Origin of the sequence: Streptomyces sp. NPDC047981 (assembly GCF_040653315.1) — a bacterium.
Lineage (GTDB): Bacteria > Actinomycetota > Actinomycetes > Streptomycetales > Streptomycetaceae > Streptomyces.
Map to the genome: position 1 here is coordinate 113639 of NZ_JBEZNQ010000010.1, position 41068 is coordinate 154706.

Below are 41068 nucleotides of genomic sequence, written 5' to 3' on the forward strand. Positions count from 1 at the left end.
CGGCGGGTCGGTCATCGACAGGAAGGAGCCGCCGTCGAGCCGGAGCAGCGTGTGCGTGGCGACGAGGGAGTACGGCAGGGCCGCGTGGCGGTCGGTGTCCGGCCCGGCGGTCCAGACGCTGGTGTTCTCCACGGTGACCGAGAGCCGCTCGACGCGGTACGGGCCGTCGAGTTCGTCCGCCGAGATCCGCAGCGTGCCGCTGATCTCCTCGCGGCGGCGGACGAGTCGGCCGACGACGGTCCCGTCGGTGTCGGTGACCTCCTCCACCTCCTCGGCTGCGGGGCGGGTGAAGGGCAGGGTCGTGCCGTCCCCGCGCAGGTCGCCGACGGGGACGACGAGGGTGACGCGTTCCTCGACGCCCTCGTCCCAGGCCACCAGGACGCGGTCGGCCAGGCGGAGTTCGCCGGTCGGCGCGTAGGTCCCGTCCGCGCGGAGTTCCTCGACGGTGCGCCGCTGGGCGCGCAGGAAGCGGACCTCCACGGCCAGTTCGGCGCCGGTCCTCGGCTCCATGAGGCATTCGGTGAGCTGGAAGTCGTGCTCCTCGGCGGCGGCGCTCCAGGACGGCGGGACCAGGACCCCGAACTGCCAGCGGAGCCGGTTCTTCGCGGCGGACGCGCGGTACGGGTAGAGGACGTACCCCTCGAAGAGGACGGCGTCGGCGACGTGCCGGGCGACGGCGAACCGCGCCTCGGTGCCGGGGTCGAAGGCGACGGTGGTCATCGTGTCCTCTCCCCCGCCGCTTCGAGCAGGGACTCGACGGTGGCCTCCCAGGACGGGAGCGCCCGGCGGGAGCGGTAGGCGAGCAGGGCGTCCATCGCGTCGCCGGGGAGGCGGATCCAGCCGCAGCCGGGGAAGTGCTGGTCGATCATCTCCCGCCACACCTTCACGGGCATGCGGTGGGAGACCTCCTTGTCCCAGGGGACGGGCTCGACGTGGAAGCCGCCGGCGCCGGTGAAGGCGGTGCCGGAGAAGAGCAGGAGCAGCGGGACGTCGCCGTCGCCGAGCGCCCGGAAGTAGCGGGAGGCGGCGATGTCGGTGTCGTAGGTGCAGGGCACGACGAGGTCGGTCTCGATCTCGCCGGTGAAGCCGGGCACCATGACGGAGGCGTGGGCGAACTGGACCGGGTTGAGGCTGCTGCCCCACCGGGAGCGTTCGCCGAAGAGGTCGGCCAGGGCCGCGGCCTCCTGGTCGTCGTAGCCACGCCGGGCGGGTTCGATACGGATCTGGCAGCGCAGGGCCATGGCGTGGACCCGGGTGGTGCCGGTGGCGGTGATCCGCAGCCGGAACACGAGCGTGGGTCCGGCCGCGTAGGGGTCGGCGCGGACGTCGGTGCAGCTGAAGGAGAACTCGGTCACGGCCGGCTCCCCTGCGGCTCACGGGCCAGACCCCGTACGTGGGTGAAGAGGGCGTCGAGTTCGGCCCGCGCCTCTGCGCCGCCGTCGAAGCCCTGCCAGTGCAGTCGCATGCGGCCCACCAGTTCGTAGGCGAGGTCGATCGGCACGAGATGGCACTCGGTGCGGCCCTCGTGGCGGCGCAGCAGCAGAGCCTCCACGTCGGGTTCGAGGTGGGCGGCGAGCCGGGTGGCGTCGAGGACGGACTGCCAGGCCTCGTCGTCGAGTTCGCTCTCGGTGGCGCCGGCGGGGCTCGGGTAGAGCGCCACCGGCCGGTCGAGGGCGGAGTTACGGAAGAAGAAGGCCACCGAGACCGGGATCCGCAGCGACTCCCACGCCCGGTCGTCGATCCGGTGGCCGGGGTCGGTCAGGAAGCGGCCGGGGACCGCCCGGAACCGGCCCGGGGAGCCGGCGGAGCGGTCCATGAGCTGCGCGCACGGGCCGCAGGCGCAGACCAGGGCCCGCTTGTCGGTGTCGACGAGATGCGGGTGGCGTTCCTCGGCCGCCAAGGGAGCGCCGCACAGTTCGCAGCGCTCCTCGCGGGGCGGTCGGGGCGTGGTGAACCGGCGCAGGCCCCTGGCGCGCGGGGGTCGCGCGCCTTCGGTCGTCGGCCGGTTCACCGGGCGGCCGATGCGCGGCCGTCGGCGCCCGCGAGCGACGGACGGGTGCCGATCTGCAGCAGCGCCGGCTCGCGCGGGGCGCTCTCCAGCTCCACGCCGGTGACTTCGGGGGCGAAGCAGGCGAGGGCGTCCTCGGCCGCCTGCCGGACGGACTCCTGGGTGCCGGAGCAGCCGCAGCCGCTGGAGCCGGTCACCCGCAGCCGCAGCAGGCCGGTGGCCGGGTCGAACCCGGCGTTCTCCACCGGCTGCGGCAGGGCGGACAGGGCGCGGTCGATGCGGGTCGGCGCGTCCTCGGGGTGGAGTCCGTGCAGGTTGAGCAGGCTCGCGACGAGTTCGTCCGCGAGCAGCGGGGCCAGCGGGTCGGCGGGCGGACGGGCGGCGGGGCGGCCGAGGAGGTCGACGACGCGGGCGATGCCGCTGCCGTAGAACTCCATGAGGACGCGGACGACTTCCTCGGCCGCCGCGCACGCCTCGCTGTCGCCGTTCTCCGCCAGCCGGTCCAGGACCTCCTCGACCCGCCGGCCCGCCTGTTCGGCGGTGGTCGCGCTCATCCGGCCAGACCGCTCAGGCCGGTGGGCACGTGCATCTGCTTCACGGTCCGGCCGTTGCCCGTGTACATGTGGACGCCGCACGGCAGGCAGGGGTCGAAGCTGCGCACGGCGCGCATGATGTCGATGCCCTTGAAGTTCTCCGGGCTGTTCTCCTCGAAGATCGGCGTGTTCTGCACGGCGTCCTCGTACGGTCCGGGGGTCCCGAACGTGTCCCGGGTGGAGGCGTTCCACGGCGTGGGCGGATAGGGGTGGTAGTTGGCGATCTTGCCGTCCCTGATCACCATGTGGTGCGAGAGGACACCCCGTACGGCCTCGGTGAAGCCGACACCGATGGACTCGTCCGGCACCTCGAACTTCTCCCAGGTCTGGGTGCGTCCGGCGCGGACCTCCTCCAGGCCCTTCTCGGCGCAGTGCAGGGCGACGGCCGCCGCGTACGCCTGGAAGTAGGTCCGGGCGCGGTTGCGCTCCAGGGCGTTGCTCCACTTCGGGATCTTCCACTCGAAGGTGGTCTCCGGCTTCGTCATCGTGCGGGGCAGGTTGATGACGACGCTGTGCCCGGTGGCCTTGATGTAGCCGATGTCGACGAGGCCGGAGAGCGCCGTGGACCACAGGCGTGCGATGGGGCCGCCGCCGGTGTCCAGGGCCAGGTGGTCCTTGCCGTCGAACCAGCGCGGGGACATCACCCAGCTGTACTTGTCGTCGAAGTTCCGCTTCTGCGGGGCCGGGATGGTGTGCTGGTTCCACGGGTGGCGCGGGTCGACCGGGTTGCCCAGCGGGTCGTGGGTGACGAACTGCTCCTGTCCCTGCCAGTCCTCGTAGTACGAGCTGCCGAGCAGGATGCGGATGCCGAGGTTGATCTCGGTGAGGTCGTTGGTCACCAGCTTGCCGTCCACGACGACGCCCGGGGTGACGAACATCTTCCGTCCCCAGTCGGTCATGTTGGCGTAGGTGAAGTCGCAGTGCTCGGGGTCGTTGAGCGCGCCCCAGCAGCCGAGCAGCACGCGGCGCCGGCCGACCTCCTCGTAGCCGGGCAGCGCCTCGTAGAAGAAGTCGAACAGGTCGTCGTGGAGCGGGACGACGCGCTTCATGAACTCGACGTAGCGCATGAGGCGGCTCATGTAGTCGGTGAACAGCTGTACGGAGGCGACCGTGCCGACACCGCCGGGGTAGAGCGTGGAGGGGTGGACGTGGCGCCCCTCCATCAGACAGAACATCTCCCGGGTGTAGCGGCTGACCTGCAGCGCCTCACGGTAGAACTCGCCCTCGAGCGGGTTGAGGGAGCGCATGATGTCGGCGATGGTGCGGTAGCCGTGCTCGGCGGCGTGCGGTGCCTCGGTGCGCTCGGCGAGTTCCAGGACCCCGGGGTTGGTCTCGCGGACCATCTTCTCGCAGTAGTCGACCCCGACCAGGTTCTCCTGGAAGATGTTGTGGTCGAACATGTACTCCGCGGACTCGCCGAGGTTGATGACCCACTCGCCGAGGTGCGGGGGCTTCACGCCGTACGCCATGTTCTGCGCGTACACGGAGCAGGTGGCGTGGTTGTCGCCGCAGATGCCGCAGATGCGGCTGGTGATGAAGTGCGCGTCGCGGGGGTCCTTGCCCCGCATGAAGACGCTGTAGCCGCGGAAGACGGAGGACGTGCTGTAGCACTCCGCGACGCGCTTCTGCTTGAAATCGATCTTCGTGTGGATGCCGAGACTGCCCACGATCCGGGTGATGGGATCCCACGCCATCTCCACCAGTCCGGAGCCGTCACCCGTCGTCTTCGTCGGAGGTGCCATGGTGTGTGTGGTGCCCTTCGTGAGCTCTTCGACTTCGCGAACAGTGGGGTTGGTTGCGGGTTCAGCGGGGTGTGGGGTGCCGTGCCGTGACGGTCACCAGGGCGGCCGGTAGCCTGTGGTGATGCGTTCGCCGGTGTGCCGCCACTTCGGCTCCTTGTCCACGGTCCTGGCCGTGATGGTCCGCAGGCGGCGGATGACGGAGCCGTAGACGCCGCTTGCGGTGCTGGAGACCTTGCCGCCGGGAGGCTCGTCCATGAACGGCATGAACTTGTCCGGGAATCCGGGCATGGTGCAGGCGATGCAGATGCCGCCGACGTTCGGACAGCCGCCGACACCGTTGATCCAGCCGCGCTTGGGGACGTTGCACTTGACGACCGGCCCCCAGCAGCCCAGCTTGACCAGGCACTGGGGCGAGTCGTACGTCGAGGCGAACTGGCCCTGCTCGTAGTAGCCGGCACGGTCGCAGCCCTCGTGCACGGTCGCCCCGAACAGCCAGGTCGGGCGGAGCTTGTCGTCCAGCGGGATCATCGGCGCGGAGCCGGCCGCCTGGTAGAGCAGGTAGGTCAGCGTCTCGGCGAAGTTGTCCGGCTGGATGGGGCAGCCGGGCACGCACACGATGGGGATGCCGGCCTGGGACTTCCAGTCCCAGCCCAGATAGTCCGGGAGGCCCATCGCACCGGTCGGGTTCCCCGCCATGGCGTGGATGCCGCCGTACGTGGCGCAGGTGCCGATCGCGACGACCGCGAGCGCCTTGGGCGCCAGCCGGTCGACCCACTCGCTCGTGGTGATGGGCTGGCCGGTCTCCGGGTCGTCGCCGAAGCCGCTCCAGTAGCCCTCCTGCTTGATGGCCTCGTTCGGGATGGACCCCTCGACGACCAGGACGAACGGGTCGATCTCGCCCCGCTCCCCCTTGAAGAACCACTCGATGAACGTGTCGGCGCCGCCCACCGGGCCGCACTCGAAGTCGATCAGTGGCCAGTGGACCGCGATCCTGGGCAGCCCCGGCAGCCCGGCGAGGGCGATCTCCTCGATGCTGGGCTGCATGGCGGCGGTCAGGGCCACCGAGTCGCCGTCGCAGCTCAGACCCGCGTTGATCCAGAGGATGTGGATCGGCTTCTCTTCGCTGCCGGGTGCGGCGCCGGATTCCTCGACCGGGGCCGGCGTTACTGCGCTCATGAGTCGCCTCCTGAGGAGGGATGGGGCGAAGGCCTCTTTTCGGGCCTGGGTCTTGCTTAACAGTCGGCCGATCCGGCCGCGTCCGCACCTGCTCCGTCCGGGGACGGCGCTCGGGGAGCCTCCTTCCGGGCGAAGGACCGGCGCAGGGCGTGGTAGCTCGCGGTGGGATCGTCGAAGATCCGCCGCATGCGGGAAAGCTCGCGCTCGCGGTGGGCGGCAAGGGGAGCGACGGACTCGCGGCGCTCGTGCTCCGCCTTCTTCGCCGCGACGCGTGCCTGGAGTCCGGGACCCGATGCCAGGCGGAGGGCCGATCGGGTGACTTCGGCGGCGAACTCCCCGGGGCCGCAGTCGACGATCCGGTCGACGAGACCCATGTCGAGCGAGGCCGCGGCGGAGAGCGGCCGGGCCTCTTCGGTGAGCCGCGCGGCCAGGGCCTCGCCCACCTTCCCGGGCAGGGTGCGGGTCCAGTACTCCGACCCGTACAGGCCCATGCGCCGGTAGTGCGGATTGAGCACGGATCCCGAGCGGCACCAGACCTCGTCGGCGGCCAGGGCGAGCATCACCCCGCCGGCGGCGGCGTTGCCGCCGATCGCGCTGACGACGAGCCGGTCGGTGGTCGTGAGAACCGCCTCCACCAGGTCGTTCATGGCGTTGATGTTGGCCCAGGACTCGGCGGCCGGGTCGGCGGCGGCCTCGATGACGTTCAGATGGATGCCGTTGGAGAAGAAGTCGCGCTGTCCGCCGAGCACCAGGACGGCGGTGGGCCGCCCGCGGGCGGTCTCGTACGCGTCGAGGAGGCGGCGGCACTGGTCGGTGCTCATCGCCCCGCCGGGGAACGAGAACGACAGGACGCCTACGGGTCCCTGCTCGGCGTACCGGATGTCGGACCAGGTGCGCCGACCCGGCCGGGTCCGCTGTCCGGGCCCGAGGGGTGCGGGAAGTTCGGGAAGCTCCGGCAGGCGGCCCGCGAGGGCCAGGGTGGCGGGGAGCTTGCAGGCCCGTGGCCGACCCGGGCCGGTGCGGGCGCGCAGTTCGGGGAGCCAGACGGCGCCGTCCGCCGTGGCCCGGCAGACCGCGCCCGCCCGGGTGGCGAGCAGGTCGCCGGGGCGTCCGCGCAGGGCGTCCTCGGGGTGGCCGCCGTGCAGGAACCACTCGGCGCCGAGCAGCCGGTCGGGTACGCCGGGCTGTGAGTCGGCGGCCCGCAGGGTGCGCAGCACGGTCTCGGTGGTGTCCTCGCCCCAGGAGATGCGGCGCTCCTCCTGGCGGAGCGCGGGACGGGCGCGGATCTCGCCGGTCTGGGGACGCGGGGTGGCCCCGGCGGCGACCCGCTCGACGGCGAGGAGCACGGCGGCGACCGCGGCGTCGGACAGCTCGTTGCGGTAGAGGTCGCTCTTGCCGACCTCGGGGACGCGGAAGTCGGCGGAGGCCCAGACGTCGCCCGCGTCCATCTCCTCGTCGGCCTGGAGGACGGTGACGCCCCACGCGTCGACCCCGTCGTGGAGGGCGTGGTCGAGCGAGGACGGCCCCCGGTCCCCCACGGGCCCCGGGTGCACGATGAGGCAGCGATGCGCCGTCCACACCTCCCGGGGCACGACGGCCCTCAGCATGGGGGCGACGACCAGGTCGGGCGTGTGGCGCGCCACGGCCTCGCGTACGGCGGCTCCGTCGGGGGTGACCTCCACGGCGACGGCGTGCCCGCGGTCGCGCAGCTCGACCAGGACGCGCTGGGTGAGGCTGTTGAAGCTGCTGGCGACGAGCAGGATGCGCATGGCGGCCCTCCCGGGGTGCGGCGGACGGTGAGGCCCCGGGAGACAGGGCCCGCCGACCGCCTGTGATCCTCGGTCACCACCGGCCGGGCAGCGGCACGACGGAGCCCGCGCCTCACTCGTACGAGGCGCCCGTCCGACCGATTGGCGGGGGGATCACGGCGCCGCGCCGCCAGGGGCCGTCCGCCCCGATCCGCCGGACGGGCCCTGGGCGGGCGACGTCCGGTGCGGGTCGTTCCCCCCGGTCAGCCGAGGTCCAGGAGCTGCTCGTGGAAGCCTCCGAAGCCCCTCTCGCGGTCGACGAAGTGCAGTTCGAGGATCCAGTGGCAGCGGCGGCCGGACCGGTCGGTGCGCCGCAGCGGGGTGGTGTTCTCCGGCGCGATGTACGACTCCGCCTTCGCTCCGTCGTTCGTCTCGTGCGGGAACTCCCCGACCAGGTGGCCCGCGTGCCAGATGCCGATGGACCAGCCCGCTTCGGCGGCCAGCTCCTCGACCACCCGGTGGAGCTGCGCGCCGGTCATGGCAGCGTCGGCCTCGAAGGCGGCGCGTCCCGCGTCGAAGATCCGCGGCAGGTCCTTCAGGAGGCGGTGCTTGTCCGGGTCGTCGCCGAAGACGTACGTGCGCCCGAAGTCGGCCTCGTACTCCTCGAAGATCGGGCCGAAGTCGGCGAAGGCCACGTCGTCCTCGCCGATGATCCGGTCCGGCGGATTGTCCCGGTACGGCAGCAGGGTGTTCGGACCGGAGCGGATGATCCGCTTGTGCCAGTGCTTCGTGGTGCCGAACATGTCGTTGGCCAGGTCACGGATCGCGTCGCTCACCTCCCGCTCGCCCCGGCCGGGCGCGACGAGTCCGCGCGCCTCCACCTCGTCGAACAGCGCGATCGCCTTCTCCTGCGCGGCGACCAGCCCGTTCACGCGGTCCGTCTCCTCCACCACCCCGACCATCCCCCTCCGCTGTCGTCTGCCCGTCCATTTGATCAGTCGAGGCGGCGCGCGTCCGGTGAACGACGTGTTCCGGGACGGGGTGGCGTCGGCGTGGCGTTGGCCACACGGAAATCGATCGCACCGAGGTCTACGCGCGTCGGAACACGTCCCGGCATATCGGAAAACACCATTCGGAATCCGCGCCGTTGGAGATATGAACACAACCGTTCGACAAGGGGCGCGCATACTTCGCCGAACGGGAGAGAATTTCGGACGCACTGTCCAAAAAGATCAAGAGGAAAGATCCGTGCGACGAAGACTTTTCGGCATGACGGCCTCCGTGGCCGCTTTCGGACTTTTGGGCTCCCTGGCCACCGCCTGTGGCACGTCCGGGAGCGGCGGGACGACGTTGCGCCTCGTGGTTCCCGAGTACGGTGCCACTCCGGCGACCAGCTCCAAGGCGTACTGGGACGAGCTGACCGCCGACTTCACCGCCGCCCATCCCGACAAGAAGATCGAGGTGACGCTCTACCCGTGGGCCGACGTCGACCGTGAGGTCGCGCGCATGGTCCAGGAGGGCAACGCGCCCGACGTGGCGCTGATGGGCGCCTACTCCGACTTCGCCGCGCAGGGCCGGCTGTACGCCGCGCACGAGGTGATGTCGATCAAGGCGGAGGCGAACTTCCTGCCCCCGCTCGCGGAGGCGGGCTCGGTCGACGGCACCCTCTACGGCCTGCCGTTCGTCGCCAGCAGCCGACTGCTGTTCTACAACCAGGAGTTGTTCGAGGAGGCCGACGCGAAGCCGCCGAAGACCTGGTCGGAGCTCAAGGAAGCGGCCACGGCGCTGAAGAAGGAGGGCGTGCTCTACCCGTACGCACTGCCGCTCGGCCCCGAGGAGGCCCATGCCGAGGCGCTGATCTGGGAGTTGAGCAACGGCGGCGGCTACACCGACAGCAGCGGCAGGTACAGCATCGCCTCCGAGAGGAACACGCAGACGTTCCGCTGGATCAAGGACAACCTGGTCGTGCCGGACCTGACCGGCCCGGTCCCGCCCGGCGAGCTCAACCGGCAGGACGCCTTCGCCGCCTTCCTGCGCGGCGATGTCGGCATGGTCAACGGCTACCCCTCGCTCCTGCACGACGCTAAGGCGAAGGGCCTGAAGGTCGGAACGCTGCGCATGCCGGTCTCCGACGCGATGCGCGACGGGGAGGCCCCGCCGGCGGCGGGCATCGCCGACTGGATGATGGCGTTCAAGCACGACGGAAATCGCGAACTCGTGGGCTCGTTCCTGGATTTCGTCTACGAGGACAAGAACCTCAGCGAGTTCGCCGGGCGCTACCACCTGCTGCCTTCGACGGTCTCCGCCAGCCAGGCGTCCCAGGACGCGGCCGCGGACCCCAGCGACGGACAGTTCCTGGCCGCGCTGCGCAGCGCCCAGCTCTATCCGGTCAACGAGCCGTCGTGGCTCCAGGTCAGCAATACCATCAAGCGGAACATCGGCAAGGCCGTGACTCCTTCCGCCGACCCGAAGAACGTGCTGGAGCAGATCGCCCAGCAGGCCGCCCGGGACGAAGCCTCGAAGTAGCGGCCCCGGGAATCCGCGGGTCTTTTTCTCCCGCTCTCCCCGCCGCCCGAATTCCCTCCCTCTTCCGGTCCTTTCGCCTTCACCTCGACCGGCCCCCTCGGCGTCGACCCGACGCCCCTCTCGTCGCTCGCGAGGCACTCACAAGGTGCGCGGGGCGACGACCTCCCTCCTCGGGCCGCAGATCTCGCACACTGCCCTGTCACCTTGTCAGTACCGCCGACGACGATCGTCACCGTTCCGCGATCCTCCGCGGCCTGAACCTGCCGCCCTTGCGTCCCGTCGCGACCGGCCCCGAAGCCGATCGTCGATCGCTCGAACGCCCTGCTCGCGGGCCCGAGATGGTGCGGATATCCTGGAAGGGAGCCCGCGTGAGCCGTGAGTGAGCCGTGGTGCCACCGGCTTCGGCTCGCAGCGGCCTCGACCGTCCTGCAACAGCACGAAGCACGCAGGAGCGCTGCCATGGACCTGTTGCCCATCGAGATCAAGGTCAATATCGACGGTGGCGTCGGGGCGGCCATGGCCGCTCTCGGCGCGTCCGCCGGCCGCATGTCGGTCCGTCACATCTGGTTCGCCGAGGACCGGGTCGGCGCCGCCGAGGGCCGGGTGCCGCTGCTCGACGCGGGGGTGATCGTACGGATCAGGGCGGGGGCAGGTCCCGACGACCTGACCGTCAAGCTGCGTCCGTGCACGCGGGGACAGCTGATCGGCCGCTTCGCCGCGCCCTTCGAGGCCCGGCCCTTCACGTACAAGATCGAGCAGGACTGGACAGGCAGCCGGCGCGTCCTGGCGGCGTCTCTGGTGCATGACCATCCGCCGGGCGTACTGGCGGACGTGGTGACGTCGCCGGGCGCGGATCCCGCCACGGCCATCGACGCGGTGCAGGGCCAGTTCCTCGACGTCTGCGTGCCCGAGGTCCGGCTCGGCGGTCTTGTCGCGCTCGGGCCGATCGTGGCGACGAAGATCGAGGACGTCGCCCTCGACGACCTGGAGGTGGACCTGGAGGCATGGTCGGTCACCGATCTTGAGTTCCTGGAAGCCTCGATCCGTGTGAAGCCCAAGGACGACGACGACGCCGAGCGGCTCACGGAGCGGGCCGAGCGCAAGCAGCGGAAGCTGGAGGACGCGGTGCGGGCGGCGGGAGTGGAGCTCTCCGAGCATCCTGACACCAAGACGCGCCGGGTCCTCACCGCCCTGACCGCGGCCGTCCGCGCCTGAGACCCTCCACCCCTCGCCCGTCCCCGGACCACGACGCCGTGGCCCGGGGACGGGTCGGCCGCCCGGTCGGTCGACCTGCCCGCGTGGGGATCAGGGGGCGTCGACCAGGACGCGTCCGTCGGTGGGAACGCGTGAGGCGGCGCCGCCTGCGTAGGCGGACTCCACCCGGGCGCGCTCGGTCGCGTTCGGGACCGCGTTCACGCACGCCGTACCCGCGCTCGAACCCGACATCAGCTGCGAGCACGGACCCGGCTTGGTGTCGGGGAGGCCCAGGCTGTGGCCGAGTTCGTGCGCGGCGATCCGCGTCTTGTCGTAGCCCTGGGTCACCGCCTGGCTGCCGAGTTCGACGCGGACCTGCCGGCCGGGGCGGACCGGGCCGAGGGTGGCCTGGGGCCAGCCGGTGGTGGCCACGATGACGATCTCGGCCCGCGTGCCCGGGGCGGCCTCGACGAGCCGGACGTTGCCGACGCTCGCGTTCCACGAGGCGACTCCGGCCGCGATCGCGGCCTCCCAGCCGCCTGCCCGGCTGTCGTCGTAGCGAAGGGTCACCACGGCCGCCGTGCTCGGGGCCGACGGCTCGGGGGCGGACAAGGAGGTGGGCGCGGCGTACGCCGCGGTCGTCGTGGCGAGGACGACCGCCGCGGTCATCGTGCTCGCCTTCAGCCAAGCGCAGAGCGGCATTGCTTCTCCTTCACTCGTGGGGGCTCGGCGCCTGGCGGCGCCGAGAGTGCGGGAAGAGCTGCACCGGACGGTCGACGCCCCGGGGCCAACGGACGTCATGCCCCCGGACCGTCATGGTCATGCACCTGACATTCACTCACCGCTTGCCCCGCGTCGGCGACCGTCGCATAGTCCGAGGTATGGACCCGCGCGAGGCGGCGCTCCGACAGGCGTACGACCATGCGGTCCGGTGGCTGGCGAGCCTGCCCGACCGTCCGGTCCCCGCCCGTGCCCCGGTCGAGGAGATCGTGCGCGCGCTCGGCCCCGAACTGCCCGAAGGGCCGAGCCCGCCCGCCGATGTCGTCGAGCTCCTCGCCACGGCCTGCGAACCGGGACTCACCGCGTTCCCGAGCGGCCGCTTCTACGGATTCGTGGTCGGCGGCACGGAACCGGCCGCGCTGTCCGCCGACTGGCTGGTCAGCGCCTGGGACCAGAACTGCGTCATGCGCACGGTGTCGCCCGCGTACGCGGCGGTGGAGGACATCGCCGGCGCCTGGTTGCTCGATCTGCTGGGCCTGCCGGGCACGAGCGCCGTCGGCTTCACCACGGGCGCCACGATGGCGAACTTCACCTGCCTCGCCGCCGGGCGGGACGCGGTGCTGCGGGACGCGGGCCGGAACGTCGCCCGCGACGGCCTCGCGGGCGGCCCCGCCGTACGGGTCCTCGCCGGCCGGTCCCGGCACATGGCCGTCGACCTGGCCCTGCGCTATCTCGGGCTCGGCAGGCCCGAGTTGGTGGCGGCCGACGGTCAAGGACGCGTCGAGCCCGACGCGTTGCGCCGCGCGCTGACCGGCGCAGGGCGCGGGGCTTCGCCCACGATCGTGACCCTTCAGGCCGGCGACATCCACTCCGGCGCCTTCGACCCCTTCACGGAGTGCGTCGGGATCGCCCGCGAGGCGGGCGCCTGGGTGCATGTCGACGGCGCGTTCGGACTGTGGGCGGCCGCCTCACCGCGCCACGCCCGGCTGACGGCGGGCTGCCAGGACGCGGACTCCTGGGCGACGGACGCGCACAAGACGCTGAACGTTCCGTACGACTGCGGGCTCGCGATCGTCCGCGATCCGTCGGCCCTGCGGGCGGCGATGGGCGAGCAGGGCGACTACCTCATCCAGCACGAGCACGGCGACCCCATCGACAAGGTGCCTGAACTGTCGCGGCGCGGGCGGGCGTTCACCGTGTGGGCCGCGCTCCGCTCCCTCGGCCGGTCGGGCGTCGGCGAACTCGTCGACCGGCTGTGCCGGCACGCCTCCGCCTTCGCCGCGGGCATCGCCGGGATCGACGGCGCGACGGTTCTCAACGACGTGGTGTTCACGCAGGTCTGCGCCGAGTTCGGGAGCGACGCGCGCACGGAACGGGTGCTGGCCCGGCTGCTCGACGACGGTACGGCGTGGATCAGCGGCTCCACCTGGCACGGCAGGCGCGTCATGCGCATCTCGGTGAGCAACTGGTCGACCACCGACGACGACGTGCGGCGCACCCTCGACGCGATCCGCCGCGCCGCCGACACCGCCTGAGGCCCGCCGCTCGCCGCCCGCCCCGCGCCGTACGGCGGCTCAGGCCTCGGGCACGTCCCGGCGCAGGAGGTCCTCGAAGGTCTCCCGGCGGACGACCTCGCGCGCCCGGCCGTCGCGGCAGAAGACGACCGGTGGACGGCGGGCGCCGTTGTAGTTGTTGGAGAGCGAATAGCAGTAGGCCCCCGTCACCGGGACGGCGACGACGTCACCGGCCCGGGGCGCCGGCAGGTCGATGCCGCGAATGAGCGTGTCGCCCGATTCGCAGTGCCGGCCCACCAGGTCGCACGGTTCGCCGCCGCCCACCCGTGAGGCGATGGCGGCCTCGAATCGCTGACCGTAGAGCATGGGTTCGAGGTTGTCCGCCATCCCTCCGTCGACGGCGACCAGCGTCCGCTCGCCCGGCTTGACCGTGACCACGCGGTACAGGGTGGCCGCGGCCTCGGCGACGAGGGAGCGTCCGGGTTCGATGAGGAGACGGGCGCCGGCCGGGAGGTGCTTGCGGGCGCTGTCGGTCAGGGCACGGACGTACTCCTCGACGGTCGGCGGGCGGTCGCCGTAGGTGTAGCGGACGCCCAGGCCCCCGCCGAGGTCGTACACCGCGTGCTCACCGAGTTCGCCGAGCCGGGCCAGCGCTTCGACGGCACGCTGGAAGGGCTCGGTGCCGAGCAACTGCGAGCCCACGTGGACGTGCAGTCCGTCCAGCCGGAGCCGGTCACTGGCGCGCAGCCGCTCGGCGGCCCGCACCGCGTCGGGGACGGAGAGGCCGAACTTCGAACCGCGGTGTCCCGTCGCCATCGCCTCGTGCGTGTCCGCGTCGACCTCGGGGATGACCCGCAGGAGGACGCGCTGCCCGCTGTCGCCGACGAGACGTTCGAGGCGGTCGATGTCGTGGAAGTTGTCCACGACGATCGTGCCCGCGCCTGCTTCCACCGCCATCGCCAGTTCCTCGTCGGTCTTGGCGTTGCCGTGGACGACGAGGAGCGCCGGGTCGACGCCGGCGGCGAGCGCGACGACCAGTTCGCCCGCTCCCGCCACATCCACTCCGAGGCCCTCCTCGACGAGGGTCCGGACGACGGCCGTGCACGGGAACGACTTCGAGGCGAAGACCGCTTGGCTGTTCGGCCAATGCTCGGCGAGAGCCCGTACGTACTGGCGCGCACGGGCGCGCAGGGCGTTCTCGTCGACCACGACGGCAGGGGTGGCGAACCTGTCCGCCAGCTCGCTCGCGCGGCACCCGCCGATCACGAGCTGCCCGTCTTCGTCCAGGTGGGAGCCCTGCGGAAAGAGCGAGACGAGGTCGGCTGCGGGTGCGGGCGAGGATCGGGGCGCGTTCATGAGCGAGGCTTCCCATCGGCGTCGGCGGTACGGTGCACGGCTATCCTGGCAGCCGCGGACGCGGCCGGAGATGGCCGATCAGCCCATGAATCGAGGTCTGCGTTGTCCGAGCCGACAATGGTGGCCGCCTCCGAGGCGGCCGGGGATTCGGCCACCTTGCGAGGGTTGGTGGACGGCTTCGGCCACTCCCCCGCGCGGGCCCTGGTGGCGCCCGCCGGGCTCGACGTCCCGGTGCGGGGCACCGTGATCCACGACCCGGAGGAGGATCCGGCTCCCTCGCCCGGCGGCCTGCTCCTGCTGGTCGGGGTCAACGTCCTGGACGTCCGAGCCTCAGGCGTGCTGCGCCGCGCGGCGGACCTGGGCTTCGCCGCGGTCGTGGTGAAGCAGCGCGGCCGGGACGTGTCGGCGCTCGTCGAGGAGGCCCGTTCCTGCGGCGTCGCCGTGCTCGCCGTGGCCGACGACACGTCGTGGCGGGACGCGGACGCCGCCCTGAGCGCCTTGCTCGCGGCGTACGGCAGCGGCGTCCCGACCGGATCGACCCCGGCCGGCGGTGAGGAGCTCTTCGCCCTGGCCGACGACCTCGCGGCCGTCGTCGGCGGTTCGGTGGCCATCGAGGACCTGGACCAGAACATCGTCGCGTACTCCAAGGTCGCCGGGGCACGCATCGACGCCGTACGCGAACGGGGCATCCTCCAGCGTCGCGTACCGGACGTGCCGGAGCAGCGGCGGCAGTACCGGCAGGTCCTCGCGGCCTCGGGAGCGGTCCGGTTTCCCGCCATGGGCGAGGAGCTGCCCCGGGCCGCCGTCGCGATCCGGGCGGGCGCGCTGCCGCTGGGCACCCTGTGGGCGATCGAGCCCGAGGAGGGGCTGACGGCGACCGCCGAGAAGGCTCTGGTGCAGGCGGCCAAGGTCGCCGCACCGCACCTGCTGCGCGCGCTCAACCTCCCGGAGGCGGAGCGGCGCATGCGGCGGGACACACTGCGGGCCGTCCTGAACAACTCCGGCCCGTCCGCGGAGGAGGCGGCGGAGCTGCTGGGGCTGCGGCCCGGTGGGGAGTTCTGTCTGGCCGCCTTCGCCCCGCCCGCCCTGCCGGGCGGGGTCTCGGCGGACGGTCCGCAGGGCGCCGCCGCGTCCGCGCTGCTGACCCACATGGAGCTGGTCCTCGTGCGGCACTGCGCCGCTCATCGCGCGGAGGCGACCGTCGCCGCCACGTCCGGCGCCGTCTACGTCCTGCTGCCGGCCATGGGGCAGGGGGCCGGCAGGCGCTTCGCCGATGCCGCGCTGGCCACCGTCCGGCGGGCGGTCGGGGACGGTGTGTGCGCGGCGGTGACACGGCCGTACGCCGACCTCGGCAATCCGGCCGTGCTGCGCCGCGAGGCGGACGGCGTCCTGCGGGCCACCGCCCGGAGCGGGCCGAACGGTCCGGCCGCCACGGCCGAGGACGTACGGCACCGGATCCTGCTCGACCGGCTGGGGGACGAACTGGAGCGCGACCCCTGGCTTCGGCTCTCGGCCGTGGACGACCTCGTGGCCCACGACGAGACCCAGGGCACGGAGTACGCGAGGACGGCCACGGCCTGGCTCGACGCGGTCGGGGACGTCGCATCCGCCGCGGCGCGGCTGCAGGTGCATCCCAACACCTTGCGCCACCGGCTGCGGCGGATACGAGAGCTGTTCGGCGTCGATCTCGACGACCCCGACGTGCGGCTGGTCGCCTGGATCGAACTCAGACGTGCGGCGGAGCGGGCTCGCTCGGTCCGGCCGACGGCCGGGCCTCGCCCCCGGGCGTAGCCACGGCCGCGTCCGCGTCCCGGGGCGTGTCCGGTACGGGCGCGTCCGCTCCGGCACGCAGCCGTGAGTGCCGGCGCCCGAAGCCGAGGTAGAGGCCGGCCGCCAGCAGCAGCCAGCATCCGAACAGCGTCCAGGTGAGCCCGGGCAGCAGCCACGCCAGGTACAGGCACGACGCCGCGGACAGGACGGGGACGACGGGGTAGAACGGCACCCGGAAGGGACGCCGGGCGTCCGGGGCGATGCGGCGCAGGACGACGAGGGCACCTGCGACGGCGATGAACGCGATCAGCGTCCCCAGGCTCGTCAGGTCCGCCAGGTGCTGGAGCGGCACGAACGCGGCGAGCGCGCCGACGCCAGCGCCGACGATCCAGGTGTTGCCCGCCGGGGTGTGCCGCTTACGGTCGACGCGGCGGAACACCTCCGGCACGAGCCCGTCGCGTGCCATCGAGAACAGGATGCGGGTCTGGCCGAAGAGCGTCACGAGGACGACGCTGAAGATGGAGACGACGGCTCCGGCGGAGAGCAGCAGCGCCGGCCAGCCCGCTCCTGTCACTCCGCGCAGGATCTCGGCGAGCACGGCCTGGCCGGCGTCCGCCTGCTTCCCGAACTCGCCCGTCGGCTGGGCGCCGACACCGGCGACGGCGACGGCCATGTAGAGGGTGGTGACGGTGAGCAGGGTGAGGAGAAGCGCCAGCGGGATGGTGCGATGGGGGTTGCGTACCTCCTCGCCCGCGGTGGAGACGGCGTCGAACCCGATGAAGGAGAAGAAGACGCCCGAGGCGGCGACGGCCACGCCGCCCATGCCGTGCGGGGCGAAGTCGGAGAAGTGGTCGCTGTCGAACGCGGTCAGCGCGACCGCGACGAAGAAGACCAGCACACCGATCTTGACGCAGACCATGACCGCGTTGACGGCGGCGGACTCCCGCGTCCCCCGGGCGAGGAGCAGGGAGCACAGCAGGACCACCACGAGCGCCGGGACGTTGACGTAACCACCCGCCCCGGGCGGCTGGCTGACGGCGTCCGGGAGCGTGAAGCCGAAGAGACTGCTCGTGACCTCGTTGAGGTACTGGCCCCAGCTGACCGCCACGGTGGAGACGGCGACGCCGTACTCGAGGATCAGGCAGGAGGCGACGAGGTACGCGGCGCCCTCGCCGAGGGAGGCGTAGGCGTACGAGTACGTGCTCCCGGCGACGGGGACGGCACCGGCCAGTTCGACGTAGCAGAGCGCGCCCAGCCCCGCCACCACCGCGGCGAGGGCGAACGACAGGACCACGCCGGGACCGGCCTTGGGCACGGTGGTGCCGAGGACGAAGAAGATGCCCGTGCCCACGACCGAGCTGATCCCGAGCAGCGTGAGCTGCCACAGCCCCATGGTGCGCCGCAGCGGCGGCCCGGAGCGGCCGGACTCCGTCGCGGAGCCCGCCTCCGCGATCATCAGGTCGAGCGGCTTGCGCCGCGTCAACTCCCCTGCCAACGAGCCCATGGCGTCTCCTTCGGATCCCTGTGCACCCGCTGGGTCCGCGGGTTGCGTGTGAGCCTGAGGCCATGGCCCACGGGGAACAACGGGGAAGCGGCGCGTTCACGGGTCGCCGGATTGGCCGATTCGACAAAGACAGAAGGGCCGACGCCAGGCGACTCTCCGCCGGGCATCGGCCATGTTCCTGTCGGAAGGTTCTAGGGAGCCTAGGGCAGCGCGGCGCCGCGGGCCGAGATCCACAGGGCGTACCACTCGTCGTGGCTCAGGGCCGGTTCGGCCGTCGCGGCGTCGCGGCAGGCGCGGATGCGCCGCGGGTTCGTCGTGCCGATGACGGGGGCGATACGGGCCGGGTGGCGGCGGAGCCACCAGAGGACGATCGTCTCCGGCGTGGTGCCCTTGGCGGCGGCGAGCCGCCCGACGAGCGCGGCCGTGGCCGTCTCCTCCGGGGTCTGCTGGGCCCCTGCGTAGCGCCCCTGTGCCAGAGCGCCCCAGGCCTGGAGGGTGATGCCGTGGGTCAGGCAGTGCTCGACGGTGCCGGCGGGGAAGCCGTTGGCGGCGGACTCGGGGGTGTTGACGAGGACTCCGTCCTCCAGCCAGGCGCGCCGGTGGAGGCTCATCTCCAGCTGGTTGGCCATGAGGGGCGCCTCCAGGTGGGCCTGGATCCGGGCGATCTGCGCGGCGTTCATGTTCGAGACGCCGAACCGGCGGACGAGCCCCTGCCGGTGAAGAGAGGTCAGGGCCTCGCCGATGTCGGCGGGGTCTGCCAGCGGGTCGGGCCGGTGCAGGAGGAGGACGTCGAGGACGTCGGTGCGCAGCCGCTCCAGACTCTCCTCGACCCTGCGGACGAGGGAGGCGCCGCGCAGGTCGTACATGCCGGGCCGGTCCTCCTCGGCCAGCCGGATACCGCACTTGGTCTGCAGGGTGATCCGCTCGCGCAACCCGGCCGAGCGGGCCAGGACCTCGCCGAAGACGGCCTCGGACTTCCCGTGCCGGTAGATGTCGGCGTGGTCGAAGGCGGTGATGCCGCTGTCGAGGGCCGCCTCGACGGCGGCCTCCGCGGCGTCGATGTCGGCGGTCGTGTGGGGGCTCGTGTCCCAGCTTCCGCCCAGGCCCATGCAGCCGAGGAGCAGTCGGTGGTCGGTGGTCTCGTTCGTGTCGGTCACCGGGGCACCTTCGCACACGTGGACGGCCGGCCGTGCGGCGTCATGCCGCGTCCGCCGCGTGCGGCTCCGCCGGGCCGCGTCGGCGGGCGCGTACGAAGCGCACCAGCCGCGTGATGCCGTAGGCAAGGAGCCAGGGCAGCACCGTGATCCCCCCGACGTACACGAGCAGGTAGCCGAAGAGGTCGTCCAGGGCCGGCGGCGGGTCGAGGCGCCCGTCCACACGCCTCGGCCGCTCCCACTTCTCCAGCGGGAAGGTCATGAGGATCGCCGAGGTCAGCAGCGGTGTCAGCGGGACGAGGACCGACCACAGCCGGGGACGCCGACCGGGTGCCGAGGCGCTCCACACCCCCAGCAGGAGCATGGCGAACGGCCCGAACGGCACCCACAGCAGGGTCGGGAGCATGAGCAGCGCCCACCCGTCGTCCGAGTACCCGAACATCATCGGCGTCGCCCCCCTGCTTCGCCCGCCCCTCACCCAGCAGGGTCAACCTACCGTCGGCGAACCCCCACGGCATCCACGTTTCCAGGGCGTAGATGCCAATCTACGCAGAGCTGACAGAACGTCACGAAAGGAACACTCATGCCGTCCCGACTCAACCCCTACCTCACGTTCGACGGAGACGCCCGGCAGGCCATGGAGTTCTACAAGGAGGTCTTCGGCGGCACCCTGGCCCTGAACACCTACGGCGAGTTCGGCGAGAAGGAGGCCGGGGACTCTGTCGACAAGATCATGCACAGCCAGCTGGAGACCGACAGCGGCTTCACCCTCATGGCCGGCGACGTGGCCCCGGGTATGGAGTTCCGGCCCGGGAACACCATCTCGGTGAGCGTGAGCGGGGAGGACGACGCGGAGCTGCGCGGCTACTGGGCCAAGCTCTCCGGCGACGGCACGGTCTCGGTCCCGCTGGAGATGCAGATGTGGGGCGATGTCTTCGGCATGTGTACGGACCGCTTCGGCATCACCTGGCTCGTCAACATCAGCGGGCAGACGTCCTGACCGCGCTCCGGCGGCCCCGGCGGAGGGGTGGTGAGTCACGTCTCACCGGGGCGGCCGGGCTTGCCTATGCAACGAGTTGCATAGAAGGATTCGACCGTGGCGATCGAGCACGCGATTCTTGTCTCCCTGTTGGAGAAGCCGGGTTCCGGTTACGAACTGGCCCGGCGCTTCGAGCGGTCCATCGGGTACTTCTGGACCGCCAGCCATCAGCAGATCTACCGCGTCCTCAAGCGGATGGAGAGCGACGGCTGGATCGACGTCAGGGACGTGCCGCAGCAGGGCCGCCCGGACAAGAAGGAGTACTCGGTCGCCGCTCCCGGACGAGCCGCCCTGTCCACCTGGCTGCACGAGCCCGTCGAGCCCGAGAGCGTCCGGCACGACCTCGCCGTCAAGATCCGGGGTGCGGCCTTCGACGACCCCACCGCGTTGATCGGCGAGGTGGAGCGGCACCGGCAGGCTCACGCCGAGCGCCTCGCCCACTACCTCGCGGGCGAGGAGAGGGACTTCACCGGCCCCGGCGCCCCGGGTGCGGCGGACGACCGGCCCGACCCGGGCGCGGAGCTCCAGCACGTCGTGCTGCGCGGTGGCATCGCGTACGAGCGGATGACCCTCGCCTGGCTCGACGACGTTCTCGCCACGCTCCACCGGCTCGATTCCGAACGCTGAACCACCACCCCTCATCCCTCACCGGACCGAAAGACGGAGCACATGGCCGACTCGCTGCTGTTCAACCCGCACACCTACGACCCGGCGCACTTCGATCCCGAGACCCGCCGGCTGCTGCGCGCGACCGTCGACTGGTTCGAGGAGCGCGGCAAGCGCAAGCTGATAGCGGACTACCGGTCGCGGGCCTGGCTGGCCGACTTCCTGGCCTTCTCCGCCAAGGAGGGCCTGTTCGCGACGTTCCTGACGCCGTCCTCCGCCGCCGAGGGCGAGGGCGAGGGCGACAAGCGCTGGGACACCGCGCGCATCGCCGCCCTCAACGAGATCCTCGGCTTCTACGGACTCGACTACTGGTACGCCTGGCAGGTCACGATCCTCGGCCTCGGCCCCGTGTGGCAGAGCGAGAACCCGGCCGCCCGCGCCCGTGCGGCCGAACTCCTCTCCCAGGGTGAGGTGTTCGCCTTCGGCCTGTCCGAGAAGACCCACGGCGCCGACATCTACTCCACCGACATGCTGCTCACCCCCGACGGTGAGGGCGGCTTCCGCGCCACCGGATCCAAGTACTACATCGGCAACGGCAACGCGGCCGGGCTCGTCTCCGTCTTCGGCCGCCGCACCGACGTCGAAGGCCCCGACGGCTACGTCTTCTTCGCCGCCGACAGCCGGCACGAGGCGTACCACCTCGTGAAGAACGTCGTCGACTCGTCGAAGTACGTCAGCGAGTTCCGTCTGGAGGACTATCCCGTGGCGGCGCAGGACGTCCTGCACACCGGCCGGGCCGCCTTCGACGCCGCACTCAACACGGTCAACGTCGGCAAGTTCAACCTGTGCACCGCCTCGATCGGCATCTGCGAGCACGCGATGTACGAGGCGGTGACCCACGCGCAGAACCGGATCCTCTACGGCCGCCCCGTCACCGCCTTCCCGCACGTGCGGCGCGAGCTCACCGACGCCTACGTCCGGCTCGTCGGCATGAAGCTGTTCAGCGACCGCGCCGTCGACTACTTCCGCACCGCCGGACCCGACGACCGCCGCTACCTCCTCTTCAACCCGATGACGAAGATGAAGGTGACCACGGAGGGCGAGAAGGTCATCGACCTGATGTGGGACGTCATCGCCGCGAAGGGGTTCGAGAAGGACAACTACTTCGCCCAGGCGGCCGTCGAGATCCGGGGCCTGCCGAAGCTGGAGGGCACGGTCCACGTCAACCTGGCGCTGATCCTCAAGTTCATGAAGAACCACCTGCTCGACCCGGTCGCGTACGAGCCCGTCCCGACCCGCCTGGACGCGGCGGACGACGCGTTCCTCTTCCGTCAGGGACCGGCCCGCGGCCTGGGCTCCGTACGCTTCCACGACTGGCGTACGGCGTACGACGCCTACGCCCATCTGCCCAACGTCGAGCGCTTCCGCGAGCAGGCCGACGCCCTGTGCGCGTTCGTCACCACCGCGGCCCCCGACGAGGAGCAGAGCCGCGACCTCGACCTGCTCCTCGCGGTGGGCCAGCTCTTCGCGCTCGTCGTCCACGGCCAGCTGGTCCTGGAGCAGGCGCGGCTCACGGAACTCGACGAGGACGTCCTGGACGAGCTGTTCGCCGTGCTCGTACGGGACTTCTCCGCGCACGCCGTCGAACTGCACGGCAAGGACTCCGCCACCGACGCGCAGCAGAACTGGTCGCTGGGCGCCGTCCGGCGGCCGGTCGTCGACGAGGCCCGCTCGGGCCGGGTCTGGCAGCGCGTCGAGGCGCTGTCGGGCGCGTACGAGATGGCTCCGTAGCCCGCTGTCTCCGCCCGTCCGTCGCCGTGAACCGGGGACGGACGGGCGGTGTCAGGGCGGCAGCCGGTCCGGAGGAGCCCCGGGCGGATCCTCGGCGGCCCCGGGGGGCCCGTCGAACGTCTCGGGCCGGGGCTCCATCCGGGCCACCATCTCCGCGAGCCGCGTGCACACCTGCTTGATCTCCTCGTGGGTCTCGTCACGTTCCGTGATGACGGCCGCGAGCAGCAGAGCGGTCAGCGCCGTCGTGCCGTTGAACGCCTGCAGGGTGACCATGTCGGCGAAGACGTCCTCGCCGGTGAACGGACCGTGCTCGCCGGCGGCGGCCAGAACCGCGAGGATCGTCACGCCGAGCGCGCACGGCGCCGCGCCCGCCAGGCGGAAGCGGAAGGCCGCCCAGATGAGGAACGGCGAGACGAGGAAGAGCAGGCTGGAGTCGTCCGTACGGGTCGCCAGGAGCGTGACGACGAACGTACCGAGCCCCAGTGCCACCGCCTCGATCCAGCGGCCGGGGCCGGCCCGCGACGGCCACCGCGCCCTGCGCAGCACGAAGAGGAACGGCGTGACGACGAGGATCCCCATCGCGTCGCCGGTCCACCAGATCGACCAGGTGGGCCAGAAGTCGCCGGCGTCCAGCGCTCCGGAGAGGACCAGGACGCCGCTGCCGATGGTCGAACTGATCAGCATCCCGGCGAGCGCACCGAGGAAGACCAGCGCCAGTACGTCCCGCAGGCGGTCCAGCCGGGTCCTGAACCCCACGGCGCGCAGCATCAGAAAGGCGCAGACGGGTGCCAGGGTGTTGCCGACGGTGATGACGAGGACGGCGAGCAACGAGGGCCCGAGGGACACGTTGACGAGGAAGGCGCCCAGCGCGATACCCGGCCAGACGCCGGGCCCCAGCAGGAACAGCGACGCCAGCGCGACGCCGGTGGGCGGCCACAGGGGCGTGACCTGGTCGCGCACGAGCTGCTGGAGCAGTCCGATCCGTGCGGAGCCGTAGTACACGGCGGCGACGGCGAGCATGCGCAGCGCGGCGGACCCGTGACGACCCCACTCCTGACTGCGCACGACAGCAGTCTGCACGCGGATGCCGCCGCCTGCGACCCAGCGTCGCCGTGGTTCAGTCCTCGGGCCCCGGGCCGTCGTAGCAGACGACGAGGACCGCGGCGTCGTCCCGGTGTCCCGTCAGGTCGGCCACCTTGACGACGGCGGAGGCCAGTACGTCGGGGTCGGCGTCGAAGCCCGCGCGCACCAGGGTGGCCACCTCGTCGAGCCCTGCCTCCATCGGATAGTGCGGGCCCTCCACCACGCCGTCGGTGAGGAGCACGAGCGCCCCGGCCTCGGTCAGACGCCGGTGGGTCACCGGGTACTGCTCGCCCGACACGATGCCGAGCGGCGGCCCGCCGTTGTCGAGCGCGATGCCGTACCGGCCGCCGGCCGTGGCCCAGACCATGGGGACATGGCCGGCCCGGGAGACCGTGAGATCACGGGTGGCCGGGTCGAAGCGGAGGAAGCAGCAGGTCGCGAAGCGGCCGACGCCCATGGCGATCAGCAGCTCGTTGGCGCGGCCCAGGACCTCCCGGGTGTCGCTGGTCGTCTGCGCGAGGGCACGGAGGCTGGTGCGCACCTGCCCCATGAAGGCGATCGCCTCCACGTCATGGCCCTGGACGTCGCCGATGGTGAGCCCGAGCGACCCGTCGTGCATGACGAAGGCGTCGTACCAGTCGCCGCCCACGTCCAGGCCGTCGCGCGAGGGCGCGTACCGGGCGGCGATGTGCAGCCCGGGCAGCTCCGGCAGCCCCGGCGGCAGCATGTGCCGCTGCAGGGCCAGGGCAAGCTCGACCCGGGCCCGCTGGAACTCGATCCGTTCCACGGCCTGGTCGACGAGCTGCCCGAGAGCGACCAGAAGTTCCTGCACGCTGTCGGGCGGCTCGGGGCGGTGTCCGCGGTGTCCGCGCATGACGGCTCCCGGCTTCCCACGGGCCTTCTCACCTCACCCTAGCCGCCGGTGTCGCAGGGCTCCACAGGGGTGACGGCGGGGTTCAGTCCGCCGGCCGGGGGACGAAGGTCATGGCGAGCACCGCCTGATCGTCCCCCTCGGCCTTCGGCGACCACGTCCTGACGTCCTCTTCCAGGAAGGAGACGACCGCGTGCGGATCCACCGCGGATCCGTCGCGGAAGCGTTCGTCCAGACGCTCCAGGACCGGGTAGAAGACGCCTTCGGCGCTGCGGGCCTCGCTGATGCCGTCCGTGTAGACGACCAGGGCCTCGCCCGGGCTCAGCCTGTGCTCGGTGGTCGGGGACGGTTCGGGGCGGAGTTCCCGCAGGCCCAGCGGGAGGTCGGGGACGGTGTCGAGGGGGCGGGCGCCCCGGGGGCCGACGGCGATCGGCGGCGGGTGGCCGCAGTCCGCGATGCGTACGGTGCCCTCGGCGAGCTCCATGACCAGGGCGGTCACGAACAGTTCGGGATCGCCGGCCGCGTCACGCGGGACGTTGCGGTCGATGCTGAGCTCCAGGCGGTCCGCCAGGACGGGGAGCTCCCGCCATTCATGGGCGGAGACCCGGAAGCTGCCCAGGACCGCGGCGACCGCCTGTACGGCGTCCAGCCCCTTGCCCGTACGTCGCCGATGACCGCGCGTACGCCGAAGGGCGTCTCGCACAGGCTGTAGAGATCACGCGTCGCCGCGACCAGCGGCGGGATGCCGGTGAGCACGACGCTGACGGGTTCCCGGCCCCCGAGGAGCACATCTGTGACCAGGGCGAGGCCCACCCCCAGGAGCGGCAGCCACCAGAGCCAACCCCGTCGCCACGCGCGGGTCCGACGGTCCGACGAGGAGGTCTCACTACGCACGTGCGCACTCTAGGGGGTGTCCCGCCGATCGGGCCGGATTGCCGGAGCGGCGGGCGGCGGACGGCTGAGGGGCGGACGCCTGAGGGGGCGCACCGCGACGGTGCGCCCCCTCGGGATGTCGCGCGGTGGGTCAGCCGGTCGGCAGGCCGAGGCCGTAGTACGTGACGTCGTAGCCGTCCACGTAGCACGCCTCCCCGCCGACGATCAGGTCGGTGGGCTCGCTCGCGCCCGCCGCCCTGGCCGTCGCCACGAGCATCTCGGCGAGCGCGTGGCCCTTCGGCTCGCCCGGGCCGCCGCCGTCCACGCGCCACACCGGGTCGTCGTCGGAGAAGACCGAAGCGGTGTGCGGGTGTTCGGCGACCGTGCCCCACCCGAGTGCGGCGAGATCGACGTCGTCCGGGGCGAAGCAGCCGATGGAGAGCCGCTCTCCGCACGCCACCTCGAAGAGCAGCGGCGCGCTCTGCCCGTTGCGCCCGTAGAGCGGCATCCCGATGCGGATGCCCAGGGCGGCGGTCTCGGCGGGCAGCGCTCCCAGGAAGTCCCCGAGCGACCGGGTGACGGTCTCCCAGCTGCGGGCCTTCCAGCCACCGGGGAAGCCGAGGCCGACGTTGGCCGTGTCGCGGTTGCTGCCGAAGAAGCCGCTGATCGAGTGTTCCTCGCCGACGCCCTGACGCCAGAACCAGTTCTCCGCCGGGTCGGTCGGCTGGAGCACGAGCTCAGGACCGGCCTTGCCCGCGCGCAGTTCGAGCGTGTCCGCCTGGCCGCGCCAGCGCAGGAAGGGTGCGCCCCAGAGCGGCTGGCTGTCGTAGAAGGGGCCCATGTCGCCGTGGGAACCCATCACCGACGGCACGCCGAGCGCCTTGGTCAGCTCCTCCTTGGCGGCCCGGAAGGCAGCGGCCTGAGCCGTGGCGTCCGGGGCGGGTACCGCCACCGGGACCGCGATCTCGACGTACGACTCACCGCCGACGTACCGCTTCTCGTACTCGCCGACCGGGCGCAGCCGGGCGTCGCCCGCGGCCCGGCCCGTGGCCAGCACCGGTGCGTCCGCCGCGCCGCCCCATGCCCAGCCGAGTTCGGCGGCCACCGCCCGCATGCCCTCCGGCGTCCAGTCGTCGGTGTCGGCCGCGACGAGCCGCCGCGCGAGGTCCCCGAGGGGCTCCTCGGCCCTGCTGGATTCCCCTGCTGTGCTTCCCCGTTGTTCGTTCATGCGGCCATCGTGCCGTATCCCCGATGACGCAGCGTCACCGGGGTTGGGGTGCGTCGAACTTGTCCGTCATGGAGGCCGGCTGCGCCTGGAGGGCGGGCGGGGAGGTGTGGCCGGTGCGGTACGCGGTGACCGACGCGAGGGTGGAGCCGCCGCGGAGGCGGACGAGGAGTTCCCGGGCCGTCGTGGCGCGCGTCGCGTGCACGCGCCGTACACCGACGGTGCCGCCCGCCGCGACGGGACGCCCGTCGGCGAGGACCTCGTGCCCGCTGATGTGCTGGCCCGAGGTCAGTTCCTCGCGCAGCTCGAGGTGGTCGAAGGTGACCGGGCCGGGGAAGCGGACGAGGGTCTCGCCCTCGCCCGCGGGGCTGAGTTCGCCCGGCAGGGGTGTGGCGAACCGGCGCCGCAGCTCGGCGGTGAAGTCGAGCAGGCGGGTCCGGTCGGCCTCGTCGATGAGGCCGCGGCGGTCCGGGGGGACGTTGAGGAGGAGACCGGCGCCGAGCCCCACGGACCGGTACCAGAGGGCGAGGAGGTGCTCCCGGCTCTTGAGGGTGTGCAGGTCGTCGGGTTGCCAGAACCAGTTGCCCCGGATGGGTACGTCGCACTCCGGCGGCAGATAGCGCATCTGGTCGAGGCCGTGGGCACCGTCGTCGTAGATGCTGATGCCCGTGGTGTCCGTGGCGTACCAGCAGGGGTCGGCGGCGAGTCCGTCCTCGTTGCCCGCCCAACGCAGGGTGGGCCGGCCCATGTTGAAGACCATGGCGTCGGGCTGGTGGGCGTCGACCACGGCCATGACGGCGTCCCAGTCGTAGCGGCGGTTCTCCGATCCGGCCCCGTCGAACCACAGCTCGGCCAGCGGCCCGTAGCGGGTGCAGAGTTCGGTCAACTGCCGGACGTAGAAGGCGTCGTACGCCTCCGGGTCGTCGTAGCAGCTCGCGTTGCGGTCCCACGGCGAGAGGTAGAGCCCCAGTCCGATGCCGACCTCGCGGCAGGCTTCGGCCAGCTCGGCGACGACGTCTCCGCGGCCTTCGCGCCACGGGGACGAGGCCACGGAGTACGCGGTCGTGCCGGTCGGCCAGAGGCAGAATCCGTCGTGGTGCTTGGCGGTCAGGATCACATGGCCCGCTCCCGCCTCGGCCGCGGTCCGCGCCCACTGGCGGGCGTCCAGCTCCGTGGGGTCGAACGTCGCCGGGTCGAGAGTCCCGTCGCTCCACTCCTTGCCGTGGAACGTGTTGACGCCGAAGTGCAGGAAGATTCCGAAACCGCTTTCCTGCCAGGCGAGCTGTGCGGCGGTGGGCACGACGGTCATGGTGCGGTCCTCGGGTGTGGTGGTGAGCGAGGTGTTCTGCCACGGGCGGGGGCTCGGGGCGCCGGTACTCTACGCCCGGCAGGACGCGCCACGCCAGGGGCAATTCAGCAAGCGCTTTCTCTTCACTTTTCGCGCCCTTTCGCCTTCCTCACCCGATGACGATCGTCACTCCCCCCAGTGACGCGCGTACCGCGAGGTGAGGGAGAAAGTGAGCGGATCGGCGGCCTCCGCGCGGTCACGCTGGAAGAGGAAGCCAGGGGGGCCGACCACTTCGATGTGGAGAGCCATCATGAACGAGCTGTGCGGTACGGCCGTCCTGTCCCGTCACCCGCGCGCGGCCGCCGAGGCCCGTGGCGTGCTGAAGGCCGTCACTCCCGGCGACCACGGCGGCGGCGACGCGGCCGAGCTGCTGCTCTCCGAGGTCGTGGGCAACGCCGTCCGCTACGCGAAGGGCGACGAGATCGAGGTCGCGGTCGGCTTCGACGAGGGGACCGGAGTCATCACCGGCGCGGTCTTCGACGCGGAGCCCGGCCTGGGCTCCGGCGTCCGGTCCTGCCACGTCGACGAGGCCGAGGAGGCGGGTCTGGAGACCGGTCGCGGTCTCGACCTCCTCGACATGCTGGCCGAGACCTGGGGCGTGGCGACGGTCGGTTCGCGGGGCAAGTGGGTCTGGTTCCAGGTCCCGGCCGCCGCGTGATCCCAGCCACCGCGGCGGGCCGCCCCCGCCCGTCACCTGCGCGCGGCCGCATGGCTGCCTGGCTGCCTGGCTGGAGGCTTCGCGCCTGCCTGACTGCTGACTGCCCCAAGGCTGCCGGCCGACCGTCGGGCCGGTCCCGAGGGTCCGGGCAGGCGCCTCGCCGGCCCGGCGTCGGCTCCGTCTCAGTCCTCCAGGCCCGCCCGGTACGCCAGGCGAGCCGCCTGTACGCGGTTGTCCGCGCCGATCTTGGCCAGCAGTCGGCTGACCTGGTTCTTCACCGTGCCCTCGCTGGCGTGGATCTCCTCGCCGATCGCAGCGTTCGAAAGGCCCCGGCCGATCAGGCCGAGCAGTCGGCGTTCCTTGTCGTTCAGGCCGTCCAGCAGGCCCTGTTCCTCGACCGTGAGCCGGTTGCTCCGCTGGGCCGCCTGCTCCATCACCCGCCCCGCCACGGCCGGGTCGAGGACCCCCTGACCGGTCGCGACATAGCGCACGGCGCGCAGCAGTTCCTCGGGCGGGCTGTTCTTCAGCAGGAAGCCACCCGCCCCGGCCGCGATCGCCTCCTCGACGTACTCGTCGGCCGAGAACGTGGTGAGGATCAGGACGCGGGGCGCGGCGGGCAACGCGCGCAGCTCGCGCGTCGCGGCCAGGCCGTCCATGCCCGGCATACGGATGTCGACGAGGGCGACGTCGGGGCTCATCCGGCGGGCGAGGTCGACTGCGCTGTGCCCGTCCCACGCCTGGCCGACGACATGGATGTCGTCGGCCGACGCGAGGATGTCGCTCAGACCCCGGCGCACGATCTCGCTGTCGTCCGCGACCAGCACACTGATCACCGCAGGCTCTGATCCCTCACGAGTCACCGCGTCACCCTCTCGCTCGCGCGCCACCTTTCCATTAAATGGGGCGAGGGCCTTCCGCGCGCGTGAACCCTTTGCGGGCGTCATCGGTCGACAAAGAGACAGCAAAGGGAGAACGGTGGGGTCTCTGACCGCAACGGCCGGAAAACCGCAGGTCAGAGGAGCTGAAGCGGGCTCGGGCCCGATGGGCCTGCGCGACTTTCGTCATCAGGGGTGCCGCGTGGTCCGGGCTAGGGTCGACATGTCGCCGCGAGCGTGAGCTGCCGCGGCGGCAGTCCTGTCGGTACGAAGCGAGGAGGTGTTCGGGATGAGTCCCGAAGGAAGTCCTTGCCGTACCGCGTCGGCCGTCTGAGCCGACTCGCCCTCTGCGCCGACGCCGTTCGAGCCGTCCGAGCCGTCTGAACCGGCCGCCGACCCGGCCGCCGTACGGCCGACCGGCCGTCTCCCCGCCGCCGTTCGGTCGACCGGGCTGCGCGGCACTCGAGGCCCTGCGGTCCAGGCCGTCCTGACACCGGGTCCCTTCAGCGGGTCCTGACGCCGCGTCCTGACGCACAGGTCCTGACCGGGTCTCGACACGGCCCGTGTTCCGGCGGACGTCGACGCATGCGCGCCCTCGACACAGGGCGCTCCCCCTCACCTGTTCCTGTGAGGGCCCGGGCCGGCCACGCCGCCCGCGTGCCCCACGACCACTCCCTGAGCCGCGCCCGGCCCTGCCGCGCGCGGATCTCGGGAGGGAGGCTCACCATGACCCTGCTCACCACCAGGACGCTGCGCCGGGAGCGCGGTTTCGCCGAACTCCAGGCCCGTACGAACGCCGCCGCCGGCCAGCTCCACGAGGTCGGGGACCGGAGCCCGGCCGACGTGCTCGCCGACCTCGCCGCGGGCCGCGAAGGCCTCGACCACCGCGAGGCGGCCCACCGCCTGCAGGTCCACGGCCGCAACGTCGTCGCCGAGGAGCACGCGCCCGGCTGGGCCGTGCAGTTGCTCAAGGCCTACTGCAACCCGTTCATCGCGGTCCTCGTCTTCCTCGCCGCCGTCATGTACTGGCAGGACCCCGCCGACCCCGGTGTCGTCATCCTGTCGACGATGGTCGCGATCAGCGGACTGCTCCGCTTCTGGCAGGAGTACCGTTCCGGCCGGGCCGCGGACGCGCTGAAGGCGCTCGTCACCACGACCACCGCCGTCCAGCGCCGGGCCGGGCGCGGGGCGGAACCCACCACCGTCGAGATCCCGATCGACCAGGTCGTCCCCGGTGACGTGGTGCTGCTGGCCGCCGGCGACCTCGTCCCGGCCGACCTGCGGCTGCTGACCGCCAAGGACCTGATGGTCTCTCAGGCCTCGCTCTCCGGCGAGTCGCTGCCCGTCGCCAAGGCGGACACCGCGAGCACCCCGGGCACCCCGGGCACCCCGGGCACCCCGGGCACCGCGGGCACCCCGGGCACCGGCACCGCCCCGGTCCGGGGCCGGCGTACCGGCTTCGACCCCGCCGAGGCCGACACCCTCTGCCTGATGGGGACTTCCGTCACGTCCGGCACCGCGACCGGCGTCGTCGTGGCCACCGGCTCCGACACGTACTTCGGTTCCATGGCCGGTTCCCTCGTCGGCGCGCGCCCGCAGACCACCTTCGACATCGGCGTCCGCAAGGTCAGCTTCCTGCTGATCCGCTTCATGCTGGTCATGGTCCCCGTGGTCTTCGCGATCAACGGGGTCACCAAGGGCGACTGGCACGAGGCCTTCCTGTTCGCGGTCGCCGTCGCCGTCGGGCTGACCCCGGAGATGCTGCCGATGGTCGTCTCCGCCAACCTGGCGCGCGGCGCGGTGGCGATGCCGAAGAAGAAGGTCGTCGTCAAGCAGCTCAACGCGATCCAGAACCTGGGCGCGATGGACGTGCTGTGCACCGACAAGACCGGCACCCTCACCGAGGACCGGATCGTCCTCGACCGCCATCTCGACGTCCACGGCGCCGAGAACGCCGACGTGCTCGAGTACGGATACCTCAACGCGCACTTCCAGACGGGGCTGCGCAACCTGCTCGACCAGGCCGTCATCGACCACGTCCACGAGGCCGAGGAGGTCGTGGTCGACTCCCGCTTCACCCTCGTCGACGAGATCCCCTTCGACTTCGCCCGCCGCCGGATGTCCGTGGTCCTGCGACGCAACGCCCTCACCCCGGGCGAGGCCGCCGCGCCGCCGGGCCACGTCCTCATCACCAAGGGTGCCGTCGAGGAGGTCGTCGGCCTCTGCACGCACCTGCGCGACGGGGACCGTACCGTCGAACTCACGGACCGGCTCCGCCTGCGGGTCACCCGTACCGCCCAGGACCACAACCGGCAGGGCCTGAGGGTCCTCGCCGTCGCCACCCGGACCTTGGACGCGCGCCGTGCGACGTACGGTGTGGCCGACGAGGCCGAGCTGACGCTCGTCGGCTTCCTCGCCTTCCTCGACCCGCCGAAGGCCGACGCGGCGGCCGCCCTGCGCGGTCTCGCCGACAACGGCATCACCGTCAAGGTCGTCACCGGCGACAACGAGCTCGTCGCGGCCCGGGTCTGTGCGCAGGTCGGCCTCGACGCGGGTCGCGTCGTCACGGGCGCCGACCTGGACGCCCTCGACGATGCCGCGCTGCGCGAACTGGCCTCCCGCACCACGGTGTTCGCGAAGGTCAACCCGGTCCAGAAGGCACGGGTGGTCCGGGCCCTGCAGGCCGAGGGTCACACGGTCGGCTTCCTCGGCGACGGGATCAACGACGCGGCGGCGCTGCGCGACGCCGACGTCGGCATCTCGGTCGACACCGCGGTCGACATCGCCAAGGAGTCGGCCGACATCATCCTGCTGGAGAAGGACCTCACCGTCCTCGAACAGGGCGTGATCCAGGGCCGGACGACCTTCGGCAACACCGTCAAGTACATCAAGATGACGGCCTCGTCGAACTTCGGCAACGTCTTCTCCGTCCTCGTGGCGAGCGCGTTCATCCCGTTCCAGCCGATGCTCGCGATCATGCTCCTGGTGCAGAACCTGGTCTACGACATCTCCCAGCTGGCCACGCCCTGGGACCGGATGGACGAGGAGTACCTGCGGGAGCCGCGCACCTGGGACGCGAAGGGCATCGGCCGGTTCATGCTGACGATCGGGCCCATCAGCTCGATCTTCGACATCGCGATGTTCCTGATCATGTGGCATGTCTTCGCCGCGAACACGGTGGCCGAGCAGTCGCTCTTCCAGTCCGGCTGGTTCGTCGAGGGCCTGCTCTCGCAGACCCTGGTCGTCCACATGATCCGGACCCGCAAGATCCCGTTCGTCCGGTCCCGCGCCTCGTGGCCGGTGCTGGCCATGACCCTGCTCGGGGTGGCCACGGGGCTCTTCCTGCCCTTCTCGCCCCTCGCGGCGAGCCTGGGGTTCGTCGCCCTTCCCCTCGGGTACTTCCCCTGGCTGGTCGGCGTCCTGCTGGCGTACTGCGCCCTCACCCAGCTCGTGAAGACCTGGTACGTCCGGCGCTTCGGCGACTGGCTGTGAGCGTCAGGGGAGGGCCGGCAGCACGAATTCGTAGCCGACCTCCCCGCGCCGCGGGTCGATGCTGAGGTCCGTGACCTCCAGGAGCCGGTCGTGCTGATCGTGCACCAGCTTCCGTATGGAGAGCCAGAGTCCACCGCGCTGGCCGGGGTTCACCCGCACCCGGTCCCGTCGCACGGGGCGCAGCCCGGCCTCCGCCATCCACACGTAGAGGTGGCGCAGATCGGGTTGCGGCCCGTACGGATGACGGCGGACCCGGCGGACCCGTCTGTTCAGTTTGGGCACGTGCGACAGGGCGGTGTGCGAGAAGTACGAGACGGCCCGCTGCACGGTCTCCCCCGAACCGAGGACGAGCCGGTGCCGGTGGACGAGCGTGGGCCGGTCGGGGTCGAGCCCCAGCAGCGCCTCGATCGGTGGGGGTACGGGTTCGTACGCGAGCGTGGCGGCGGCGCGGAGGGTCAGGCCGCCGAAGTCGGCTCCGCCGGGATAGAGGGGCTGGGTGCCGAGACCTGCGGCGGACCGCTCCGGGGCGGACGTCCCGGTGTAGGCGTAGGTGCCGGTTCTGTCGGTGCGGATCAGCCCGGCCGTGCGGAGGTGCTCCAGGGCGCGTCGCACGGTCTGCCTGTTCACCTCCAGGGAGGAGGCGAGGGCGCGTTCGCTCGGGATTCTGCGCACGCCGGACTCGCCGCCGGCCCGGCCGCGGGCGTCCCGCATGATCTGCTCGGCCGTGCGGATGTACAGCGAGGTCATGACGCATGACCATATTGATCGCTCTTTCGATCGTCAAGATCGCTTGAGCGATAGTATGAAAACACGCAGTTTGATCGGAAGAGTAGGGTGATCGCGCGAAGCTGAGCGCGGAGTCGAGGGACAGCTGGGAGACGGTGTGCGGTACACGGTGGACGAACGGCACGAACGGATCGTGGAGCTCGTGCGGGAGCACGGCAGTCTGCGCGTCGCCGACCTCGCCCACCACCTCGGCATCTCCCTGGTCACCGCGCGCCGTGACGTGGAGGCGCTCGCCTCCGGCGGCCGGCTCGACCGGGTGCGCGGAGCGGTCCACTGGCCGGGCACCCCTGCGCCGCGCGGACACGTGCCGCAGCCCATCCCCGAGCTTCGCCCCGCCCCCGCGGAGGAGCCGGAAGCGCCGGTGATCGGCATGGTCGTCCCGCAGTCCCAGCACTACTTCGGCGAGATCATCCGGGGCGCCCGGGAGACCGTCGCCGCGGCCGGCGGCCGGCTCATCCTCGGCTACTCCGGCTACCGGCCCGAACAGGACACGGCGCAGGTGGACCGGATGCTGGAGGCCGGTGTCCACGGGCTGCTCCTGACTCCCAGCTGGCCGAGCGGCACCGGCGGGGCCGGGGACACGAGCGGGGCGGACGCCACGGGCGGGGAACTCGCGTTGCCGGCGGTCCTGGTGGAGCGCCGCGGCGAGGTGGGCACCCGCGTCGCCGGTCTCGACCACGTCTGCACCGACCACGCGGCGGGCGCCGGAGTGGCGGTGCGCCACCTGATCGAGATGGGGCACCGGAAGATCGTGCTCGTCGCCGGGGAGAGCCCGACCGCGGTCCAGGTGCGGCGCGGTTACGAGGCGGCGCTGCGCGCCTTCGGGGTGGCAGGCCCGCCGGTCGAGCCCCTGGCGCTGCACGGCGGCGAGATCGACACGGAGCGGATCGACGCGGTGGCGGAGCGGCTGGCCGCCCTGGTGGACGGCGGCGAGGTCACCGCCGCGCTCGTGCTCAGCGACATCGACGCGATCCTGCTGCTGCAGAGCCTGCGCAGCCGCGCGGCCCACCTCCGGGTCCCGGAGGACCTCGCCCTCGTGGCGTACGACGACGATGTGGCGGCGCTCTCCGACCTCCCGCTCACGGCGGTCGCTCCGCCGAAGTACGAGGTCGGGGCGACCGCTGCCGAGCTGCTCCTCCAGCGGGTGCGCGAACGCGCCGCGGGGACCTCGGGAGGGGCCCGCCGGCACGTCGATCTCCTGCCTGAACTGCGGGTACGCGCGTCCTGCGGCGAAGCGACGAAAAAAACTTCCGATCACGCCGATCGATAGCCCTACCAATCCGACGGCGCTTCGATCAGCACCGATCAGGGCCTGTCGAGCCCCGCGCGGTAGGCCGTCAGCGCCGCCTGGACCCGGCTCTCGGTGTCATGCCGCTCCTCGGCGGTGGGGGATGACGGCCGACACCAGGAAGCCGCCGCCGTGCGGCCCCGCTGTGAGTGTCCCGCCGAGCAGCGTCACGCGCTCGGTCATGCCGACGAGGCCGTGGCCCCCGCTGGGCAGGTCGACCTGCGGCGGGCCGGTGGGCGCCGTGTTGGCCACCGCCAGATGCACGCCGTCGGCGCGGCAGTCCACCGCCACGCGCACGGTGGCGCCGGGGGCGTACTTGGAGGCGTTGGTGAGCGACTCGCGGACGATCCGGTGCAGGGCGCGCTGCACGGCGGGCGGCAGGGTCTCGGGGTGTCCGTCGACCTGAAGCTCCACCCGCTGTCCGCGCTCGCGCGCCTGCGCCACCAGCTCGGACACCCCTTCGGCGTCCGGCTCCGCGCCCTGCCCGCCCTGCCCGGTGACCGCACGGGACGGGGACAGTACGCCGAGGATCTCGCGCAGCTCCTCCAGCGCCTGCCAGCCGTCGGACCTGATGAGCGCGGCGGTGCGGACGGTCTCCGGCTCGCGTCCGTCCGAGCCGACCTCCAGGGCGCCGGCGGCCAGCACCATGTTGCTCACCCGGTGGCCCACCACGTCGTGCATCTCCCGGGCGATCTCGGCCCGCTCCTCGGCCCTGGCCCGTTCGTCCAGAAGCTGGTTCTCGCGCTCCAGGTCGGCGACCCGGGCCTGTACGGTCGCCGTCAGGTCGCGCCGTACGCCGACCGCGTACCCGACGGCGAGCGGTCCGACGATCGCCGCGAGCGAATAGGCGGCCTCCCGCACCCCCGCGGTCGGCAGTCCGCCGTGCAGGCCCACGAGGCCGGCGGCGAAGCCGGCCACGCCGTAGGCGACGAGGACCCGCAACCGGCGGTCGAGGTTGCCGACGGTGTACATCGCGACGGCGAGCGCCACCGGGGTGAAGGACACCACGTGCATGACGAGCACGAAGTCGGCCACGAGATACGGCCGTCGTCTGCGCCACCACAGCGTCGCTCCGACGAGCGCGGCGCAGGCCGCGATCACCGGCGTGGGCAGCCCGGTCAGCAGACCGCTGGACGGCTTCACCCACGAGTCGCCGATGCCCAGGGCGACGACGACCAGGGTGACCAAGGCGTCCACGCGCCTCGGTGGTGGCCGGCGGAAGTGCGGGGGCGCGGGCATGCTGTCACGGTAGTCCAGCCCGCGCCGACGGGGCTCGGCGAGCACAGCCGGGGCTGACCCGTTCAGGCCTCCGCCCCGCCCCCCAGGACACGTCCGGGCTGCGGGTCGTCCTGTCCGGGCCGTTCGGGCTGCCGGCAGTCCGGGCCGTTCGGCCTGTCGGAGGTCGGGGCTCTCCCATGACTTTCGTCAGTCCGGCGGCCGTCGCACGGCGGTGACGATGGAACGGATGCCGTGCGGAGGCGCACCCCACCTGTCCGGCCGGCGTCGACCGTTCCAGGCAGCCGCAGGCCGGTGGGGAGAAGTACGGCAGACATGTCCCCCACCGAGGTCCGGCCCGCCCGGAAGATCTGGGTGCTGTCGCAGGGCAGCCCACTCGAACACTTCATCACCGCTCTGGTCGTGCCGGCCCTGGGCCGGAGCGTGGCCGTCCAGCGGGACGCCCCCGCCTCCGTCCTGGACGGCCTCGTCCTCTCGGGCCTCGACGCGTCGTTCCTGCGGCCCTCGGTCGACCTCGCCCACGGGATCGCGCACTGCGTCCGCGCCGAGGACCTGGCCGACGCGGCCGCGGCCCGCGCCGACCTGGCCGCGGCCCACATCGTCTCCCCCACCCGGTACGGCGCCGTGGCGGACGTCCGGGCGCTCGCCGACGCGGCCCATGGCGCGGGGGTTCCGCTGATCGTCGACGAGACATGGCGTTCCCCGCTGTTCGGTGGGCATCCGGAGGTGCTGCCGGACGCGCTCGCGCACGGCGCGGACCTCACGGTCGTACGCGGCGCGACTCCCGTGCTCCGGTTGGGAGACGGGCCTCACGCCGACCTGCTGCGGCCGCTCATCGATCGCGCGGTGGACCTCGCGGGTCGTGCGCACGGGGAGGTGCCGCCCGTGGCACGGCCCCCGCACGGTTGGGACCACGTCCTCGACTCGCTGGAGGCGGCCGTCACGATCCGCGCGGGCGTCCGGAAGGAGGGCCGGTTCACCCTGGTCGACGAGGGGTTCGCGGGCGTCGGCGGAATCGCCGCGGCGGAGCCGCTCCGCATCACGGTGAACACGCGTGACGGCGGCGTGCGCGGCCACCGGGCACGTGGCCGACTGGCGGGAGCGGCCCGTGGCGTGACCGTCGAGACGGCCACCGAGGCCGTTCTCTCCGTGGTGCTCGGCACCGAGGTCGAGCCGGACGCCGAGGGTTTCCTCGACGCGCTGCACGCCCTGCCGGTCCTCCCCACCGACCTGCCGGAGCCCCTGCGGCTCGCCCTGCCCGCACCGGGGCCCCGCCGACTCACCGTCCGCGAGGCCTTCTTCGGGACGGACCGGGTGGTGCCCTCGGCCACGGCGGTGGGCATGGTCTCCGCCGCCACGGTCACGGCATGCCCGCCCGGTGTCCCGGTCCTGATGCCGGGTGAGGTCATCACCGCGGAGACGGTGGCCTTCCTCACCGCGGTGTCCCGGTCGAAGGGGGGCCGTATCAGCGGGGCCGCCGACGCGGACGGTCTCGGCCTGCGGGTCGTCGAGGAGTCGGTCGCCACCTGGTGACGGTGACTTTCGTCAGCGCGGCCCGTCACCAAGGTCAGCGAAGAACCCGTCTCGCCCGGCCCAGAATGGACACAGACACCGCACGGAGAACCGAATCCCCCGTCAACCGGACTCCGTGCGGTGTTCTCTTTCCGCGCCACTTCCTTGTATTGCGAAGACGTCAAGACCCCGTGGTCCCCCTCGCTGAAATAGCGTCGGGAATTCCGGTGATCCACATCACTCGACGAACCGATCAGGCTGTTTCCGGCGCGAGGATCTGTCCGGATGACGCGCATAGACGCTCACTGAACTCGCTGGTAGGGCAGCACTCCGTGCCCCCGCGTGGGCCGAATGCCGACTCCGGTCAATTTCGCGGAATTTCCCCGATCACGTTCGGTGCTAGCGTCCGTCGCCGCGAAGTTGAACCCTGAACCGTGAACGGAGGGACTGTGGCGCATCTGCACCACTTCGGCGCCGGCTGGCTTTCCCCGGTCCTCGCCTATGCAATGGCCTGTGTCGGATCCGCACTCGGACTGCGCTGTACCGTCAGGGCGCTTGCGGCCGAGGGCCGTTCGCGGCGCAATTGGCTCGTGACGGCGTCCGTCGCCATCGCCTCCGGCATCTGGACCATGCACTTCATCGCGATGCTGGGCTTCGGCGTCGCCGGGTCGGCGATCCGTTACGACGTCCCGCTCACCCTGCTCAGCCTCGTCGTCGCGATGGCGGTGGTCGGCCTGGGCGTCTTCACCGTGGGCCACGGCCGCAACCGCTGGCGTTCCCTGCTGCTCGGCGGCCTCGGTACCGGACTCGGCGTGGGCGCCATGCACTACCTCGGTATGGCGGCGCTGCGCCTGAACGGCACGGTGAGCTACGAGCCGCCGCTGGTCGCCCTCTCGCTCGTCATCGCCGTCGTCGCGGCGACCGCCGCCCTGTGGGCGGCACTCACGGTGCACGGCGCGGCCGGCGCGGTGATCGCCTCCCTGGTCATGGGAGCCGCGGTGAGCAGCATGCACTACACCGGAATGGCCGCCGTCGTCGTCGAACTCGCCCCGCGTCGCACGGTGCTCGACGGGGTCACGGCGACGGAGTTCGTCTTCCCCCTCGCCGTGGTGCTCGGGTCGTTCCTCTTCCTCGCCTCCGCCTTCGTCGCCCTGTCGCCCACCGCGCGGGAGAACGCGGAGAACGCCGAGGCCGCGGAGGCGGCAGTGGCCGCCTCGCTCGACACGGCGGTCGTGCCGTCCCGCTGAGCACCGGCCTCCCCTGCCCCGCATCCCTTCCCCTCCCCCCTCCCCCTGCCCCTGACTGTTCGAGGAACCGATGAGCGCACGTCTGGTGCCACGCTCGATCCGGGCGAAGATTGTCTGCCTTCTGATGGTCCCCGCCGTGTCCCTGATGGCGCTGTGGGCGTACGCGACCGTCACCACCGCCCGCGGCGTCTCGGAGCTGAGCCGCGTCCAGGAGGCCAACTCCACCCTGCTGAAACCGATCGACTCCCTGGTCGTCTCGCTCCAGGCGGAACGCGCCGGAGCCCTCCGTCACCTGGCCGCCCCGAGCACGGAGCGGGCGGACTCCCTGGGCGGCCTGGAGAAGGACACCGATTCCGCCTCCGACGCCCTGCGCAGCGGCGCCCGGGCGAGCACCCTGGACGTCCAGGCGGTCGGCGCGGACTTCTCGGTCCGCGTCGACCAGCTCATGTCGGACCTCGACGGCGTGACGGCGCTGCGCAAGCAGGCCCGCGCGTCGGACGAGGCCTGGAAGGACGTGTACGACGCCTACGGGCGCGTGATCGAGCACGCCTTCGCCGTGCGGGGCTCCCTGGCCGCGCTGCACGAACCGGAGCACGCCTCGCCTGCCCGGGTCGTCGTCGAACTCGCGTGGGCCCGGGAGATGATCGCCCGAGAGGACGCCCTGATGGGCGCCGCACAGGCCTCGGACCGCCTCACCCGTGAGCAGTACCAGGAGCTCGTGGGCTCGGCCCACACCCAGCGCCGTCTCTTCGGGGCCGTGGACGACCTGCCGCCGGCCGAAGCCGCCGCGTACCGAACGGTCCTCTCGAGTGCCGCGATGCGTGAGCTGCGTACCACCGAGGACCGGATGCGCGCCGCGGGCAGCGCCTCCGCGGCCGGCCGGCTGGCCGCGTCCGCCGAGTGGAAGGCGTCGGCCGACACCGTGCTCCAGCGGTTCGCGGCGGCCCAGGCGCAGGCGAGCACGGCCGCGATCGACGCCGCCAGCCCCGTCTCCTTCGCCGTCCTGGGCGGCTCGGGCGTCGCCGTGGCGCTCGGACTCCTCGGCGTGCTGCTCTCCCTGTTCATCTCCGTCCGGATCGGCCGCGGCCTGGTCCGCGAGCTGACGGACCTGCGCAACTCCGCCCTCACCCTCGCCGGGCGCGAACTGCCCGAGACCATCCGGAAGCTGCACACGGGCGAGAGCGTCGACCTCGACGTCCTCGCGCCGCTGCGCGCGCACCGCGACGACGAGGTCGGTCAGGTCGGTGCCGCGCTCGTCGCCGTGCACCGCGCTGCGGTCATGTCGGCGGCCGAGCGTGCCCAGGTCCTCCACGGGATCTCCGGTGTGTACGTCAACCTGGCGCGCCGCAGCCAGGCCCTGCTGCACCGTCAGCTCGCTCTCCTCGACACCATGGAGCGGCGCAACGAGGACCCGGTGGAACTGGAGGACCTCTTCCGCCTGGACCACCTCACCACCCGTATGCGGCGGCACTCGGAGAGCCTGATCATCCTCTCCGGCGCGGCACCGGGGCGTGGCTGGCGGCAGCCGGTCCCGCTGCTCGACGTGGTCAGGTCCGCCGTGGCGGAGGTCGAGGACTTCCGCCGGGTCGAGGTGCACGCCGTCCCCGAGGTCCGTGTGCACGGCGCCGCGGTGGCCGACCTCATCCATCTGCTCGCCGAACTCGTCGAGAACGCCACGTCCTTCTCGCCGCCCCACACCACGGTGCGGGTGCGCGGCGAGCGGGTGGGGTCCGGTGTCGCCCTGGAGATCGAGGACCGCGGCCTCGGGATGAGCACCGAGGGCTTCGCCGAGGCCAACAGCCGGATCGAGGACACGGGCAGGATCGATCTGCTCGACAGCGGGCAACTGGGCCTGTTCGTGGTGAACCGGCTGGCCCACCGCCTCGACGCGCGGGTCGCCCTGCAGCCCTCGGTGTACGGGGGTGTCGTGGCCGTGATCCTGCTGCCGACGTCCCTGATCAGCGAGGCTTCGGCGGAGTCGGACGCGGACGGGGGCGACGACGCCCTGCCGCGCCGCCGCCCGGAGCGGCGGCCGGTCCGGGCGGCGCGGAGCGGAGGCCGTCACCGGGCCCCCGCCCCGGAGGCCGCCGAGCCGCTCGCGGTCCCGCGGCCGCCGGACGGTCCGGCGGTGAC

General features: G+C 72.1%; 34 protein-coding genes (1 of these 34 only partly in view). 13 read left to right on the forward strand and 21 right to left on the reverse strand.

Annotated features, from left to right (window positions below; translation table 11 throughout):
• The 8 genes from AB0E14_RS09050 to AB0E14_RS09085 all read right to left on the reverse strand — a co-directional run.
• Positions 1-720, reverse strand: the 5' portion of a protein-coding gene (locus AB0E14_RS09050) for a hypothetical protein (protein ID WP_362414071.1). It extends 681 nt beyond the left edge of the window; the window shows 720 of its 1401 coding nt (coding positions 1-720); its start codon is at positions 718-720; the stop codon falls past the left edge of the window.
• Positions 717-1355 (reverse strand): DUF6084 family protein, encoded by a 639-nt coding sequence (locus AB0E14_RS09055; protein ID WP_362414073.1) that lies wholly within the window; start codon positions 1353-1355, stop codon positions 717-719. Before AB0E14_RS09055 ends, AB0E14_RS09050 begins: the two co-directional genes overlap by 4 nt.
• Positions 1352-2011: a DUF5947 family protein gene (locus tag AB0E14_RS09060; protein ID WP_362414075.1), complete on the reverse strand. Its 660-nt coding sequence runs from the start codon at positions 2009-2011 to the stop codon at positions 1352-1354. Before AB0E14_RS09060 ends, AB0E14_RS09055 begins: the two co-directional genes overlap by 4 nt.
• Positions 2008-2562: a hypothetical protein gene (locus tag AB0E14_RS09065; RefSeq protein ID WP_362414077.1), complete on the reverse strand. Its 555-nt coding sequence runs from the start codon at positions 2560-2562 to the stop codon at positions 2008-2010. The genes AB0E14_RS09060 and AB0E14_RS09065 overlap by 4 nt, the downstream gene beginning before the upstream one ends.
• Complete coding sequence (locus AB0E14_RS09070) at positions 2559-4343, reverse strand: nickel-dependent hydrogenase large subunit (RefSeq protein ID WP_362414079.1); 1785 nt, start codon at positions 4341-4343, stop codon at positions 2559-2561. The genes AB0E14_RS09065 and AB0E14_RS09070 overlap by 4 nt, the downstream gene beginning before the upstream one ends.
• A 93-nt stretch (positions 4344-4436) precedes the next feature.
• The gene (locus AB0E14_RS09075; protein ID WP_362414081.1) at positions 4437-5519 is read right to left on the reverse strand and encodes a hydrogenase expression protein HypE; all 1083 of its coding nucleotides are present in this window, start codon (positions 5517-5519) and stop codon (positions 4437-4439) included.
• Between the two features lie 56 nt (positions 5520-5575).
• Positions 5576-7288 carry a hydrogenase maturation protein gene (locus AB0E14_RS09080; RefSeq protein ID WP_362414083.1) on the reverse strand — a complete coding sequence of 571 codons (1713 nt, stop codon included), beginning with the start codon at positions 7286-7288 and terminating at the stop codon, positions 5576-5578.
• A 242-nt stretch (positions 7289-7530) separates the two neighbouring features.
• On the reverse strand, positions 7531-8229 hold the full coding sequence (locus tag AB0E14_RS09085) for a M24 family metallopeptidase (RefSeq protein WP_362414085.1): 699 nt from the start codon (positions 8227-8229) through the stop codon (positions 7531-7533).
• Between the two features lie 307 nt (positions 8230-8536).
• On the opposite strand from AB0E14_RS09085, the gene AB0E14_RS09090 reads away from it, so the two are divergent.
• Positions 8537-9793 (forward strand): extracellular solute-binding protein, encoded by a 1257-nt coding sequence (locus tag AB0E14_RS09090; protein ID WP_362414087.1) that lies wholly within the window; start codon positions 8537-8539, stop codon positions 9791-9793.
• A 459-nt stretch (positions 9794-10252) separates the two neighbouring features.
• Positions 10253-11008: a hypothetical protein gene (locus AB0E14_RS09095; RefSeq protein WP_362414089.1), complete on the forward strand. Its 756-nt coding sequence runs from the start codon at positions 10253-10255 to the stop codon at positions 11006-11008.
• Positions 11009-11098: 90 nt separating this feature from the next.
• Here the strand turns inward: AB0E14_RS09095 and AB0E14_RS09100 are convergent, their stop codons facing one another.
• Entirely contained in the window at positions 11099-11689 is a 591-nt protein-coding gene (locus AB0E14_RS09100) for a snapalysin family zinc-dependent metalloprotease (protein WP_362414091.1), read from the reverse strand.
• Positions 11690-11868: 179 nt separating this feature from the next.
• On the opposite strand from AB0E14_RS09100, the gene AB0E14_RS09105 reads away from it, so the two are divergent.
• Positions 11869-13242 carry a pyridoxal-dependent decarboxylase gene (locus AB0E14_RS09105; RefSeq protein WP_362414093.1) on the forward strand — a complete coding sequence of 458 codons (1374 nt, stop codon included), beginning with the start codon at positions 11869-11871 and terminating at the stop codon, positions 13240-13242.
• Positions 13243-13281: 39 nt separating this feature from the next.
• Here the strand turns inward: AB0E14_RS09105 and lysA are convergent, their stop codons facing one another.
• Positions 13282-14577, reverse strand: coding sequence for a diaminopimelate decarboxylase (gene lysA, locus AB0E14_RS09110; RefSeq protein WP_362414095.1), 1296 nt, complete (start codon positions 14575-14577; stop codon positions 13282-13284).
• A gap of 102 nt (positions 14578-14679) precedes the next feature.
• Between lysA and AB0E14_RS09115 the strand changes: the two genes are divergently transcribed.
• The gene (locus tag AB0E14_RS09115; RefSeq protein WP_362414097.1) at positions 14680-16368 is read left to right on the forward strand and encodes a helix-turn-helix domain-containing protein; all 1689 of its coding nucleotides are present in this window, start codon (positions 14680-14682) and stop codon (positions 16366-16368) included.
• On the opposite strand, the gene AB0E14_RS09120 is transcribed toward AB0E14_RS09115, so the two are convergent.
• From AB0E14_RS09120 to AB0E14_RS09130, 3 genes are all read right to left on the reverse strand, one after another.
• On the reverse strand, positions 16304-17851 hold the full coding sequence (locus AB0E14_RS09120) for an amino acid permease (RefSeq protein ID WP_362414099.1): 1548 nt from the start codon (positions 17849-17851) through the stop codon (positions 16304-16306). The two genes, AB0E14_RS09115 and AB0E14_RS09120, sit on opposite strands and share 65 nt — an antisense overlap.
• A gap of 200 nt (positions 17852-18051) precedes the next feature.
• Positions 18052-19008, reverse strand: coding sequence for an aldo/keto reductase (locus AB0E14_RS09125; RefSeq protein WP_362414100.1), 957 nt, complete (start codon positions 19006-19008; stop codon positions 18052-18054).
• Positions 19009-19048: 40 nt separating this feature from the next.
• Entirely contained in the window at positions 19049-19450 is a 402-nt protein-coding gene (locus AB0E14_RS09130) for a hypothetical protein (RefSeq protein WP_362414101.1), read from the reverse strand.
• Between the two features lie 138 nt (positions 19451-19588).
• On the opposite strand from AB0E14_RS09130, the gene AB0E14_RS09135 reads away from it, so the two are divergent.
• The 3 genes from AB0E14_RS09135 (at position 19589) to AB0E14_RS09145 (ending at position 22441) form a co-directional block, all read left to right on the forward strand.
• On the forward strand, positions 19589-20005 hold the full coding sequence (locus AB0E14_RS09135; RefSeq protein ID WP_362414103.1) for a VOC family protein: 417 nt from the start codon (positions 19589-19591) through the stop codon (positions 20003-20005).
• A gap of 96 nt (positions 20006-20101) precedes the next feature.
• Positions 20102-20671, forward strand: a complete 570-nt coding sequence (locus AB0E14_RS09140) for a PadR family transcriptional regulator (RefSeq protein WP_362414105.1) — start codon at positions 20102-20104, stop codon at positions 20669-20671.
• 42 nt (positions 20672-20713) lie between these two features.
• The gene (locus tag AB0E14_RS09145) at positions 20714-22441 is read left to right on the forward strand and encodes an acyl-CoA dehydrogenase family protein (protein WP_362414107.1); all 1728 of its coding nucleotides are present in this window, start codon (positions 20714-20716) and stop codon (positions 22439-22441) included.
• A 51-nt stretch (positions 22442-22492) separates the two neighbouring features.
• On the opposite strand, the gene AB0E14_RS09150 is transcribed toward AB0E14_RS09145, so the two are convergent.
• From AB0E14_RS09150 to AB0E14_RS09170, 5 genes are all read right to left on the reverse strand, one after another.
• On the reverse strand, positions 22493-23506 hold the full coding sequence (locus AB0E14_RS09150) for an MASE1 domain-containing protein (RefSeq protein ID WP_362414109.1): 1014 nt from the start codon (positions 23504-23506) through the stop codon (positions 22493-22495).
• A 52-nt stretch (positions 23507-23558) separates the two neighbouring features.
• The gene (locus AB0E14_RS09155) at positions 23559-24398 is read right to left on the reverse strand and encodes a PP2C family protein-serine/threonine phosphatase (protein ID WP_362414111.1); all 840 of its coding nucleotides are present in this window, start codon (positions 24396-24398) and stop codon (positions 23559-23561) included.
• Positions 24399-24480: 82 nt separating this feature from the next.
• Entirely contained in the window at positions 24481-25098 is a 618-nt protein-coding gene (locus tag AB0E14_RS09160; protein WP_362414113.1) for a PP2C family protein-serine/threonine phosphatase, read from the reverse strand.
• A 321-nt stretch (positions 25099-25419) separates the two neighbouring features.
• Positions 25420-26496, reverse strand: coding sequence for a hypothetical protein (locus AB0E14_RS09165; RefSeq protein ID WP_362414115.1), 1077 nt, complete (start codon positions 26494-26496; stop codon positions 25420-25422).
• 34 nt (positions 26497-26530) lie between these two features.
• Positions 26531-27802 carry an alpha-L-fucosidase gene (locus AB0E14_RS09170; RefSeq protein WP_362414117.1) on the reverse strand — a complete coding sequence of 424 codons (1272 nt, stop codon included), beginning with the start codon at positions 27800-27802 and terminating at the stop codon, positions 26531-26533.
• A gap of 289 nt (positions 27803-28091) precedes the next feature.
• Between AB0E14_RS09170 and AB0E14_RS09175 the strand changes: the two genes are divergently transcribed.
• Positions 28092-28499, forward strand: a complete 408-nt coding sequence (locus AB0E14_RS09175) for an ATP-binding protein (protein WP_362414119.1) — start codon at positions 28092-28094, stop codon at positions 28497-28499.
• A gap of 182 nt (positions 28500-28681) precedes the next feature.
• On the opposite strand, the gene AB0E14_RS09180 is transcribed toward AB0E14_RS09175, so the two are convergent.
• Positions 28682-29332: a response regulator transcription factor gene (locus AB0E14_RS09180; RefSeq protein WP_362414121.1), complete on the reverse strand. Its 651-nt coding sequence runs from the start codon at positions 29330-29332 to the stop codon at positions 28682-28684.
• A gap of 768 nt (positions 29333-30100) precedes the next feature.
• Between AB0E14_RS09180 and mgtA the strand changes: the two genes are divergently transcribed.
• Complete coding sequence (gene mgtA / locus AB0E14_RS09185) at positions 30101-32866, forward strand: magnesium-translocating P-type ATPase (RefSeq protein ID WP_362414123.1); 2766 nt, start codon at positions 30101-30103, stop codon at positions 32864-32866.
• 3 nt (positions 32867-32869) lie between these two features.
• Here the strand turns inward: mgtA and AB0E14_RS09190 are convergent, their stop codons facing one another.
• On the reverse strand, positions 32870-33613 hold the full coding sequence (locus AB0E14_RS09190) for a GntR family transcriptional regulator (protein WP_362414125.1): 744 nt from the start codon (positions 33611-33613) through the stop codon (positions 32870-32872).
• Positions 33614-33749: 136 nt separating this feature from the next.
• On the opposite strand from AB0E14_RS09190, the gene AB0E14_RS09195 reads away from it, so the two are divergent.
• Complete coding sequence (locus tag AB0E14_RS09195; protein ID WP_362414127.1) at positions 33750-34922, forward strand: substrate-binding domain-containing protein; 1173 nt, start codon at positions 33750-33752, stop codon at positions 34920-34922.
• Positions 34923-35018: 96 nt separating this feature from the next.
• Here AB0E14_RS09195 and AB0E14_RS09200 read toward each other — a convergent pair whose 3' ends face one another.
• On the reverse strand, positions 35019-36179 hold the full coding sequence (locus AB0E14_RS09200) for a histidine kinase (RefSeq protein WP_362414129.1): 1161 nt from the start codon (positions 36177-36179) through the stop codon (positions 35019-35021).
• 312 nt (positions 36180-36491) lie between these two features.
• Here AB0E14_RS09200 and AB0E14_RS09205 point away from each other — a divergent pair, with 312 nt between their 5' ends.
• The 3 genes from AB0E14_RS09205 to AB0E14_RS09215 form a co-directional block, all read left to right on the forward strand.
• Positions 36492-37709 (forward strand): amino acid decarboxylase, encoded by a 1218-nt coding sequence (locus AB0E14_RS09205; RefSeq protein ID WP_362414131.1) that lies wholly within the window; start codon positions 36492-36494, stop codon positions 37707-37709.
• A 485-nt stretch (positions 37710-38194) separates the two neighbouring features.
• Complete coding sequence (locus tag AB0E14_RS09210) at positions 38195-38935, forward strand: MHYT domain-containing protein (RefSeq protein WP_362414151.1); 741 nt, start codon at positions 38195-38197, stop codon at positions 38933-38935.
• A gap of 70 nt (positions 38936-39005) precedes the next feature.
• The coding region (locus AB0E14_RS09215) for an ATP-binding protein (protein WP_362414133.1) at positions 39006-41068 on the forward strand (2063 nt) is incomplete at its 3' end.

Coding starts and splice junctions, on each gene's coding strand:
- AB0E14_RS09095 (WP_362414089.1), top strand. CDS start 10,253: ATGGACCTGTTGCCCATCGAGATCAAGGTCAATATCGACGGTGGCGTC.
- lysA (WP_362414095.1), bottom strand. CDS start 14,577: ATGAACGCGCCCCGATCCTCGCCCGCACCCGCAGCCGACCTCGTCTCG.
- AB0E14_RS09105 (WP_362414093.1), top strand. CDS start 11,869: ATGGACCCGCGCGAGGCGGCGCTCCGACAGGCGTACGACCATGCGGTC.
- AB0E14_RS09165 (WP_362414115.1), bottom strand. CDS start 26,496: ATGAACGAACAACGGGGAAGCACAGCAGGGGAATCCAGCAGGGCCGAG.
- mgtA (WP_362414123.1), top strand. CDS start 30,101: ATGACCCTGCTCACCACCAGGACGCTGCGCCGGGAGCGCGGTTTCGCC.
- AB0E14_RS09085 (WP_362414085.1), bottom strand. CDS start 8,229: ATGGTCGGGGTGGTGGAGGAGACGGACCGCGTGAACGGGCTGGTCGCC.
- AB0E14_RS09175 (WP_362414119.1), top strand. CDS start 28,092: ATGAACGAGCTGTGCGGTACGGCCGTCCTGTCCCGTCACCCGCGCGCG.
- AB0E14_RS09130 (WP_362414101.1), bottom strand. CDS start 19,450: ATGATGTTCGGGTACTCGGACGACGGGTGGGCGCTGCTCATGCTCCCG.
- AB0E14_RS09210 (WP_362414151.1), top strand. CDS start 38,195: ATGGCCTGTGTCGGATCCGCACTCGGACTGCGCTGTACCGTCAGGGCG.
- AB0E14_RS09155 (WP_362414111.1), bottom strand. CDS start 24,398: ATGCGCGGACACCGCGGACACCGCCCCGAGCCGCCCGACAGCGTGCAG.
- AB0E14_RS09170 (WP_362414117.1), bottom strand. CDS start 27,802: ATGACCGTCGTGCCCACCGCCGCACAGCTCGCCTGGCAGGAAAGCGGT.
- AB0E14_RS09145 (WP_362414107.1), top strand. CDS start 20,714: ATGGCCGACTCGCTGCTGTTCAACCCGCACACCTACGACCCGGCGCAC.
- AB0E14_RS09100 (WP_362414091.1), bottom strand. CDS start 11,689: ATGCCGCTCTGCGCTTGGCTGAAGGCGAGCACGATGACCGCGGCGGTC.
- AB0E14_RS09065 (WP_362414077.1), bottom strand. CDS start 2,562: ATGAGCGCGACCACCGCCGAACAGGCGGGCCGGCGGGTCGAGGAGGTC.
- AB0E14_RS09200 (WP_362414129.1), bottom strand. CDS start 36,179: ATGCCCGCGCCCCCGCACTTCCGCCGGCCACCACCGAGGCGCGTGGAC.
- AB0E14_RS09090 (WP_362414087.1), top strand. CDS start 8,537: ATGACGGCCTCCGTGGCCGCTTTCGGACTTTTGGGCTCCCTGGCCACC.
- AB0E14_RS09205 (WP_362414131.1), top strand. CDS start 36,492: ATGTCCCCCACCGAGGTCCGGCCCGCCCGGAAGATCTGGGTGCTGTCG.
- AB0E14_RS09120 (WP_362414099.1), bottom strand. CDS start 17,851: ATGGGCTCGTTGGCAGGGGAGTTGACGCGGCGCAAGCCGCTCGACCTG.
- AB0E14_RS09075 (WP_362414081.1), bottom strand. CDS start 5,519: ATGAGCGCAGTAACGCCGGCCCCGGTCGAGGAATCCGGCGCCGCACCC.
- AB0E14_RS09080 (WP_362414083.1), bottom strand. CDS start 7,288: ATGCGCATCCTGCTCGTCGCCAGCAGCTTCAACAGCCTCACCCAGCGC.
- AB0E14_RS09190 (WP_362414125.1), bottom strand. CDS start 33,613: ATGACCTCGCTGTACATCCGCACGGCCGAGCAGATCATGCGGGACGCC.
- AB0E14_RS09135 (WP_362414103.1), top strand. CDS start 19,589: ATGCCGTCCCGACTCAACCCCTACCTCACGTTCGACGGAGACGCCCGG.
- AB0E14_RS09070 (WP_362414079.1), bottom strand. CDS start 4,343: ATGGCACCTCCGACGAAGACGACGGGTGACGGCTCCGGACTGGTGGAG.